This is a genomic window from Pseudomonas sp. P1_A1, from assembly GCF_056406935.1.
Map to the genome: position 1 here is coordinate 1 of NZ_JBFTZE010000027.1, position 57671 is coordinate 57671.

Annotated in this window: 51 protein-coding genes, 1 rRNA gene and 1 other RNA gene (1 of these 53 running past the window's edge); 19 read left to right on the forward strand and 34 right to left on the reverse strand. The window is 59.6% G+C overall.

All coding sequences use genetic code 11. The annotated features are described in order from the left end of the window. Positions 1 to 88: ribosomal RNA gene (locus tag AC1D2Q_RS27555) — 16S ribosomal RNA — on the reverse strand; the annotation flags it as partial. Positions 89 to 586: 498 nt separating this feature from the next. Here AC1D2Q_RS27555 and AC1D2Q_RS27560 point away from each other — a divergent pair. Both AC1D2Q_RS27560 and AC1D2Q_RS27565 read left to right on the forward strand, forming a co-directional pair. After that, entirely contained in the window at positions 587 to 2524 is a 1938-nt protein-coding gene (locus tag AC1D2Q_RS27560; RefSeq protein WP_477815278.1) for an alkaline phosphatase D family protein, read from the forward strand. Positions 2525 to 2540: 16 nt separating this feature from the next. Then, positions 2541 to 3068, forward strand: coding sequence for a P-loop NTPase family protein (locus tag AC1D2Q_RS27565; RefSeq protein ID WP_477815279.1), 528 nt, complete (start codon positions 2541 to 2543; stop codon positions 3066 to 3068). Between the two features lie 86 nt (positions 3069 to 3154). Here the strand turns inward: AC1D2Q_RS27565 and AC1D2Q_RS27570 are convergent, their stop codons facing one another. Beyond that, positions 3155 to 4330, reverse strand: coding sequence for an acetylornithine/succinylornithine family transaminase (locus AC1D2Q_RS27570; protein WP_477815280.1), 1176 nt, complete (start codon positions 4328 to 4330; stop codon positions 3155 to 3157). Positions 4331 to 4432: 102 nt separating this feature from the next. Here AC1D2Q_RS27570 and AC1D2Q_RS27575 point away from each other — a divergent pair, with 102 nt between their 5' ends. Both AC1D2Q_RS27575 and AC1D2Q_RS27580 read left to right on the forward strand, forming a co-directional pair. After that, positions 4433 to 5338, forward strand: coding sequence for a LysR family transcriptional regulator (locus AC1D2Q_RS27575; RefSeq protein ID WP_477815281.1), 906 nt, complete (start codon positions 4433 to 4435; stop codon positions 5336 to 5338). Positions 5339 to 5681: 343 nt separating this feature from the next. Next, a complete protein-coding gene (locus AC1D2Q_RS27580; protein WP_477815282.1) occupies positions 5682 to 6695 on the forward strand; it encodes a sensor domain-containing diguanylate cyclase in 1014 nt (337 codons plus the stop codon). Between the two features lie 24 nt (positions 6696 to 6719). Here the strand turns inward: AC1D2Q_RS27580 and msrA are convergent, their stop codons facing one another. Genes msrA through msrB form a run of 3 tightly spaced genes read right to left on the reverse strand, consistent with a single transcriptional unit; the run spans position 6720 to position 9808 of the window. After that, positions 6720 to 7427 carry a peptide-methionine (S)-S-oxide reductase MsrA gene (gene msrA, locus AC1D2Q_RS27585; protein WP_477815283.1) on the reverse strand — a complete coding sequence of 236 codons (708 nt, stop codon included), beginning with the start codon at positions 7425 to 7427 and terminating at the stop codon, positions 6720 to 6722. 28 nt (positions 7428 to 7455) lie between these two features. After that, positions 7456 to 9249, reverse strand: coding sequence for a cytochrome c biogenesis protein DipZ (locus tag AC1D2Q_RS27590; RefSeq protein WP_477815284.1), 1794 nt, complete (start codon positions 9247 to 9249; stop codon positions 7456 to 7458). A 43-nt stretch (positions 9250 to 9292) separates the two neighbouring features. Beyond that, the gene (msrB, locus tag AC1D2Q_RS27595; protein WP_105347822.1) at positions 9293 to 9808 is read right to left on the reverse strand and encodes a peptide-methionine (R)-S-oxide reductase MsrB; all 516 of its coding nucleotides are present in this window, start codon (positions 9806 to 9808) and stop codon (positions 9293 to 9295) included. A gap of 153 nt (positions 9809 to 9961) precedes the next feature. Between msrB and AC1D2Q_RS27600 the strand changes: the two genes are divergently transcribed. From AC1D2Q_RS27600 to AC1D2Q_RS27615, 4 genes are all read left to right on the forward strand, one after another. Next, complete coding sequence (locus AC1D2Q_RS27600) at positions 9962 to 10678, forward strand: response regulator transcription factor (RefSeq protein WP_428632537.1); 717 nt, start codon at positions 9962 to 9964, stop codon at positions 10676 to 10678. Further along, positions 10675 to 12198, forward strand: coding sequence for a sensor histidine kinase (locus AC1D2Q_RS27605; protein ID WP_477815285.1), 1524 nt, complete (start codon positions 10675 to 10677; stop codon positions 12196 to 12198). The genes AC1D2Q_RS27600 and AC1D2Q_RS27605 overlap by 4 nt, the downstream gene beginning before the upstream one ends. A gap of 66 nt (positions 12199 to 12264) precedes the next feature. Further along, positions 12265 to 12780, forward strand: a complete 516-nt coding sequence (locus AC1D2Q_RS27610; RefSeq protein WP_086946440.1) for a hypothetical protein — start codon at positions 12265 to 12267, stop codon at positions 12778 to 12780. Positions 12781 to 12916: 136 nt separating this feature from the next. Continuing rightward, positions 12917 to 13621 (forward strand): hypothetical protein, encoded by a 705-nt coding sequence (locus AC1D2Q_RS27615; RefSeq protein WP_305478983.1) that lies wholly within the window; start codon positions 12917 to 12919, stop codon positions 13619 to 13621. A 97-nt stretch (positions 13622 to 13718) separates the two neighbouring features. Here the strand turns inward: AC1D2Q_RS27615 and AC1D2Q_RS27620 are convergent, their stop codons facing one another. From AC1D2Q_RS27620 to hmpA, 9 genes are all read right to left on the reverse strand, one after another. Then, positions 13719 to 14354 (reverse strand): LysE family translocator, encoded by a 636-nt coding sequence (locus AC1D2Q_RS27620; RefSeq protein WP_477815286.1) that lies wholly within the window; start codon positions 14352 to 14354, stop codon positions 13719 to 13721. A gap of 257 nt (positions 14355 to 14611) precedes the next feature. After that, positions 14612 to 15499: a heme o synthase gene (gene cyoE, locus AC1D2Q_RS27625; protein ID WP_477815287.1), complete on the reverse strand. Its 888-nt coding sequence runs from the start codon at positions 15497 to 15499 to the stop codon at positions 14612 to 14614. 11 nt (positions 15500 to 15510) lie between these two features. After that, entirely contained in the window at positions 15511 to 15846 is a 336-nt protein-coding gene (cyoD, locus tag AC1D2Q_RS27630; protein WP_008025399.1) for a cytochrome o ubiquinol oxidase subunit IV, read from the reverse strand. Further along, positions 15847 to 16473 carry a cytochrome o ubiquinol oxidase subunit III gene (locus AC1D2Q_RS27635; RefSeq protein WP_019582330.1) on the reverse strand — a complete coding sequence of 209 codons (627 nt, stop codon included), beginning with the start codon at positions 16471 to 16473 and terminating at the stop codon, positions 15847 to 15849. Positions 16474 to 16476: 3 nt separating this feature from the next. After that, positions 16477 to 18507 carry a cytochrome o ubiquinol oxidase subunit I gene (cyoB, locus tag AC1D2Q_RS27640; protein ID WP_105347834.1) on the reverse strand — a complete coding sequence of 677 codons (2031 nt, stop codon included), beginning with the start codon at positions 18505 to 18507 and terminating at the stop codon, positions 16477 to 16479. 3 nt (positions 18508 to 18510) lie between these two features. Further along, complete coding sequence (gene cyoA / locus AC1D2Q_RS27645; RefSeq protein WP_477815288.1) at positions 18511 to 19455, reverse strand: ubiquinol oxidase subunit II; 945 nt, start codon at positions 19453 to 19455, stop codon at positions 18511 to 18513. An 827-nt stretch (positions 19456 to 20282) separates the two neighbouring features. Next, positions 20283 to 20792: a disulfide bond formation protein B gene (locus tag AC1D2Q_RS27650; RefSeq protein WP_477815289.1), complete on the reverse strand. Its 510-nt coding sequence runs from the start codon at positions 20790 to 20792 to the stop codon at positions 20283 to 20285. Between the two features lie 25 nt (positions 20793 to 20817). Further along, complete coding sequence (locus tag AC1D2Q_RS27655; protein ID WP_477815290.1) at positions 20818 to 21378, reverse strand: ester cyclase; 561 nt, start codon at positions 21376 to 21378, stop codon at positions 20818 to 20820. Positions 21379 to 21576: 198 nt separating this feature from the next. Further along, positions 21577 to 22758 (reverse strand): NO-inducible flavohemoprotein, encoded by a 1182-nt coding sequence (gene hmpA / locus AC1D2Q_RS27660; RefSeq protein WP_477815291.1) that lies wholly within the window; start codon positions 22756 to 22758, stop codon positions 21577 to 21579. A gap of 147 nt (positions 22759 to 22905) precedes the next feature. On the opposite strand from hmpA, the gene norR reads away from it, so the two are divergent. The 5 genes from norR to AC1D2Q_RS27685 all read left to right on the forward strand — a co-directional run bounded on the left by norR (position 22906) and on the right by AC1D2Q_RS27685 (position 27270). Then, positions 22906 to 24459: a nitric oxide reductase transcriptional regulator NorR gene (gene norR / locus AC1D2Q_RS27665; RefSeq protein ID WP_477815292.1), complete on the forward strand. Its 1554-nt coding sequence runs from the start codon at positions 22906 to 22908 to the stop codon at positions 24457 to 24459. Between the two features lie 192 nt (positions 24460 to 24651). Continuing rightward, positions 24652 to 25554 carry a chemotaxis protein CheV gene (locus AC1D2Q_RS27670; RefSeq protein WP_018930150.1) on the forward strand — a complete coding sequence of 301 codons (903 nt, stop codon included), beginning with the start codon at positions 24652 to 24654 and terminating at the stop codon, positions 25552 to 25554. 26 nt (positions 25555 to 25580) lie between these two features. Then, the gene (locus AC1D2Q_RS27675) at positions 25581 to 26039 is read left to right on the forward strand and encodes a GNAT family N-acetyltransferase (RefSeq protein WP_258613142.1); all 459 of its coding nucleotides are present in this window, start codon (positions 25581 to 25583) and stop codon (positions 26037 to 26039) included. 71 nt (positions 26040 to 26110) lie between these two features. Further along, the gene (locus tag AC1D2Q_RS27680; protein WP_477815293.1) at positions 26111 to 26437 is read left to right on the forward strand and encodes a hypothetical protein; all 327 of its coding nucleotides are present in this window, start codon (positions 26111 to 26113) and stop codon (positions 26435 to 26437) included. A gap of 83 nt (positions 26438 to 26520) precedes the next feature. Beyond that, positions 26521 to 27270, forward strand: a complete 750-nt coding sequence (locus AC1D2Q_RS27685) for a YkgJ family cysteine cluster protein (RefSeq protein WP_477815294.1) — start codon at positions 26521 to 26523, stop codon at positions 27268 to 27270. Positions 27271 to 27352: 82 nt separating this feature from the next. On the opposite strand, the gene AC1D2Q_RS27690 is transcribed toward AC1D2Q_RS27685, so the two are convergent. Next, entirely contained in the window at positions 27353 to 27610 is a 258-nt protein-coding gene (locus AC1D2Q_RS27690) for a hypothetical protein (RefSeq protein WP_086946444.1), read from the reverse strand. Positions 27611 to 27771: 161 nt separating this feature from the next. Then, positions 27772 to 28143, reverse strand: a complete 372-nt coding sequence (locus AC1D2Q_RS27695) for a DUF6124 family protein (RefSeq protein ID WP_477815295.1) — start codon at positions 28141 to 28143, stop codon at positions 27772 to 27774. Between the two features lie 973 nt (positions 28144 to 29116). On the opposite strand from AC1D2Q_RS27695, the gene AC1D2Q_RS27700 reads away from it, so the two are divergent. The 5 genes from AC1D2Q_RS27700 to AC1D2Q_RS27720 all read left to right on the forward strand — a co-directional run bounded on the left by AC1D2Q_RS27700 (position 29117) and on the right by AC1D2Q_RS27720 (position 37113). Further along, the gene (locus AC1D2Q_RS27700; RefSeq protein WP_477815296.1) at positions 29117 to 30277 is read left to right on the forward strand and encodes an efflux RND transporter periplasmic adaptor subunit; all 1161 of its coding nucleotides are present in this window, start codon (positions 29117 to 29119) and stop codon (positions 30275 to 30277) included. Then, positions 30274 to 33375, forward strand: coding sequence for a multidrug efflux RND transporter permease subunit (locus AC1D2Q_RS27705; RefSeq protein ID WP_477815297.1), 3102 nt, complete (start codon positions 30274 to 30276; stop codon positions 33373 to 33375). The genes AC1D2Q_RS27700 and AC1D2Q_RS27705 overlap by 4 nt, the downstream gene beginning before the upstream one ends. A 9-nt stretch (positions 33376 to 33384) precedes the next feature. Further along, positions 33385 to 34062, forward strand: coding sequence for a heavy metal response regulator transcription factor (locus tag AC1D2Q_RS27710; RefSeq protein ID WP_007943491.1), 678 nt, complete (start codon positions 33385 to 33387; stop codon positions 34060 to 34062). Beyond that, entirely contained in the window at positions 34052 to 35416 is a 1365-nt protein-coding gene (locus AC1D2Q_RS27715; protein WP_018930140.1) for a heavy metal sensor histidine kinase, read from the forward strand. Before AC1D2Q_RS27710 ends, AC1D2Q_RS27715 begins: the two co-directional genes overlap by 11 nt. 200 nt (positions 35417 to 35616) lie before the next feature. Continuing rightward, a complete protein-coding gene (locus tag AC1D2Q_RS27720) occupies positions 35617 to 37113 on the forward strand; it encodes a sensor domain-containing diguanylate cyclase (protein ID WP_477815298.1) in 1497 nt (498 codons plus the stop codon). Positions 37114 to 37180: 67 nt separating this feature from the next. Here the strand turns inward: AC1D2Q_RS27720 and lpxC are convergent, their stop codons facing one another. The 18 genes from lpxC to rsmI form a co-directional block, all read right to left on the reverse strand. Continuing rightward, complete coding sequence (gene lpxC, locus AC1D2Q_RS27725; protein WP_007939852.1) at positions 37181 to 38092, reverse strand: UDP-3-O-acyl-N-acetylglucosamine deacetylase; 912 nt, start codon at positions 38090 to 38092, stop codon at positions 37181 to 37183. 112 nt (positions 38093 to 38204) lie between these two features. Further along, positions 38205 to 39398 (reverse strand): cell division protein FtsZ, encoded by a 1194-nt coding sequence (ftsZ, locus tag AC1D2Q_RS27730; RefSeq protein WP_007939850.1) that lies wholly within the window; start codon positions 39396 to 39398, stop codon positions 38205 to 38207. 67 nt (positions 39399 to 39465) lie between these two features. Then, positions 39466 to 40725: a cell division protein FtsA gene (ftsA, locus tag AC1D2Q_RS27735; RefSeq protein ID WP_007939849.1), complete on the reverse strand. Its 1260-nt coding sequence runs from the start codon at positions 40723 to 40725 to the stop codon at positions 39466 to 39468. A 15-nt stretch (positions 40726 to 40740) separates the two neighbouring features. After that, entirely contained in the window at positions 40741 to 41610 is an 870-nt protein-coding gene (locus tag AC1D2Q_RS27740) for a cell division protein FtsQ/DivIB (protein ID WP_477815299.1), read from the reverse strand. 4 nt (positions 41611 to 41614) lie between these two features. After that, the gene (locus AC1D2Q_RS27745) at positions 41615 to 42571 is read right to left on the reverse strand and encodes a D-alanine--D-alanine ligase (protein ID WP_477815300.1); all 957 of its coding nucleotides are present in this window, start codon (positions 42569 to 42571) and stop codon (positions 41615 to 41617) included. Then, positions 42568 to 44028 (reverse strand): UDP-N-acetylmuramate--L-alanine ligase, encoded by a 1461-nt coding sequence (gene murC / locus AC1D2Q_RS27750; protein WP_477815301.1) that lies wholly within the window; start codon positions 44026 to 44028, stop codon positions 42568 to 42570. Before murC ends, AC1D2Q_RS27745 begins: the two co-directional genes overlap by 4 nt. Further along, positions 44021 to 45091, reverse strand: coding sequence for an undecaprenyldiphospho-muramoylpentapeptide beta-N-acetylglucosaminyltransferase (gene murG, locus AC1D2Q_RS27755; RefSeq protein WP_018930134.1), 1071 nt, complete (start codon positions 45089 to 45091; stop codon positions 44021 to 44023). The genes murC and murG overlap by 8 nt, the downstream gene beginning before the upstream one ends. Next, entirely contained in the window at positions 45081 to 46298 is a 1218-nt protein-coding gene (ftsW, locus tag AC1D2Q_RS27760; RefSeq protein ID WP_018930133.1) for a putative lipid II flippase FtsW, read from the reverse strand. The genes murG and ftsW overlap by 11 nt, the downstream gene beginning before the upstream one ends. Continuing rightward, positions 46295 to 47641, reverse strand: coding sequence for a UDP-N-acetylmuramoyl-L-alanine--D-glutamate ligase (murD, locus tag AC1D2Q_RS27765; protein ID WP_477815302.1), 1347 nt, complete (start codon positions 47639 to 47641; stop codon positions 46295 to 46297). The genes ftsW and murD overlap by 4 nt, the downstream gene beginning before the upstream one ends. A gap of 5 nt (positions 47642 to 47646) precedes the next feature. Next, the gene (gene mraY, locus AC1D2Q_RS27770) at positions 47647 to 48729 is read right to left on the reverse strand and encodes a phospho-N-acetylmuramoyl-pentapeptide-transferase (protein ID WP_008016698.1); all 1083 of its coding nucleotides are present in this window, start codon (positions 48727 to 48729) and stop codon (positions 47647 to 47649) included. Next, positions 48729 to 50096, reverse strand: coding sequence for a UDP-N-acetylmuramoyl-tripeptide--D-alanyl-D-alanine ligase (locus AC1D2Q_RS27775; protein WP_028939846.1), 1368 nt, complete (start codon positions 50094 to 50096; stop codon positions 48729 to 48731). The genes mraY and AC1D2Q_RS27775 overlap by 1 nt, the downstream gene beginning before the upstream one ends. Then, a complete protein-coding gene (locus tag AC1D2Q_RS27780; RefSeq protein ID WP_477815303.1) occupies positions 50089 to 51552 on the reverse strand; it encodes a UDP-N-acetylmuramoyl-L-alanyl-D-glutamate--2,6-diaminopimelate ligase in 1464 nt (487 codons plus the stop codon). Before AC1D2Q_RS27780 ends, AC1D2Q_RS27775 begins: the two co-directional genes overlap by 8 nt. Beyond that, complete coding sequence (locus AC1D2Q_RS27785; RefSeq protein WP_019651807.1) at positions 51552 to 53291, reverse strand: peptidoglycan D,D-transpeptidase FtsI family protein; 1740 nt, start codon at positions 53289 to 53291, stop codon at positions 51552 to 51554. The genes AC1D2Q_RS27780 and AC1D2Q_RS27785 overlap by 1 nt, the downstream gene beginning before the upstream one ends. Then, positions 53291 to 53584: a cell division protein FtsL gene (gene ftsL / locus AC1D2Q_RS27790; protein ID WP_003205353.1), complete on the reverse strand. Its 294-nt coding sequence runs from the start codon at positions 53582 to 53584 to the stop codon at positions 53291 to 53293. The genes AC1D2Q_RS27785 and ftsL overlap by 1 nt, the downstream gene beginning before the upstream one ends. Then, the gene (gene rsmH, locus AC1D2Q_RS27795; RefSeq protein ID WP_408981105.1) at positions 53581 to 54528 is read right to left on the reverse strand and encodes a 16S rRNA (cytosine(1402)-N(4))-methyltransferase RsmH; all 948 of its coding nucleotides are present in this window, start codon (positions 54526 to 54528) and stop codon (positions 53581 to 53583) included. The genes ftsL and rsmH overlap by 4 nt, the downstream gene beginning before the upstream one ends. Beyond that, the gene (gene mraZ / locus AC1D2Q_RS27800; protein WP_003205355.1) at positions 54525 to 54980 is read right to left on the reverse strand and encodes a division/cell wall cluster transcriptional repressor MraZ; all 456 of its coding nucleotides are present in this window, start codon (positions 54978 to 54980) and stop codon (positions 54525 to 54527) included. Before mraZ ends, rsmH begins: the two co-directional genes overlap by 4 nt. Before the next feature lie 354 nt (positions 54981 to 55334). Beyond that, an RNA gene (gene rnpB, locus AC1D2Q_RS27805) (RNase P RNA component class A) lies at positions 55335 to 55688 on the reverse strand. Between the two features lie 76 nt (positions 55689 to 55764). After that, on the reverse strand, positions 55765 to 56670 hold the full coding sequence (rsmI, locus tag AC1D2Q_RS27810) for a 16S rRNA (cytidine(1402)-2'-O)-methyltransferase (RefSeq protein ID WP_018930125.1): 906 nt from the start codon (positions 56668 to 56670) through the stop codon (positions 55765 to 55767). Between the two features lie 177 nt (positions 56671 to 56847). Between rsmI and AC1D2Q_RS27815 the strand changes: the two genes are divergently transcribed. Then, on the forward strand, positions 56848 to 57671 hold the 5' portion of the coding sequence (locus AC1D2Q_RS27815) for a penicillin-binding protein activator (RefSeq protein ID WP_477815304.1). 1009 nt of this gene lie beyond the right edge of the window; the window shows 824 of its 1833 coding nt (coding positions 1-824); it begins with the start codon at positions 56848 to 56850; the stop codon falls past the right edge of the window.

A 57671-nucleotide genomic window follows, 5' to 3' on the forward strand; every position in this document is an offset into this window, starting at 1 on the left:
GGTACAAGTACCCGTGCTGCCGCTCGACTTGCATGTGTTAGGCCTGCCGCCAGCGTTCAATCTGAGCCATGATCAAACTCTTCAGTTCAAACATCTTTGGGTTTTTAAGAAACCCTAAACTTGGCTCAGCAATCGTTGGTTACATCTTTGATTTCTCGCGGAGTAACTTGTGATGCTGATAATCTTGTTGACTACCAGTCTGACTCCACAAGCACCCACACGAATTGCTTGATTCAGTTGTTAAAGAGCGGTTGGTTAAGATCTTTCGTCTCAACCGAGGCGCGCATTCTACAGCAGCCTCTGTTGCTGTCAAGCAGTAAATTTCAAATTTTCTTCATGAAATTCAACTACTTGCCGCCAACTCAGTTTCAAACTCCTCGTTAGCGGGAGGCGAATAATACAGTGTTTTATTTGGTGGTCAACCACCTGTTGTAATTATTTTTACCTAATCCATGCGGCTTAGGCGGAGCACCGACTTCTGCCTCATGAGCAGTCCAGGCTTTGCTTGCATTACCCGTCGACAAACCCGCCCTCTTTACCAGCTGCGCTATGATCGCGCCCCTCTGCGCCAAGAGTCTTGAACGGGATGTCCATGTCTTTGCCACTAACTGACGCTCCTCAATCACTGCCACCCGTCCTCGTCGGCCCGCTATTGCGGCGCCTGGAGCCTACGCGGCTGGTACTCTGGCTGGTGGGGTCACGTACGCTGACGCTGACGCTGCGCCTGCAAGGCATCGATATCCGCCTCAATGCGGATCAATGCACGATCATACCCGTCGGCACTCATGCCTTTATCCATCTAATAGATGTACCACTGAACACCGCCCTGCCCTGCGACACGCTGATCGAGTACGACCTGCTGATCACCGAGGCGGATGGCGCTCCGTCGGGCATCGCCGAGTGGGCACCTCACCTACTATATGGCGAAGCGCGCTGCCCGAACTTTGTATTGCGCTCACAGATCGATCAGTTGCTGCATGGCTCCTGCCGTAAACCTCACCATCCGGCGGCCGATGGCTTGCTGTGTGTCGACCGGTTGCTCGCGTCAGAGCCGGACGCAAGCAAGCGTCCGGCTCTATTAATGATGAGCGGTGATCAGGTGTATGCGGATGATGTCGCGGGGCCAATGCTGCGTGCAATTCATGCCTTGATCGAACGCTTGGGGCTGTTCGATGAACACCTCGACGGCGCAGTGGTCAGCGACAGCGCCAAACTCTACGAACATCCGGCCAGTTACTACCATCGTGCGGATTTGTTACCGGCGCTTGAGAGCAACGAAACCCTGCGCGAGCGATTTTTCGGTGGCGTGCGTAAGCCGATTTTCACCAGCAGCAGCGCCGACAATCATTTGGTGACCTTCGTCGAAGTCATGGCCATGTACCTGCTGGTGTGGTCGCCAACGTCCTGGACGCTGATCGCGCCGCAACCACCGACACTGACGCCCGAACGACGCAAGCGTTATGCCCTGGAGCAGACGCGCATCGATGGGTTCAAGGCGGGGCTGGGCGGCGTCGCGCGAGCGATGGCGCATTTGCCATGCCTGATGATTTTCGATGACCACGATATTACCGATGACTGGAATCTTTCTGCGCAATGGGAGGAAACGGCCTACAACCATCCGTTCTCCAAGCGCATCATCGGCAACGCGCTGCTTGCTTATATGTTGTGTCAGGGTTGGGGCAACAACCCGGATGCGTTTGGCAGCGTACTGGAAAAAACCCGCTTATTGAGCGTCACGGGGCAAGACCATCACCTCGACAGCGAGATCCAGGACGAATTGATCGATGAACTGCTGAGTTTTCAGCAGTGGCATTACGTGCTGCCCACTCGCCCGGCGCTGGTGGTGCTCGACACCCGCACCCGGCGCTGGCGTAGCGAGATGAACCTCAAACAACCGTCGGGCCTGCTTGACTGGGAAGCGCTCAGTGAACTGCAACAGGAATTGCTCGATCACCCTTCGGCGATCATCGTTTCACCGGCGCCGATCTTCGGCGTCAAGCTGATCGAAACCGTGCAGCGGGTGTTCAGCTGGTGCGGTTATCCACTGCTGGTAGACGCCGAAAACTGGATGGCCCATCGTGGCGCGGCTCAGGTGATCCTGAACATTTTCCGACACTCCCGCACACCCGGTAACTACGTGGTGCTGTCCGGTGATGTGCATTATTCCTTCGTCTATGAAGTATTGATCCGACACCGCAAGGCCGGCCCGCGTATCTGGCAGATCACCAGCAGCGGCATCAAAAACGAATTCCCACCCGCCCTGCTCGAATGGTTCGACCGCCTCAACCGTTGGCTCTACTCGCCCCGCTCGCCCCTTAACTGGCTGACCAAACGCCGACGCATGCGCATTGTTCCGCACATCCCCGAACACGCCGAAGCAGGGGAACGGTTGTGGAACTCGGCAGGAATTGGACAAGTGTTCTTCAATGAAAAGGGCCAGCCACAGGATATTTATCAATTCAATGCGGATGGATCGCCGAAGACGCGAATGATTGCGCCAGAAATGTCCGAAACAGCCGACTGACTTTGCACGAATGACCATGAGTAATCATTACCCGGCCACCCTAAACCTCGCTAGAACCCTGATCATCGGCAATTCCGGCTCGGGCAAGAGCTGGCTGGCCAAACGACTGGCCGAGCATCTGCAAGTGCCTTGGACCGATCTCGACCTGATTCACTGGGTATCCGATGAACACAGCATCGCCCGTCCCCGCAACGAAGCACTGGGAATGGCGCGGGTGGCGGCGAGTGAAGAGCGTTGGGTTATCGAGGGTGTTTACGGCTGGATGGYCAGCGAACTTGTGGAGCAGGCCACAACGCTGATCTGGCTGTGCCTGGAGGACGAAGATTGCGTGAACAACATTCGTCAGCGAGAAGCGAGGCGGAACGAGGATGATGAGTTGCTGATGGCGTTACTGGAATGGGCCGGTAGCTACCGTACTCGCCAAGGGTCCAGTGGATTTGCCGCGCATCAGCGTTTGTTTGAAGGGTTTAGCGGTTCGAAACGTCAACTGATGAACCGGGCTGAAGTCTCGGCTTTCGTCAGTGCGGTGCGACCAACCGACTGATTGGCCTCGCCATTTTCTTTGGGGATTTACCCCACTGACAGGGGCACCGGTTCCTACAGGGGGAAGCGGTGTATACCCAGAAGGTGTCAGGCCGCTTTCACCGCCCGCCCCACCCCTCTGACAATCATTTCCACTTCCCGCTCATCGATCGTCAGCGGTGGCAGCAGGCGAATGGTCTTGCCCCGTGTCACGTTGATCAGCAAGCCGTGATCCCGCGCGGCGATCAGGGTCAGGTCGCGGATTGGTTGGGCGAGTTCGATACCGATCATCAAGCCCTGGCCACGGATCACCAGGACGTTCGGGTCGTCGGCCAGTTCGACGCGCAATCTGGCAAGCAGGCGTTCGCCCTGAAGTCTGGCGTTTTCCAGCAGGCCCTGTTCCTCGATGATCTCCAGCACGGTGCAACCCACCCGACACGCCAGAGGATTGCCGCCGAATGTACTGCCGTGGCTGCCGGGTGTGAACAAATCCGCAGCTCTGCCCCGAGCCAGGCAGGCACCGATGGGCACTCCGTTACCCAGGCCTTTGGCCAAGGTCATGACGTCCGGGATGATGCCTTCGTGCTGGAACGCAAACCACTGGCCGGTACGGCCGATGCCGGTCTGGATTTCGTCGAGCATCATTAACCAGGCGCGCCGGTCACAGAGCTCGCGCACCGCTTTGAGATAACCGGGCGGCGCCACTTGCACACCACTTTCGCCCTGAATCGGCTCCATCAGAATCGCCACAATGCGTGGGCCGTGGGCTTTCTGCGCCTTATCCAGGGCAGCGAGGTCGCCGAATGGCACTTTAATGAAGTCCCCCGGCAACTTGTTAAACCCCAGGCGCACCGCCGGGCCGTCACTGGCTGACAAGGTGCCAAGTGTACGACCGTGAAAAGCGTTTTCCATGACCACCACCAGCGGTTGCTCGATGCCTTTTTGCCAGCCGTAAAGCCTCGCGAGTTTCAGCGCGGTCTCGTTGGCTTCGGCGCCGGAGTTGTTGAAGAACGCCCGCTCCATGCTCGACAGCTGAACCAGTTTCTGCGCCAGTCGCTGCTGCCAGTCGATGCTGTACAGGTTGGATGTGTGCAACAGCAACCCGGCCTGTTCGCTGATGGCCGACACGATTCGCGGATGGGAATGGCCGACGTTGGTCACCGCCACGCCCGCCACCGCGTCCAGGTATTCACGACCGGCCTGATCCCACAGGCGCGTGCCCAGACCTTTGCTGAAACTCAGGGCCAAGGGTTGGTAAGTACTCATCAGGCAGGCGGCGGTCATGACATCAAGCTCCATCAATAGTCGGTGTTTTTGCAGTATGGTTAGCCACCTGAGCTGGATAAATACCGCAACACTTCAATCATTTTAAAGCTGGGCTTGATAATGGACTTATTCCAGGCAATGACGGTTTACGTAAGAGTGGTGGAGGCCGGCAGCATGACCGCCGCCGCTTTGCAGTGCGAAATGTCCACGACCATGGTCGGTAATCACCTGCGGGCTCTGGAGCAACGACTGGGTGTACGCCTGCTCAACCGTACGACACGGCGTCAGCGTTTGACGGAATTCGGCACGGCGTACTATCAGCGGTGTCTCGAAGTGCTGGGGCTGGTGGCTGATTCCGAACGCCTGGCCGAACAAACCCTCGACGAACCCAGCGGCACTCTGCGTATCACCGCACCGCTGACCTTCGGCACCGAACGGCTCGCGCCGGCCCTGAGCGAATTCACCCTGCGCTGCCCGCAAGTCAAACTCGACGTCGTTTTGACCAACCAGCGCCTGGACTTGCTCGACAACGGTTTCGACGTGGCGATTCGTCTGGGCACGACCGAACTGTCCAACATGATTTCTCGCCCGCTCATCGACTACACGATGACCCTGTGCGCTTCGAAGGATTATCTGGAGCGTCGAGGCACACCGGAGAAACCCGCCGACCTGCAACACCATGACTGTTTGGCCTTCGCCTACCCGGCCGGAGATGACTGGCACTCGGTAGCCAAACAATGGCGCCTGAAGGGGCCCGAAGGCGAAGTCATGGTGGAGGTCAGCGGGCCGATGTTGATCAACAGCTCGGCGGGGCTGCATCAAGCGGCGCGAACCGGCATGGGCATCGTGATGGTGCCCGATGCGCTGGTGGAGCAAGACCTTCGGGACGGAAAACTGGTGGCCTTGATGCAGGACTACCAACTGCCAAGTCGGCCGATGAACCTGGTGTACGCCCAGGACCGCTACCGTTTGCCGAAATTGCGCAGCTTCGTTGACTTTGCACTGCGGTGGTGGGGCAAGCACTAGGGGGCGTTCTCAATTAGTTTCCCCGCCGCGCCGGGTCTGCTGTTGTGCAGGGCAAGGCGCGAGAAGCGTAGTTTGGTCATTCCAAATAAGCTTCGAGCAACGCAGCCCTGCACAACAGCAGGCCCGGCCCTTCGGGTTGTGCCTTAAAGCGGGCCAGCCTGTGTTGCAGGCCTTGGAAAGGGAACAACCATTCCCAGCGGCCTGCGCCTTGCCTGGCCCGTTTTAAGGCGACAACGCGGCGGGGAAACTAATTGAGAACGCCCCCTAGCAGGGGCAATACGCCATGAACTAATCTCCTCGACTGACGAGTCACGTTGATATCAGGACGGCAGGGAGACCGATAATGGGTGAGGCATCGAAAATCGAGCCGTTGAAGTTCGATCTGTCAGATTTTAACGAAGACATGCTGCACACCATTCTGGAACTGGTCAGCGATGGTATCTGGGACTGGAACGCCAACACCGGGTTCGTCTATCGCAACCCCGGGTGGTACGAGATGCTCGGCTATACGCCTCATTCCCTGGATAACAATGTGTTGACCTGGGAAAACGTGATCCACCCCGACGATTATTCTCGGGTCATGGCGTTGTTTGATGACTACCTGGATCAGCGCGCTTCAGGTTATCAGGCCGAGTATCGCTGCCGCATGCGCGATGGCACTTACACCTGGATCGAGGATCGCGGCTACGTGCTGGCACGGAATGCCGACGGCTCGGTGGCGCGAATGATCGGCGCGCACCGCAGCATCGAAGACAAGAAACGCCTGATCGAAGAAATGGAGCGGCGTAATCAATCCCTGGAAGCCATCGTCAAAGAACGCACTCGGGAGTTGTCCCGGGTCAATCTGCAGTTACAGATTCAACTCGAAGAAAATCGAAAATTGGCAGAAACCGATGTGCTGACCGGCATCGCCAATCGTTATCGACTGGAGAAAGCCCTGCCCAAGGAATGCGACCGCGCCCAACGCTTCCGCGAACCCCTGTCGCTGATCGCCATGGACCTCGATGACTTCAAAAACATCAACGATCACTACGGTCACGCCCTGGGAGATGCAGCGTTGGTGCAAGTGATCGAGAGTGTGAAGCACTGCGTGCGCAAAGGCGATCTGTTGGCGCGCTGGGGCGGTGACGAATTCATCCTGATCCTGCCCAATACCTTGTTGGCGGACGCCAGGTCACTCGCTGAAAGAATCCGTCATGGCCTGGCAAGCCTGCTGCCGGTCGGGGACTATCAAGTGACCATGAGTTTTGGCGTGGTGCAGCGCTTTGAAGAAGAACAACAGACCGGGTTGCTGGCCAGGGCTGATCAGGCGTTGTATCGGTCGAAAATCGCGGGCAAGAACCTGATTTCGGGGTGAGGCGGCTCCGTCCTGTCAGCCGTCCTACATGCCCGCTTTCACCAATACTGGTTTTTCCTGATAGCGATCCGGATACAGTTGCTTCAACTGAGCCACTTTCGGCAGGTCATTGATCACGATGTAGGGGTACGTCGGGTGCTCGGTCAGGAAGTCCTGATGCTCCTCCTCCGCCGGGTAAAAACCGTTGTAGCTTTCCAACTTGGTGACAATCGGTTTGTTGAACGAATGGGCGGCGTCGAGCTGAGTGATGTAGGCCTGGGCGACGCGCTGCTGTTCGGTGCTTTTCGGGAATAGCGCCGACCGATACTGAGTGCCTCGGTCCGGGCCCTGGCGGTTGAGTTCGGTGGGGTTGTGGGCCACCGAAAAGTAGATCTGCAACAGTGTTCCGTAACTGACCTGGGCGGGATCGAAGGTGACTTCGACGGCTTCCGCATGACCGGTGTCACCCTCACTGACCCGCTCGTATTGAGCGGTGTTGGCTGCGCCGCCGGCGTAACCGGAGACGGCGTTCTTCACCCCTTTGACATGCTGAAATACACCTTGAACGCCCCAGAAGCAACCGCCGGCAAAAACCGCCGTTTCGCTGTGCGCCTGAGTGGTTTCGTCGAGCGTCGGCGCGGGGATGACGACCGCCTCTTCAGCGCCTGCGAAAGAAAACGCAGAGCACTGACCGATAACGCTGGCGGCGGCCAAACCCAGAAATATGCGACGCCAGTTGAATAGGGTTTTCATGGGCTGTCTCCTGAATGAATGGGGGCGATTAACCAAAGGTAAACGCATACGCCGACACACCCGGATCGAGAAACTCGATGCTGAACGTCCGGTCCTTTACGCCTGTGGTCTGGCGTACCAGTTGATACAACCGCTGCTCGGTGACGCTGCCGCTGCCATCGGGCGCGACGTCGATACCGTGGGCATCACCTGGGGGCTTGCCGTCGATCAACACTTTGAAACGCACCGGTTTTCCGTCAGCACCGGGGCCCAACACCAAGTGCAAGTCGCGAGCGTGAAAGCGATAGACGATACGACTGGCCGCAGCGTTTGAAACGGCCCGCTCCGGACCGACAGCCCATTGACCGTCCAGGCTCCAGTCATTGAGGGCCAGTTGTGACGGTGGCTTATAGGCAGTCGCCTTGTCCGGCACCAGGCTGGTTTCAGAGGCGAAATGCTCCATCCGTCGGTAGCCGACATAGGTTTCGGGCGATTGCACTTCATTCATGTCCGGGGCGAGTTGAACACCCTGGGCGTTGGCATTGATCAGCCCCTGCGCGACTTTCGCCGCTCCCGCCTCACGCAACAGTTGCTGAATCACTTGCTCGGACTCGGCGTACTTGCCTTCACCAAAATGGTGATAACGAATGCGTCCCTGAGCATCGGCAAAGTAATGGGCCGGCCAGTATTCGTTGTTGAAAGCACGCCAGATCTTGTAGTCATTATCGATGGCCACCGGGTAGGTGATGCCCAGGTCCTTCATGGCTTTGGTGACATTGCCCACATCCCGTTCGAAGGCAAACTCGGGCGCATGGACACCGATCACCACCAAACCCTGATCGCGATACTTCTCAGCCCAGGCCTTCACATACGGCAGGGTGCGCAGGCAGTTGATGCAGGAGTAAGTCCAGAAATCCACCAGCACGACCTTGCCCTTCAACGCCTGAGCGGTGAGTGGGGGCGAGTTGAGCCATTGCACGGCGCCGTCCAGGGATGGAAGGCTGCCCTCAATCGGCAGTGCGTTCGGCGCCTTCGCGGTCACTTTCATCGCATCGCCAGCGGCCATCATGCTGCCGGCGGGTTGATCGCCGGCCCGTGGAATCTGCGCCATCATTGTCCCGCTATTGGCCAATCGGTTAACCAGCACCTGCTCGATGCCGCCGGTGGACGCCGTCGAAACCCGCGCCAGAATCCCGGTGTCCAGCCCAAGGGCAATCGCCACCACACCGACCAGCATCGCAACGCCCAGGCCACGACGTAGCCACTCGCCAGCGCCTATCGAGCGCTTCATCGCGGCGAAGACTTTACCGCCCAGCAGCAGTGCCGCGGCGAGAGAAGTGGCGGCACCGGCCGCGTAAGCCAATAACAGCAGGGTGGTCGCGATACTTGCCCCTTGCAGCGCCGCGCCGGTCAGCAGCAAACCCAGAATCGGCCCGGCGCAGGGTGCCCAGAGCAGGCCCGTGGCGACGCCGATCAGGAATGAAGCGCCGGGACGCGGCCGGGAATCTACGCCAGCGGCTTCCGACAKCCGACCGCCGGCCGCCACCAATGGACGCGTCAGGCGTTCGGCCAGCCGCGGTAGCAACAGCGTCAGCCCGAACAGAGCAACGAACAGCAACGCGAGCCAGCGACCGTACTGATTGACTTGCACCACCCAACCGCCGCCCACCGCCGCCAACGAGGCGACGAGCGCGAAGGTCAGCGCCATCCCCGCCAGCAACGGCAAGCCACTTTTCATAAACGGCTGCCCGGTGCGAGCGAAGACAAAGGGCAATACCGGCAGAATGCACGGGCTGACAATCGTCAGCACACCACCGAGATAAGCGAGGACCAGAAGCCACATAACGTCGACCTGCATGAAGTGAGTGAAAGGAAGTGCCCATGGATCACGCCTGTGGCTTGAAGGTCAGCGCCAGGCCGTTCATGCAGTAGCGCAGACCGGTGGGCTTTGGCCCATCCTCGAAGACATGCCCCAGATGACCGCCACAACGACGACAGTGCACCTCTTCGCGCAATACACCGAAGGATCGGTCCTGACGGGTGGCCACCGCGTTGTCCAGGGGCGCCCAGAAACTCGGCCAGCCAGTACGACTGTCGAACTTGGTGTCGGAAGAAAACAACGGCAGATCACAACCGGCGCAGGCAAAAACGCCCTTGCGGTGCTCATTGTTCAGCGGGCTGCTGTAGGCCCGTTCGGTGCCCTCTTCGCGCAGTATTTCGTACTGCTCGGCGCTGAGCCTGGCGCGCCATTCGCTGTCGCTGTGAGTCACCTCGAAAACCTCCTGCGCGCGGGCTTCATCGACCAGCGCGACGCTTGCGGAAAATTTTGGCAATACACCGATCACCAGGGCTGCAGCCCCCAGCCCGCCGCTCGCTACAAGAAACTGTCGCCGTGAAAACATGGGCCTTCTCCAAAATTCCAGGTGCCTTGCATGGAACACAGCCTAGGCTTGAGTTGATCGCCAAATCCTCACGAGGAGTTAAATAATTCGTGATAACTCAACCTCAGGAAAACCCGCACAATGTGTTCATTGCGTCACAAAGGATCGAGCTCCATGGAACAGACCAAACGCGTCCTGGTGGTCGAGGACGACCTGCACATCGCCGACCTTATCTGCCTGCATCTTCGCGATGAGCAGTTCGAGGTGGTGCACTGCGCCGACGGCGATGAGGGCATGCGACTGCTGCAGCAAGGAAGCTGGGACGCACTGATTCTCGACCTGATGCTGCCCGGCGTCGATGGCCTGGAAATCTGCCGCCGCGCCCGGGCCATGGCCCGTTACACACCGATCATCATCACCAGTGCGCGCTCCAGCGAAGTGCATCGGATTCTGGGACTGGAGCTGGGTGCCGACGATTACCTGGCCAAACCCTTTTCCATGCTCGAGCTGGTGGCACGGGTCAAGGCACTCCTGCGACGGGTCGACGCCATGGCCCGAAATCTGAAAATGGATGCCGGCAGTCTGATCAGCGATGGCCTGTCCATCGACCCGATCACCCGTGAAGTCTCCCTCGACGGCCGGCGTCTTGACCTCACGCCACGGGAATTCGACCTGCTGTACTTCTTCGCCCGCCAACCTGGCAAAGTCTTCTCGCGCATGGACCTGCTCAACGCGGTGTGGGGCTACAGCCACGAAGGCTACGAACACACGGTCAACACCCACATCAACCGCCTGCGCGCCAAGATCGAAGCCGATCCGGCGCAGCCGGCGCGCATCCTCACGGTGTGGGGCCGTGGCTACAAATTCGCAGCAAGCGGAGAGCAGCCATGAGGCTGACCCTGACTCAACGCCTGTCCCTGGTGTTCGCCGTGTTGTTGCTGGTGTGCTGCGGTACCTCGGCATGGATGCAGGTGCGCTCCAGTCAGATGCATGAACTGGAAGTGGTGCAGGGTTTGTCGCGGGATCTGGCGCAACACATCGCCCACGACACCGTGCTGATGGACCGCAATGGCCCGATGCCCAATGCCGTGCGCGAACTGTTCAGCCAACTGATGCTGGTCAATCCCAGTGTCGAGGTCTATCTGCTGGACACAGGAGGCCGGATTGTCGGCAGCGCCGCACCCGAAGGCCGGATACATCGGGAGCAGGTCGATCTGGTGCCGATCCAGCGTTTGCTAAAAGGCGAGGCCCTGCCGATTCTGGGCGACGATCCGCGCAGCGTCGACGGTCGCAAGGTGTTCAGCGCCGCGCCTTTGCGGGTCAACGGTCAGCCGGCCGGTTATTTGTATGTGGTGTTGCTCAGCGAAGCGCACGACCGCTTCGCCGAGCGCGGAGCCACCAGCGCGGCGCTCAATACCGCGTTGTTGTCCATCGGACTGGTGGCGTTGCTGTGCCTGATTGCCGGCCTCACGGCATTTGCCCTGATCACCCGGCCATTGCGGCGCTTGACCGAAAAAGTCAGTCAGTTTGATATCAACGGCGTTCCGGCCGCTTCGCCGGATCCTGAGCCGGAGCCGATGGAAAAGGCCGCCAGCCACGATGAGATAGCCGTACTCGACGCGGCCTTTCGGCAGATGCAAGCACGCCTCGGTGAACAATGGCGCTCGCTGACCCGTCAGGATCAGGAGCGTCGCGAACTGGTGGCCAACATTTCCCACGACCTGCGCACACCGCTGGCCTCGCTGCACGGTTACCTGGAAACCCTGTCGCTCAAGGACGCCACCTTGTCCCCCGCCGACCGCCGTCGTTATCTGGGAATCGCCCTGGATCAAAGCCGCAAGGTCGGCGGCCTAGCGCAATCGTTGCTGGAACTGGTGCGGCTGGAACACGGTTTCGTGCAACCGGTGCTGGAGCGTTTCTCCCTGACTGATCTGGTACAGGACATTTTTCAGAAGTTCGAACTCAGCGCCGAAGCGCGCCAGATTGAACTCAAGGCCACCTTCGCCCCCAACGTCGCCGTGGCCTGCGCCGACCTGGGGCTGATCGAGCGGGTGCTGACCAATTTGTTCGATAACGCCCTGCGCCACACGCCCCGAGGGGGAGAAATCGAACTCAGCCTCCGCCCCCAAGGGGCTTTTATCGAAGTGACCGTCAGCGACACCGGTCCTGGCATCGCCCCCCAACTGCGTGAAGGTCTGTTCCTGCGGCCATTCAACATTGGCGGCGCACGGCGCGATGGCGGGCTGGGGCTGCGGATCGTGCACCGGATCCTGCAATTGCACGGTCGCGAGATTGAGCTGATCGAAGTGCCGGGACGCGGTGCGACTTTTCGTTTTTCCTTGCCGGCGGATGAGCAAACGGCGGAGCAATGGATGACTCGTTCGATGAATATGAATTCGACGGGGAAATAGTCGATAGCCTCGGCCATGGCAGCAGCTATTATCCGGACTCTTCATTCCCGGCACGGATGCTACGTAATGCTCAATACCCTGCAAAACACCCCGCTATGGGTTTATGCGATCTTTCTGCTGCTCTGTTACTACGGCGTCAAAGCCTTATCCCCAACCCATGAAAGCAAAACGTCGTTGCTTGTCACTCCACCGCTTTTGCTCGGCTGGTCGTTGTACTCGCTGAACCTGACGCTGAACCCTCAACTATCGATTGGCTGCTGGTTGGCCGCCGTCATTATGGGCAGCCTCACGGCACTGGTTGTATTTGCGCACAAGGGTATTGAGCTGGATGATCCGGAAACCGGGCTGATCGTGCCGGGCACGGTTAAAACACCGGTGCTCTACCTGCTGTTTTTTGCCGTGAACTATTACTTCGGCTATCAGGATGAGGTGCATCCGGAGTTCGCCGTCACTGTTGAGATGTTGCTGCTCAAGGCCACGGCGTCAGGTTTTGTCTGCGGATTGATCAGCGGGCGGGCGCTGAAACTTTATCGGGTGCTGCTGACACTCCAGGCAAAACGCCCGCAGATGTCAGTCAGCTAAAAGCGCTCTCACCAAAAATGCAGACCAGCCACCTGTTCATCCGTGACAACGCAGCGCGGGTCCAATAGATTAGGCGGCCTGAAAAGGCCCTGTGCTTTCTCGCCTCAATCCAAGTTAAAGAAGTAGTGAAATTTCAATGTCCGATTCCAATACCGCTGAATCCGTAGTCACCTTGTCGTCCAAAGCGGAATACGAAAACTCCATCAATCTTTCACAACACGTGCCTCAGGCCAAGACCATCAGCGAGATGGTTCTGGACGCTTTTCAATCCACCCGGGAAAGCGATCAGATCCGCGAACTGCGCGCCGCGATTCGCCAGGCTCACGACAGCTTCGATGACGATAAAGCCTACGAATTGATGGGCGAACTCAAGCAATTGAAAGACGCCGAAGCGGCCGACATTGCGGCCCTGGAAGACCTGAGCAGCAAATTCCCGATCAGCCGCATTCTGTCCAGCTTCAAGGACGATCCGGCGTTCCAGGAAATCGTTTATGGCCTGGCGCTGAAGGTGCTCAACCAAACTCACCAGGCCATCAGCAACCCGAGCAACGGCAAGAGTAAAGCGGCTCGCGCCAAGAAAGAAGTCGAAGTGTTCACCATCAGCAAGGACGGCATCAGCGTCACCCTGCCCCTGCGCACCCCGCGCTCGCGCCTGAACGTTGACCGTGAAGCGCTGGAATTCCTGGGCTTCACTTTCGTCGGCGAAGGTGAAGAAGCGGAGCTGGAAAGCGAGACGTTCCTGGACAATGCCGGGGCCGAACAACCGGTCAACCGAAAAAACATCATCACCGCGCTGCAGCAGCAGACCGCGTTCGACGGTTACAGCATCGCCGCGCAGTAACGCTAAACGCTGCACACAAAAATCCCCGCCATCGAGCGGGGATTTTTATTGCCTGCGCGCACGAGATTGGCACTCGGCTCAGGTGCTGCACGCCATCTCAAACCGCCCACAAAAACGGTTTAGCCCTGATGAAATCTTGTAGTTTCCATAAAGAGAAAACGATCAGACAAAGACCACTAGACCAATTCAATAGGCGAGTGCTTTTCCTTCCAGACAATGCCCTTCCAATAACATCGCCCCCCATTACGTACACCATCTGGCAGGCGAGACTGCCGACGAAAAAACCAGCGAGCGAAAGAGGCACGTTAACAGTCGCTTCGTCTGACTGATTAGCGATGACATAAGAGGTGATTGCCACAATGGTCAACGGATTGCTCAGCGTTAACGCAAACACAGAGAAAAAGCCTGATTGGCGTGTGATGCTCATTGTCGAATCAGAGGACGCAGTGATCCTTATACCCAAATAGAAGAGATAGGCTATTGAGACAACTGTCAGAAGATCCAGATAGCCCAATACAAAGGTTTTGATCAGCGCTACCCCCATCAACGCGACTGCGGCATACAGAGCATCCGCCAGGGCTGCTCCGAACGCACCTGGTACGGCGCTCAATCGTCCATGCAAGATGGACTGCCTCAATATAATCAAGGCAATCGGCCCAAAGGTGATCGACAACACGATTGAAAATAATAGAGATCGCTGAAAATCCTGCACGTCCTTGCCCTCTGATTCCATTTCCCTTCACGATACTAATCCTGACCCGAGATGGTCATTCATCCCTGCCCGGCCCAGCTGAACCGTAGCGAGCAAAGCAGGTGCTGGCATTAGGAGACTTCCTAAATGCCATACTCCGTTTTCCTAAACAATCTGATCCTTCGCACAACCAAGAGTTATGCAAAAGGGGCTCGAGTTCAGAACCACCTGAATCGCCCCCAACAAAAAGCCCCGCCATTCTCTCGAAAGGCGGGGCTTTTCTTTACAGCATCCGACGCTTAAGGCGCGTACGTCAGCAACAGCTCGCCCGGCACTTTGAAGTCCAGCGACATCATCACGCTCAACGCAGTAATGGTGAAGATCGAGAACACGAACAGCTTGCGTGCCCAGACCGTGTCATCCACTGCCTTGTAGCCCGTCCAGGCCATGTACAGCCAGTACATGCCCATGGCCGCGGCGACGGCGAGGTAGCTCATGCCGGCGTAGCCGCTGAAGGTCAGCATCAAGGTCGCCACGAGGAAGGCCAGGATGTAGAGCAGGATGTGTTTCTTGGCCACTTCAATGCCGCGCTTCACTGGCAACACCGGAATCGATGCGGCCAGGTAATCGTTGAAGCGGAAGATTGCGATGGCATAGGAATGCGGCATCTGCCACAGGCTGAACATCACCAGCAACGTCAACGCGGCCATGTCGAAGTTATTGCTGACGGCGACGTAACCGATCACCGGCGGCATCGCCCCCGACAGACTCCCCACCAGCGTGCCGTGAACCGACTTGCGCTTGAGGTACAGGCTGTAGAAGCCGACGTAGATGACAAAACCGATCACCGCGAACAACGCGGCCAACGGGTTGGCCACCTTGTACAACAGTGCAACGCCGAGAACACCAAGGACGGTCGCATAAGCCAGGGCCAGTTTCAGGGAGATCAAGCCCTGGACCAGCACCCGGTTCTTGGTGCGTTCCATCTTCAGGTCGATGTCGCGGTCGATGCAGTTGTTGAACACGCAACCGGAAGCCACCACCAGGGACGTGCCGATCATCGCGGCCAGGAAGATGGCCAGATCGACATGCCCTTTGGAGGCCAGGAAAAATCCGCCTGCCACTGAAAGCACGTTACCGAAAATGATCCCCGGTTTGGTGATTTGGATAAAGTGCTTCAAGGACATCCGGACTTACCTCAGTGCGCCATCATGTTGGTGTGGATGCTGAACATGATCCACAGCGACAGGCCTACCAACAGGACAATTACGATCGCGGCGAAAACAAACGCAATCACGTTGTTACGCTGCGCTGCCGAACGGTCCAGGTGGAGGAAGTACACCAGGTGCACCAGCACCTGGATCACTGCGAAGGCCAGTACGATCCACAGAGTCAGGGCTTTCGGCAGCGACGGGTACATCACCAGGCCGAAAGGAATGACGGTCAGGATCACCGACAGAATGAAACCGATAGCGTAGGACTTGACGCTGCCGTGGCCGGCGTCGTGGCTATCGTGGGAATGAGCGTTAGCCATTTACATAGTCCCCATCAGATAAACAACGGTGAATACGCAGATCCACACCACGTCCAGGAAGTGCCAGAACAGGCTCAGGCAGCTCAGACGGGTCTTGTTGGTCGCCGTCAGGCCGTTTTTCTGCACCTGGTACATCATGATCGCCATCCAGATCAGACCGCTGGTCACGTGCAGACCGTGGGTGCCGACCAGGGTGAAGAACCCGGACAGGAAGCCGCTGCGGCTAGGACCGAAGCCCTCGGAGATCAACATGTGGAACTCGTTGACTTCCATGCCGATGAAGCCGGCGCCGAACAGGAAGGTCAGGGCCAGCCAGCCCAGGACCTGGTTCTTCTTGCCCTTGAACAACGCCAGCATGGCGAAGCCGTAGGTGATCGAACTGAACAGCAGCAGAGCGGTTTCGCCCAGTACGTATGGCAGCTCGAAGATGTCGTGGCCCGACGGGCCACCCGCTACGTTGTTAACCAGTACCGCGTACGCCGCGAAGATCGACGCAAACAGAATGCAGTCGGTCATCAGGTAGAGCCAGAAACCGAATACGGTCATCTCGCCCGAGTCGTGGTGATGGTCATCATGCCCATGTCCATCGACATGGGTGTGTCCAGCATTGGTCACTAAGTTCGACATGGTTTAAGCCTGTTCCAACGAGGTTTCAACACGGGTGGCGGTGGCTGGAATTTTCCCGGCCGCTACCAGACGCTTGTGCTGCTCGGCTTCGATGCGCTCGATCACGTCGACCGGCACCATATAGCCTTGATCATCGCGTGCAGCGTGGATCACGAAGTAGCCCACGGTGCCAACCAGACCAACGATGGCCAACCACCAGATGTGCCAGATCATCGCGAAACCGAACACGGTCAACAGAGCACCCATGACCAGACCGGTCGCGGTGTTGTTTGGCATGTGGATCGGCTCGTACTTGGCCGGAGCCTTGTAGGCGGTGCCGTTTTCCTTGGCTTCGGTGAACGGGTCGATGCCTTCTGCTTTTGGCAGCACGGCAAAGTTGTAGAACGGTGGTGGCGAGGAGGTCGACCATTCCAGGGTGTGGGCATTCCATGGGTCGCCGTGCTCGCACATGTTCTGCGGCAGCTTGCGGTCACGGATACTCACGTACAGCTGGATCAGCTGGCAGGCGATACCTGCAGCGATCATCACCGCACCGAACATGGCCACGTACAGGTACGGTACCCACTCAGGGTTGGTGGTGGCATTCAGACGACGGGTCATGCCCATGAAGCCCAGTACATAGAGCGGCATGAACGCGACGAAGAAGCCGGAGATCCAGAACCAGAATGCTGCCTTGCCCCAGCCTTCGTGCAGCTTGAAGCCGAACGCTTTCGGGAAGTAGAAGCCGAAACCTGCGATGTAACCGAATACCGCGCCGCCGATGATCACGTTATGGAAGTGCGCGATCACGAACAGGCTGTTGTGCAGTACGAAGTCAGCACCCGGGATGGCCAGCAGTACGCCGGTCATGCCGCCGATGGCGAAGGTCACCATGAAGCCCAGGGTCCACAGAACCTGGCTGGTGAAACGCAGACGGCCTTGATAGATGGTGAACAGCCAGTTGAATAGCTTCACACCCGTCGGGATCGAAATCAGCATCGTCGCCAGACCGAAGAAGGCGTTGACGCTGGCACCCGAACCCATGGTGAAGAAGTGGTGCAGCCAAACCATGAAGCCCAGGATCGAGATCGCGCCACTGGCGTAGACCATCGAGTGGTGGCCGAACAGGCGCTTGCCGGTGAAGGTCGAGATGACTTCGGAGAAGATCCCGAACGCTGGCAGAATCAGGATGTAAACCTCGGGGTGACCCCAAGCCCAGAACAGGTTGACGTACATCATCGGATTGCCACCAAGTTCATTGGTGAAAATGTGGAAATCCATGTAACGGTCAAGCGTCAGCAAAGCCAGGGTAGCGGTCAGGATCGGGAACGAAGCCACGATCAGGACGTTGGCCCAGGTGCAGGTCCAGGTGAAGATCGGCATGTCCATCAGCTTCATGCCAGGGGTACGCATTTTCAGCACGGTGGCCAGGAAGTTGACCCCCGTCAGCGTCGTACCCAGGCCGGATAGCTGCAGCGCCCAGATGTAGTAATCCATCCCCACGCCCGGGCTGTATTGCAGGCCCGACAGCGGCGGATAGGCAACCCAACCGGTCTTGGCGAATTCGCCAACGCCCAGGGACAGGTTGATCAGCACCACGCCGGAAACCAGCAGCCAGAAGCTCAGGGAGTTCAGGAACGGGTAGGCAACGTCACGCGCGCCGATCTGCAGCGGCACTGCAAGGTTCATCAGGCCGGTGAAGAATGGCATCGCCATGAAGATGATCATGATCACACCGTGAGCGGTGAAGATCTGGTCATAGTGTTCAGGTGGCAGGTAGCCAGGCGAACCCTCGGTGGCCATGGCCAACTGGGTACGCATCATGATGGCGTCGGCAAAACCACGCAGCAGCATGACCATGGCGACGACGATGTACATCACGCCGATTTTCTTGTGGTCGACCGAGGTCAACCACTCGGTCCACAAATAGGTCCACTTCTTGAAGTAGGTGATTGCAGCGAACAGTGCCAGACCGCCGAGCGCGATCATGGCGATGGTCACCATCACGATCGGTTCGTGGAACGGGACCGCTTCCCAACTTAATTTACCAAACATCGTTTACTCCTCTGCCCCGGCAGCTGAATGCGAACTCATGTCCATCCCTTCCATGGCGGCCACTTCGTGCTCTTTCTTCTCGTGGTGCATTGGCTTGCCCGGTTTCATACCTTCGTACTTGTCGACGATGATCTGGAACAGGTTCGGCGTGACCGAGGAGTAAAGCTCGACTGGGTTGTTCTGGCTCTGCTTGGACAGGGCTGCGTATTCAGCTTGTTCAAGCTGTTTAGGTGCCTTTTTGACTTCGCTTACCCAGGCGTCGAAATCTTCCTGAGAAGTGGCGATAGCTTTGAATTTCATGCCGGTGAAACCTGCGCCGCTGTAGTTGGCGGAGATACCGTCCATTTCAGCGTTCTGGTTGGCGATCAGGTGCAGTTTGGTCTGCATGCCCGCCATCGCGTAGATCTGACCGCCCAGAGCAGGGATGAAGAACGAGTTCATCACGGCGTCGGAAGTGATCTTGAAGTTGATCGGGGTGTGCGCCGGGAACACGATCTTGTTGACCGTGGCGATGCCTTGTTCCGGGTAGATGAACAGCCACTTCCAGTCCAGCGCGACCACTTCAATGGTGACCGGCTTGACGTCGGATTCCAGCGGCTTGTAAGGGTCCAGTGCGTGGGTCGACTTGTAGGTGACGTAACCCAGGGCAATGATGATCAGTACCGGAATAGTCCACACCGCGATTTCGATCTTGGTGGAGTGGGACCATTTTGGCGTGTAGACGGCGTCCTGGTTGGAAGCGCGGTATTTCCAGGCGAACAGGAACGTCATGACGATGACCGGCACGACGACCAACAGCATCAGCAGCGTTGCGGTGATGATCAGGTTTCGCTCATCCAGGCCGACCTGGCCCTTGGGATCGAGCAAGGTCATGTTGCAGCCTCCCAGCAACAACGTGCCGAGCAGCGGCAATAAGCCTAGTAGTCTGGGGTACCTGTTTTTACTCATCTCACGACCTCTAAAGCAGCTTGCGCAATGCAGTTGGGTTTTGATCGCCAACACTTCACCCTGCCAAGGGTTGGCATTTTTCTTGGATTGAATAAGGGCCTGCCCGTCGCGCGTCAGACGCGGTTCGACAATTGCTGGGCCTGCGGTGTGTTCTTATTCGAATTCGTGGTCAAGGGCCTTGTTACAGACCAATTCCATTTGGTGCGGATCGTCGGAAGGCACCGACAATGGGGAGTCGCATGAAGCCATCAGGCTTCTCGACGCCCTGTTCTACTCATACGCCTGAGTCAGGATGAGCAGTGCCGGGAATTCAGTGCGGGCGATTGTAGATATGTAGCGATTCATAAACCATGTCTCATCCCGAAATAATTTTTATCCGTTCCAGCAACAATCATTCACGGTTTTTGCAAAAGTGGGCCATGGTATCGAAATTAATTCTCAACAAAAACACCAAAAAATGTAGGTGTACCGCGCGAAGTTCAGACAGCTTCCTGGGCTCTGCGCTCGCCTCAGACCCTGCTCTACCCCCTATGTGACAAGGGCTTTGGCAATTCGCCAGCCCCTGTTAAAACTGCCTGTTTCGGCTGATTGGCACCGAAAGCGGTAGAGGCTTGCAGAGCCTGTTTTGGCTACCTGAAGGTGTCCCGATTCCATGTCTTGAAATGACTTGCGACACTCGAGCTGTGACAACATGTCGCACACATGCCGCATCCGTAATTGTCGCGCATCAAGGTCTTTTCATTTGAACTTTGAACATGCAAAACGCCCCGGCCTCTCAACGAGGACCGGGGCGTTTTTTGTTTCCTGCAACGGTGTGGCGGACGGCCTCAGCGCAGCGCTTTGCGGTTACGCCAAGTGAGCAACGGCACCAGCACCACGACCAGCACGAACGCCGTCAGCGCCCATTGTGCCAGGGACAAACCAAGGATCGGCGGGTACGGCGTGGAGCAGAAACCGTCGACCTGGAAGCCCAGCGGGAAGATCTTCGCCAGCGGCAGGCCGTCGACGATCGGTTGCAGCACATCGATGCCGCAGCTGACTTCCGGGTACAGCTGGGTATAGACGTGATGCCCGGCCACTCCGACGCCTGCGATGGCGCTGATCACCACCAACGCCTCGAACAGCGTGAGGCTGCGGCGGGTGCGCATCGCCGCGCCGATAAACGCGAAGAGCGCGATCAGCAACAATGCGTAGCGCTGCAAGATGCACAGCGGGCACGGCGCCTCGCCCAGCACCACTTGCATGTACAGCGCGCCACCGATCAGCGCCAGGCAGATGATGCCCAGCAACACCAGATAGCGCCGTTCACGTCCCAACCGCATTGTTTCCTCGCTCATCGCGTTTCCCTTCTGTGTCCGTGGATCAGCTCGCCGGCGGCTGCGCTTGCAACTGCTGCATCAGGCTGACGTTGTCTTCGATATGCCAATTGGCCGCGATGCGACCGTTGTCGATCTGATAAATATCGGTTGCCCGGAAGTCTACACGCTGGCCCTGACCTTTGAGAGCCTTGAACGGGCCGGTGAAGTGCCCGCGAAAGTGCAAATGCACCACCACCCGATCACCGGCAATGATCATTTGTTCGATCTCGCAGCTCAGGTCCGGCACCGCCGTGCGAAAGAACTTCGACGCCAGTAACGGCCCGGTCGGCCCCTGAACCCGGCCTTCGGGCGGGGTCTTGTCGACGAACTGCTCCGACAAGGCCGCCTTGGCCAACGCCTCCTCCCCCGAATTCCAGAAGCTGCCGTAACGCCGGGCGGCCAACTCCATGGCATCGCGCTGCGCCTTGGGCAGGCTCTGATCGACGATCAAGGATTGCGGCTGGAGCAAGGCCGGCTCGGCGCAAGCAAAGGGGCTCGCCAACAGCGCAGCGGTCAGGCTGAGGCCGGCCAGAGTTGAACGGCGGGAGAAAGTGATGTGAGTCATGGGGCGATCCTGATCATGTAAACGAACGAGCGCCTATCATCAGCATCGGGGAATAAACGATAAACCGGTTAAGAACGGATTAACCTTTAAGCGTTTTTTACGAATCGAAGATCAAGAAATCGCAGCCTCCGGCAGCTCCTACGGGGTATACGCGATCCCCTGTAGGACCTGCCGAAGGCTGCGATCTTTTAAAAAACCTTACTCCAACGCCGCAGCCGGCCCAAAGAACTCGTAACGGCTTTGTTTCTCCGGCACCCCCAAGGCCTTGAGGTGACGCTTGATCGCCGCCATGAAGCCTTTAGGCCCCAGGAAGTAAGCATCCACATCGCGCTGCTGCGGCAACCACTCGCCGAGTTGCTCCTGGCTCAACAGACCAACCTTGTCTGCCGCCGGGCTGACGCCATCGTCTTCGGCGTAGCAATAGAAACGCTTGAGCTGCGGATGACGCTCGGCCAGGCCATCGATCCAGTCGCGAAAGGCATGCACGCCGCCGTTGCGCGCGCAGTGGATAAAATGCACCGGCCGCTCGGTCGCCAGCGCTGCTTCGAGCATCGCCAGTGTCGGGGTGATGCCGACGCCGCCACTGATCAGCACCAACGGTTTGTCACTGGAGGTCAGGGTGAAGTCGCCCGCTGGCGGGAACAGCATGATGCTCGCGCCGACGTGGAGTTGATCGTGCAAATGGTTGGAGGCACGACCGCCGGTTTCGCGCTTGACGCTGATGCGGTACTGGCCCTTGTTCGCCAGCGCCGACAGCGAATAGTTACGCCGGATTTCTTCGCCGTCGAGGATCAGTTTCATGCCGATGTACTGGCCGGGCTCGGCCGCGAGAATCGGCCCTTTATCCGCCGGCTCGAAGTAGAACGAAGTGATTTCCGAGCTTTCCTCGACCTTGGCCGCCACGATGAATTCCCGCGCGCCGCGCCAGCCGCCCGGTGCCTGGGCTTTCTGGTCGTAGATACTGGCTTCGGCACCGATCAGGATTTCGGCCAGTTGGTTGTAGGCCGCGCCCCAGGCGCTCATCACTTCAGGGGTGGCGATCTCTTCGCCCAACACTTCAGAGATGGCTCGCAACAGGCAGCTGCCCACGATCGGGTAATGTTCCGGGAGGATTTGCAGGGCCACGTGCTTGTTGATGATCTTGGCCACCAGGTCGCCCAACTGATCGAGCTGGTCGATATGCCGCGCATACATCAACACGCCGTTGGCCAAGGCGCGAGGCTGATCGCCGCTGGCCTGGTGGGCCTGGTTGAACAGCGGGCGGACTTCCGGGTATTCGGAGAGCATCATGCGATAGAAGTGAGTGATCAATGCCTCGCCACCGCTTTCCAGCAGCGGTACGGTGGATTTGACGATGGCACGGTCTTGAACGCTAAGCATAAGAGCAACTCCTGGGCTTTATATGAATACCCTTTGCTTATCAGTTTCCATGCCAAAAATTAAAACCTTATAAATCAGATAGTTAAAAACACAGTAGTCATATCGACACTCATCGATTTATAGTCATAGCGACTACACGGAGTCATTATGACTGCAAAATTACTGCTCACGACCTTGCTGCCCCTGGTCTCCGACCTGTCCCGCGAGCTGCCCGAAGGCGAGCGCTATCGGCGCCTGCTCGAAGCCATGCGCGCCCTGCTCCCTTGCGACGCCGCCGCCCTGCTGCGACTCGACGGCGAATGGCTGGTGCCGCTGGCCGTGGACGGGTTGAGCACCGACACTCTCGGTCGACGTTTCAAGGTCAGCGAACACCCGCGCTTCGAAGCGCTGCTCAGCAGTCCCGGCCCGACTCGCTTCGCCGCTGACAGTGACTTGCCCGATCCGTATGACGGCCTGATCGATGGTTTGCACGAGCACCTGGAAGTCCACGACTGCATGGGCTGCCCGCTGTTTATCGACGAGCGTCCGTGGGGCTTGCTGACCCTCGACGCTCTCGACCCAGAACGTTTCGAACCGATCGAACTGGACGCCCTGCAAGCCTTCGCCAGCCTCGCCGCCGCCACCGTAAACGCCGCCGAGCGCATCGAACGGCTGGCCAATCGCGCCGAAGACGAACATCAGCGCGCCGAGGTTTACCGCCAGGCCAGCGGCCAGCAGAGCCGCGAAATGATCGGCCAGAGCAAGACTTACAAGCGCCTGGTGGAAGAGATCAACCTGGTGGGCGGCAGCGACCTGACGGTGCTGATCACCGGGGAAACCGGGGTCGGCAAAGAACTGGTGGCCCAAGCCATCCACGCCGCGTCGCCCCGAGCCGACAAACCAATCATCAGCCTCAACTGCGCCGCCCTGCCGGACACCCTGGTGGAGAGCGAACTGTTCGGCCACGTGCGCGGTGCTTTCACCGGGGCGACGAACGATCGTCGCGGCAAGTTCGAACTGGCCAATGGCGGCACGTTGTTTCTCGATGAAGTGGGCGAACTGTCGCTGGCGGTGCAGGCCAAATTGCTGAGGGTACTGCAGAGCGGGCAATTGCAGCGGCTGGGGTCGGACAAGGAACATCAGGTCGACGTGCGGCTGATCGCGGCGACCAACCGCGACCTGGCCGAAGAAGTGCGCAGCGGTCGCTACCGCGCCGACTTCTATCATCGCTTGAGCGTTTACCCGTTGCTGGTGCCCGCATTGCGGGATCGCGGTCGGGATGTGCTGCTGCTCAGCGGCTACTTCCTGGAACAAAACCGCTCACGCATGGGCCTCAACAGCCTGCGCCTGACCAGCGATGCCCAAGCGGCATTGTTGGCGTATGGTTGGCCGGGGAACGTGCGGGAGCTGGAGCACTTGATTGGCCGCAGTGCGTTGAAGGCGCTGGGTAATTGCACGCAACGGCCGAAGATTCTCAGCTTGAGCGCGGCGGATCTGGATTTGCCCAATGGCGGCGTTGTACCCGCGCCAGAACCGGTGGATGCTGCGCCAGCGACTGTGTTGATTCCGGGGGATTTGCGTGAAGCCACCGAGCACTATCAACGCCAACTGATCAGCGCTTGCCTGGAACGGCACCAGCACAACTGGGCCAGCGCGGCACGGGAGCTGGGTCTGGATCGGGCGAACCTGGGGCGGATGGCCAAGCGGTTGGGTATGAAATAAGCCAAGATCGCAGCCTTCGGCAGCTCCTACATTGACCGCAATCCCTTGCAGGAGCTGCCGAAGGCTGCGATCTTTTGATCTACCCAACATTCATTGGCACTAAAGCCTGCCCCCGACAAGTCGATAACCCGGCATCGATAGCTGTTGGCGATCTTCACAATCGCCCACCACCTTTCTCCACAGAAGGTTTTTATGTCTTCCAACAAAGCCCGCGCAGATTCACTTTCGCTTCTGCTGTTTACCTTGCGCAGCGGCAAGCTGATGGCGATCAACCTGCTGAAAGTCAGCGAAATCATCCCCTGCCCGCCACTGACCAAGCTGCCGGAGTCGCATCCCCACGTCAAAGGCATCGCCACCCTGCGCGGCGCGTCGTTGTCGGTGATCGACCTGAGCCGCGCCATCGGTGAACGCCCGCTGGAAGACCCGAACGGTGGCTGCCTGATCGTCACCGACGTCAGCCGCTCCAAGCAGGGCCTGCACGTTCAGGCGGTGAGCAAGATCGTCCACTGCCTGACCACCGACATCCGTCCACCACCCTTCGGCTCTGGCGGCGTGCGCTCGTACATCACCGGCGTGACGTCGGTCGACGGTACGCTGGTGCAGGTGCTGGACATCGAAAAGGTCATCCACGGCATTGCGCCGGCGCAGATCGAAATGGCCCCGACCGAACTGAGCATGGAAGAGGCTGAAGTACTGGGCAATGCGCGAATTCTGGTGGTCGATGACAGCCAGGTCGCACTGCAACAATCGGTGCACACCCTGCGCAACCTCGGCCTGCAATGCCACACCGCCCGCAGCGCCAAGGAAGCCATCGACTGCCTGCTGGACCTGCAAGGCACCGCCCAGCAGATCAACCTGATCGTCTCGGACATCGAAATGTCGGAGATGGACGGCTATGCCTTCACCCGCACCTTGCGCGAAACCCCGGACTTCTCGCACCTCTACGTGTTGCTGCACACCTCGCTGGACAGCGCGATGAACAGCGAGAAGGCTCGACTGGCCGGGGCCAACGGGGTGCTGACCAAGTTCTCCTCGCCAGAACTGACCAAGTGCCTGATCGAGGCGGCCAGGGTCGTCGCCGAACAAGGTCACTGAGTGTGGCCGAGGACTTTTGTTTTCTGATGCGGCGCAACCTCGCCGAGGGTGTGCCGCCTTTCACTTGGCCAAACGACATTGAGTTGACCGAGTACCGTCCCGAACTCGCCGAAGCCGTTCATCACTTGATGGAACTGGGTTATCGGGAGGGCGGCGGTCGCGTGCCGGCGCTGGAAGTCTGGCAACAGCGTTTCGAAACCGATCCTGAATACGATCCTACCCTGTGCTTCATCGCTCTGGATGCCGAAGGCATCGTCGGCGTCGCCCAGTGCTGGACCAGTGCCTACATCAAGGACTTGGTGGTGCACCCGCGTGCTCGAGGCCTCGGACTTGGCCGTGCGCTGCTGCTCCATGCTTTCAAGGTGTTTGCGCAGCGCCGCGAAGGTTTTGTGGATTTGAAGGTGCGGGAAGACAACCTTCGGGCGCGGGGTTTGTATGAAAGTGCCGGGATGTATGTGGTCCGCCGGGAGCCTGTGCCTGTCTGACAGACCGCTTTCGCGAGCAAGCCATCAGGCATACTCCGACCTTGACCACTACACGCCAAGGATGCCTGATCATGAAAGCCACCACCCTGACCTTCCTCTGCCTCACCACCCTCGCCGCCCAGGCCCACGCCTCCAGCCCCGATGCCTGGGCCGCCTTCGACAGAGCCGTGCTCGCCAGTTGCACCAAGGCCAGCGGCCTGAAAAACCCCCAACCCGTCGGCAACGCCGCGCAGTTCGATGACCGGGTCRGTTATACCGCACTCCTGCTGCAAGGCCAGTACCCGCAAAAACACATGAAAGGCCAGCAAGGCACCGAGCTGTGCCTCTACAACAAGAAAAGCAAAACCGCCTACGTCACCGAATGGGACTCCATCCGTCCAACGGCAAAAGCGCAGTGACTGGCGCATAACTTGCTTTGGCACAGGCCTTTGCGGTGGCTTTCTGTCGCCGTTTCATGCCCTCACAGGTCACTGGCCGTTCAATGAATACACCGTTTTCCTGCGTAGGTTGTGGCAAATGCTGCAACGACCACCATGTTCCCCTGACACTGGCCGAAGCCCGCATGTGGGCGGCCGATGGCGGCCAGGTGATCGTGCTGGTGGAAGCCTTTCTCGCCAACGGCCTGGGCCTGCCAACACAACAACGCGAACACGCCGAGCGCCGTTCGGCGCTGGTTCGCAGCGGCACTTGCGAAGCGCACGTGGCGATCACCTTCGCCGCCTACAACGTCGGCCCCTGCCGGAATCTTGACGAAGACAACCTCTGCCGCATCTACGAACGCCGACCGCTGGTGTGCCGCATCTATCCAATGGAAATCAACCCGCACATCCCGCTCAACCCGGCGGTGAAGGATTGCCCGCCCGAGTCATGGGAAAAAGGTCCGGATCTGATTGTTGGGGGTGAACTGGTCGATCAGGAACTCGCAGGATTGATCCAGCGCTCCCGCCAGGCGGATCGCGACGAGATTCAGGCCAAGGATGCGATTTGCGCGCTATTGGGAATTCGGACGACAGCGCTAAAGGGCGATGGGTTTACCGCTTATCTGCCGGACATGACCGCGTTTGCCATGGTTATCGATCAGGTGGCACAGCCATCGTTGGCGGGGTCGGGCAGTGAATGGGTGTTTCATGTGTCTGGCGATGATGTTGCCGGGCAAGTGCGGGCGGCCGGGGCGCAGGTGGTGACTGAAGCGCCGCTGAACTATGCGTTTATTTCGTTGCGGGCGGCCTGAGCCAGAGGGTGTGTTGCATTTAATTGCCTCATCGCGAGCAAGCTCGCGATGACGGCAGATCACGCACCGCGCAGGTAAAAACTCAGCGCTTGCCCATCGAACGACGAGTGCCGGGAGGCGCTGCGCCCGGGGTCTTGGTGTGGCCGTTCTTGGCGCCATTCTTGTACCAAGGCTGGCTGGCATTCTTCGCTGCGGCCAGTTCGCCCGGCTTGAATGGAAACTTGAACGCCGGGATCGCCGCTTTGGTTTCGCTGTCGGCGCTGGAGTCGACGCTGTCGGGCAGGTCTGCCTGGTCGTCGCGCAAAGCGTCGGCAACCGGCGGTTGTGTCGGGGAAGTCATGAAAGCTCCGGGTGATGCTAAAGAGTCGGGCCCGGTAGGCGAGCCGCGAAAGGCGGCAGTATACCTGTGTCGGAGGCTGCAGGCTGCAGCTGGTCAGTCGGGTTTTGTGCCGACTGACCAACCGCCATCGCAAGCCTGCTCGCGATGAACGATAACGCGGTCTACGCCGGGTCGACGTTATCCAGCGCCCGGTTCACCGCCAGTTCCGCCAGCATGATGCTCTGTTGAATCGCCAGCGCCGTGTAGCGCTGCGGGCCGGTCAGGTCGTTGGCGAAATCGCTGGCCAGGACACTCGCCGTGGCTAACGATTCGTAGGCGTGGGCCAAGAGGCTTTCGGTATCCATATTCGGGGCGACGATGAACATGGTGCTGGGGCGGCGTTTTTTTTCGGTGTAGGGCGTTGGGGGATCGAGGTAGTAGTCGAGCGCGCGTTTTATGGCTTCGCGGTCTTTGAGTAATTCTTCGGCGCGCGAGGCTTCGGCGTTGGGAGTGGTGGTGCTGAAGGGTGGATCGGGAATTAACTTGTTGCTCATTGAAACATCCTCTAATCAATTGGAGCCATCACTCATCGTTTCTCACGCGACGGAGTGGTGGCAGCTATGTGCGGAGTGAGAAACCGGTAGAGGATCAAACCCGGCCGGACCGAAGTCCGCCCGCACACAGCCGCCATAGAGCATTGCAGGCAGCGGATAAGCTGGCGGCGATTATGGTGGTACTGGCGATGGATTAAAACCTCTTCCGGGCTCTCACACCCGATCGCTGAATTGTCAGCGACAGCCAAAGACTAGAGAGCCCGCTTCCGACGAACAACCTGAAAGATGCGTGGGAAAGGTCTGCGTTCAGGCACATCCATTAAACATTCAAAAGCGGAACGCGGAGCGTCCCTGGAGGCGTTCCCACGCAGGAGCGTGGGAACGATCATTCGGGTACAGACGAAAGAGATTGGTCGGCTGTCAGGCCGCCTTCACGAACAAGCCCCCCCCACCATTGAACGGTGCACACCCGCCCCTCACCACTCAACAGGCCGAGCGTTAGCTCGCCTGCCGCTTTTGATCTTGATTCACCCGCCCCTTCGGGAGGCTGAGTGGAGGTGTTCATCTGGGGATTGGCGCACAGCGCCGTTCGACGCAGTCGAACACATCGCATGTAGGTTGAAGCGAAGCCAACCGTAGGGCGATGCCCCCAGATGGATACCGGAGCGAAGGAACCCCGAGCCTTAGCGAGGGGCCGTACGTTCGGGGCGAGACCTTTTGGTTACTTTTGGGGCGTTTGCCAAAAGTGACCCGCTGTAAGAGCGGAACCATAAGTGGCCGTTACCGCAGAAATGGATATGTACTCAGTCAGTAAGAACCTGGTCGGCTATAAGGCCGCCAAGATCAAAACAAGATCCCGGTCCAAACTGACAGCGCCGTCAGTTACCCGTCACGCTCCTGACCGGCGAACAGGTTTATAAAGGAAGGTATAAACCTGACAAAACCAGACCACTCAGCCCGGCGCCCCACTCGCATGCGAATTCAGAAAAAAACCGCCCTGCTCGCCGCCCTTCTGATCACCCTGGCAGCGACGGGCGTTTGGTACGCCACCAAACCCGTCACCACCAAACTGGCCGCACCCACCGCCATTCCCGTGCGGGTGGTCAGCGTCGTCGAAAAAGATGTACCCCGTTACGTCAGCGGCATCGGCTCGGTGTTGTCCTTGCACAGCGTGGTCGTGCGCCCGCAAATCGACGGCATCCTCACCAAACTGCTGGTCAAGGAAGGCCAACTGGTGAACCAGGGCGACCTGCTGGCCACCCTCGATGACCGCTCGATCCGCGCCAGCCTCGACCTGGCCCGGGCGCAACTGGGCGAAAGCCAGGCGCAACTGCAAGTGGCCCAGGTCAACCTCAAGCGCTACAAACTGCTCAGTGTCGACGACGGCGTGTCCAAGCAGACCTACGACCAGCAACAAGCCCTGGTCAACCAACTCAAAGCCACCGCCCAAGGCAATCAGGCCTCGATCGACGCTGCTTTGGTGCAGCTTTCCTACACACAGATTCGCTCGCCAGTCACCGGTCGCGTTGGCATTCGCACAGTCGATGAAGGCAACTTCCTGCGCATGACCGACACTCAAGGCTTGTTCACAGTGACCCAGATCGACCCGATCGCCGTGGAATTTTCCCTGCCCCAGCAAATGCTGCCGACCCTGCAAGGCCTGATCAACGATCCACAGCACACGCCGGTCAAGGCTTACATCGGTGCCGACACTGACGGCGAAACCGGCAACCTGCTGGGCGAAGGCCACCTGACCCTGATCGACAACCAGATCAACGCCAACACCGGCACCATCCGCGCCAAGGCCGAATTCGCCAACCCCGCACAGAAGCTCTGGCCGGGCCTGCTGGTGACGGTAAAGATTCAGACTGCGCTGGATAAAAATGCATTGGTGGTGCCGCCCACGGTCGTACAACGCGGGCTCGATCAACATTTCGTGTACAGGGTCAACGGCGACAAGGTCGAAGCCGTGCAGGTGCAGATGGTCTATCAAGGCAGTGGCCAGGACATTATCAAAGGCGTTAAACCGGGCGACGCGCTGGTCAGCGACGGCCAATCGAGGCTCAAACCCGGCTCGACGGTTCAGGTACTGAGCGAGCCACCGCAAATGGTCCAGTCGGAGCCAAAACCATGAAGGGCCACGGTTCCATTTCCGCGTGGTGCATCGATCATCCGGTGGCGACGGTACTGCTGACCTTTGCCCTTATATTGCTCGGCGTCATCGCTTTCCCGCGACTGTCGATTGCGCCACTGCCGGAAGCGGAATTCCCGACCATTCAGGTGGCCGCGCAGCTGCCCGGCGCCAACCCGGAGACCATGGCCTCATCGGTGGCCACGCCGCTTGAAGTGCAATTCAGTGCCATCCCCGGCGTGACCCAGATGACCTCGAGCAGCGCCCTGGGTTCGACCATCCTGACCCTGCAATTCACCCTCGACAAAAGCATCGACACCGCCGCTCAGGAAGTCCAGGCCGCAATCAACACCGCCGCCGGCAAACTGCCCAAAGATATGCCGAACCTGCCGACGTGGAGGAAGGTCAATCCGGCCGACAGCCCGGTGCTGATTCTCAGCATCAACTCACCGCAAATGCCCGGCACCGAACTCAGTGACCTGGTAGAAACCCTGCTCGCCCGTCAGATCAGCCAGATCGACGGTGTAGGCCAAGTGAACATCACCGGTCAGCAACGTCCGGCGATTCGCGTGCAGGCCTCGGCGGACAAACTCGCCGCCATTGGCCTGACCCTGGCGGACATTCGCCTGGCGATCCAGCAAACCAGCCTCAACCAGGCCAAAGGTGCGCTGTACGGCGAGTCGAGCATTTCGACCCTGTCCACCAACGACCAGTTGTTCCACCCCGAGGATTACAGCCAACTCATCGTTTCCTACAAGAACGGTGCCCCAGTCCATCTCAAGGACGTGGCCAAAGTGGTCAACGGTTCAGAAGATGCCTACATCCAGGCCTGGGCTGACGGCCAGCCGGGGGTAAACCTGGTAATTTTCCGGCAACCGGGGGCCAACATCGTCGAGACCGTTGATCGCATTCAAGCGGCCCTGCCGACGCTGAATGCCATGTTGCCGGCCTCGGTGCAGGTCAAGGTGTTGATCGACCGTACCCAGACCATCCGCGCCTCGCTGCATGAAGTGGAAGTCACCCTGCTGATCGCGATCCTGCTGGTGGTGGCGGTGATGGCGCTGTTCCTGCGGCAGTTGTCGGCGACCCTGATCGTGACGGCGGTGCTCGGTGTGTCGTTGATCGCCAGTTTCGCCCTGATGTACATCATGGGCTTCAGCCTGAATAACCTGACGCTGGTGGCGATCGTGGTGTCCGTCGGGTTTGTGGTCGACGATGCGATTGTGGTGGTGGAGAACATTCACCGGCACCTGGAGGCCGGCGACGGCATGCGCGAGGCGGCGATCAAAGGCGCCGGCGAGATCGGTTTTACCGTGGTCTCGATCAGTTTCTCCCTGGTGGCGGCGTTCATTCCGCTGCTGTTCATGGGCGGCGTGGTCGGGCGCCTGTTCAAGGAGTTCGCCTTGACCGCGACCTCGACCATTCTGATTTCGGTGGTGGTGTCCCTGACCCTGGCACCGACGCTGGCCGCGCTGTTCATGCGCGCACCGGTGCATCATGCCCACAGCAAGCCGGGTTTCGGCGAGCGCTTGCTGGCGCTGTACGACAAAGGCCTGCGCCGCGCCCTCGCCCATCAGACATTGATGATCGGTGTGTTCGGCCTGTCGCTGGGGCTGGCCATTGCCGGTTATATCTTCATCCCCAAAGGTTTCTTCCCGGTACAGGACACCGGTTTCGTCCTCGGTACCACCGAAGCGGCGGCTGACATTTCCTACGGCGACATGGTGAAAAAACACTTGGCGATGGCCGAAATCGTCGCCGCCGACCCCGCCGTCGAGACGTTCTCGCACTCGGTTGGCGTTTCGGGCAGCAACCAGACCATCGCCAACGGCCGCTTCTGGATTTCGCTGAAAAAACGCGGCGACCGCGATGTGTCCGCCAGCCAGTTCATCGATCGGATTCGCCCGCAACTGATGAAAGTCCCGGGCATCGTGCTGTACCTGCGCGCCGGGCAAGACATCAACCTCAGCTCCGGCCCGAGCCGCGCCCAGTACCAATACGTGCTCAAGAGCAACGACGGTGCCCTCCTGAGTACCTGGACCCAGCGCCTGACGGAAAAACTGCGCAGCAACCCGGCGTTCCGTGACATTTCCAACGACTTGCAACTGGGCGGCAGCATCACCCACATCAGCATCGACCGCACCGCGGCGGCGCGTTTCGGCCTGACCGCCAGCGATGTCGACGAAGCGCTGTACGACGCCTTCGGCCAGCGGCAGATCAATGAATTCCAGACCCAGACCAACCAGTACAACGTGATTCTGGAACTGGACACCAAACAGCGCGGCAAGGCCGAAAGCCTCAACTATTTCTACCTGCGCTCGCCGCTGAGTGGGGAAATGGTGCCGCTGTCGGCCCTGGCGAAATTCGATGCGCCGACCATCGGCCCGCTGTCCATCGCTCATGACGGAATGTTCCCGGCGGCCAACCTGTCATTCAACCTGGCGCCCGGCGTGGCGTTGGGTGATGCGGTGATCATGCTCAACCAGGCCAAGGCTGACATCGGTATGCCGGCCGCCATCAGCGGTAACTTCCAGGGCGCGGCCCAGGCGTTCCAGAGTTCGTTGGCCAGCCAGCCGTGGTTGATTCTGGCGGCGCTGGTGGCGGTGTACATCATTCTCGGCGTGCTGTACGAAAGCTTTGTGCATCCGCTGACGATCATTTCGACCCTGCCTTCGGCGGGGCTCGGGGCGGTGATCATGCTGTGGATTTGCGGCCAGGACTTTTCGATCATGGCGCTGATCGGGCTGGTGCTGCTGATCGGTATCGTCAAGAAGAACGGCATTCTGATGATCGACTTCGCGCTGGACGCCCAGCGCAACCGTGGCCTACCACCGCAAGAGGCGATCCATGAGGCCTGCCTCACACGGTTCCGGCCGATCATCATGACCACGCTTGCCGCCCTGCTCGGCGCCTTGCCGTTGATGATCGGCTACGGCACCGGCGCCGAACTGCGCCAGCCATTGGGCATCGCGGTGGTCGGCGGTTTGCTGGTGAGCCAGGCGCTGACGCTGTTCACTACGCCAGTCATATACTTGTGGCTTGAGCGGATATTTCATAGACCCACACCAGCACAGCAGCCGGTGCTGGCGACCACAGACTGAGGCGGGGTCATGCGCGTTCTGATTATCGAAGACGAGGAAAAAACCGCGGATTATCTGCACCGCGGCCTGACGGAACAGGGTTACACCGTGGACGTGGCCCGCGATGGCGTCGAAGGCCTGCACCTGGCGCTGGAAAGTGACTACGCGGTGATCGTCCTCGACGTCATGCTGCCGGGCCTCGACGGTTTCGGCGTGCTGCGCGCATTGCGTGCGCGCAAGCAAACCCCGGTGATCATGCTCACCGCCCGCGAGCGGGTTGAAGACCGCATCAAAGGCCTGCGCGATGGCGCGGACGATTACCTCGGCAAACCGTTTTCCTTCCTCGAACTGGTGGCGCGCCTGCAAGCGCTGACCCGGCGCAGCGGTGGCCATGAGCCGGTGCAGGTGAGCATCGCCGACCTGTGGATAGATTTGATCAGCCGCAAAGCCACCCGCGCCGGCACCCGTCTGGACCTGACCGCCAAGGAGTTTTCGCTGTTGAGTGTGTTGGCGCGCAGACAGGGTGAAATCCTCTCGAAAACCGCCATCGCCGAGATGGTCTGGGACATCAATTTCGACAGCGACGCCAACGTGGTCGAAGTCGCGATCAAGCGCCTGCGGGCCAAGCTCGACGGGCCGTTCGACGAGAAACTGCTGCACACCATTCGTGGCATGGGTTATGTGCTGGAGAGCCGTGGTGTCCAGTAATTCCATCGCGCTGCGCCTGAGCGGGATGTTTACGCTGGTGGCGCTGCTGGTGTTTCTGTTGATCGGCGGTGCGCTGTATCAACAGGTCGACAAGGGCTTGGGCCTGCTGCCCGAAGCCGAGCTCGATGCCCGCTACAGCGTGCTCGAATCGGCGCTCAACCGTTACGGCACGCCCGAGCATTGGGTGAAGATCAACGCCAAGCTCAAGCTGCTGAGCGAAGAAGACAAGCGCATTCGCTTTTGGGTGGTCAGCGGTAATCCCGGTTATGAATACGGCCAACCCGACGCGTCGATCCGCGCGTTCGCCCAAGGCCCATTGGGCATGCGCGACATGGAATTACCCGACCATCCGTACCCGCTGAAAGTGCTGCTCACCGAGTTGCCGGCCAAGGACCAGCGCCCACCGCTGCGCTTCATGATCGGCATCGACACCGAAACCTTTTACGAGACGCAGCACCACTTGCTGATCGCCCTGATCAGCCTGGCGATCATTGGGGTATTGCTGGCCTCGCTACTCGGTTATTGGGTGGCGCGGATCGGCCTCAAGCCGCTGATCAAGTTGTCGCAGGAAGCCCAGCGCCTGGCGCCACCACGGCTGTCCGGGCGCCTGCAATTATCGCCATTGCCCCCGGAGCTCGACCAGTTCGTCAGCTCGTTCAACGCCACCCTGGAACGAGTCGAACAGGCCTACTCGCGGCTGGAATCGTTCAATGCCGACGTGGCCCATGAACTGCGCTCGCCGCTGACCAACCTGATCGGCCAGACCCAGGTTGCGCTGACACGCGGGCGTTCCGCCGAACACTATTTCGAAGTGCTGCAATCGAACCTCGAAGAGCTGGAGCGGCTGCGCTCGATCATCAATGACATGCTGTTCCTTGCCAGCGCGGATCAGGGCAGCAAAGCCACCCAACTGACGTCCACCTCGCTGGCTGATGAAGTGGCGACGACGCTGGAGTACCTGGATTTCATTCTTGAGGATGCGCAGGTTCAGGTCGAGGTCAGTGGCGATGCGCAGGTGCGCATCGAGATCGCTCATCTGCGCCGGGCGTTGATCAACTTGCTGAGCAACGCGGTGCAACACACAGCGCCAGGGCAAGTGATTCAGGTGCGGATCGAAGTCGAGGAGCATCAGGTGAGCATCGGCGTCGCCAACCCGGGGTCGCCGATTGCCAATGAGCATCTGCCGCGCCTGTTCGAACGTTTCTACCGGGTCGATGCATCACGCAGTAACAGTGGCAACAACCATGGCCTGGGGTTGGCGATCGTCAAGGCGATTGCGCTGATGCATGGCGGTGATGTGTTTGTGCGCAGTGATCATGGGATGAATACGTTCGGCATACACCTCCCGGTTTGATCGCACAGAACCCTCTCGCCACTGGGTCGACTACCCGCTGAATGTCTTCTAAGCTTTCATTAGCAAAAGGCCAGCATGTTTTGCTGGCCTTTTTTGTATCCGGGATTTATACAGACGCGCTGTACGCGACCGGTTTCTGGGACTCTGCCCGATTCTTGTAAAAGCACTTTCATAACGCCTTATTTGCAGAAGTCAGAACCATGAGTGTGAACAGTGCGAAATCCCGTGATCCGATCTTTTCGACACGCTCGGAGCGGCTTCTGGTTCTCAGTAGTGTGTTGTTGGTGATTGCAATACTGAGCATCGTCGCGTTCCTGCTGATCCGCGAACGCGCCAATGCCGAATTGTCCGCCGCTCGCGCCGCCAACAATATCGTGCAATTGATCGACGCCGACGTGCTGCGCAATGTCGAACTCTATGACGTGTCCCTGCTGGGTTTGATCGCTGCCTCCCAGCGGGAAGACCTCAAGAACGTTTCCCCAGCCATTCGCCACCTGGCCTATTTCGACCGCGCCACCGCCGCGCCGTACAAGGGCAACATTTTATTGCTCGACAACAAGGGCGACGTCATCACCGACTCGGCCTCGGTGGAGCCCAGGCAAGGCAACTATGCCGATCGCGAATACTTCCAGTCTCACGTGAACAACCCGGACCCGGGCATGTTCATCAGTCGCCCCTACAGATCCAGGTCGCCCGAACAGGATTGGCGTATCAGTTTCAGCCGACGGATGAACGGCCCCCAGGGCGAGTTCCTCGGTGTGGCCGAAGCCGCCATGCGGTTGAGTTATTTCGATCAGCTATTCAACAGTTTGAGCATCGGCCGCGACAGCACGGTCAATCTGATCAGCAAGGACGGGACTCTTCTGGCTCAGCAACCCCGTCTGGCCGAAGAACTGATCGGCAAGAACTTCGGTAATCGCCCCAATTTTCAGCGCATCGTCAAAGAAGGCAACGGCAGCTTCACCGGCATGTCCAGTCGATACAAGGACGAGCGCTTGTACACCTTCTCCAAGGTCGGGAATTTGCCGTTGATTGTCATCGTTGCGCTGTCCAGCGATGAAGTCTTTGCGGCCTGGAAGCGCACCGCGGTGGTGGTCACTTCTGCGACCATTGCCCTGTGCGCGAGCCTGCTGTGGCTGACCTGGTTGCTCTGCCGGGAGCTGCGTCGACGCCAAAGTGCCGAGCAGGAACTGGCACAACTGGCCGCCACCGACCCCTTGACCGGTCTGGCCAATCGCCGAAGCCTGGATCAGGCCCTGCACCATGAGTGGTTTCGTGCCCAGCGTTCCGGTCAGCCGTTGTCGCTGTTGATGATCGATATCGATCACTTCAAGGCGTTCAATGATCGCCATGGCCACCAGGGTGGCGACGATGCCTTGCGCTCGGTGGCCAAGGTGATCGACACCCATGTTCGACGGCCGGCGGACCTGGTCGCCCGGTATGGTGGCGAGGAGTTTTCAGTGATCCTGGCTGAAACCGACAGCGCCGGCGCACAACAGATTGCCGAAAAAATCCGTATGGCGGTGGAGCAATTGCCGTTGGTGGGGGGTGATGTGTCGCCGATTACTGTCAGTATTGGTATCAGTACCTGGACGACAGCAACCGACATCAGCCTGGAACAGTTGCTGTTTGCAGCGGACAAGGCGCTGTATCAGGCCAAGGAAAACGGGCGGAATCGGGTGGTCGCTGCGGCTTGATCGTTCCCGCAGGCATAAAAAAAGGCCACCCGAAGGTAGCCTTTAAAAAACTAGAGAGGTTTTTTGCTTACACGGCCGCAACAGGACGCATGTAAGAGATCGGTGCGGTGCTGGCGTCTTCGAACGTCACGACTTCCCAAGCATCTGTCTGCTCAATCAACTTGCGCAGCAGCTGGTTGTTCAATGCGTGTCCGGACTTGAAGCCCTTGAACTCACCAATCAGGCTATTGCCCAGCAGGTAGAGGTCACCAATCGCATCGAGGATCTTGTGCTTCACGAATTCGTCTTCATAGCGAAGGCCGTCTTCGTTCAGTACACCATCCGCGTCGACCACAATAGCGTTTTCAACGCTGCCGCCGAGTGCGAGGTTGTGCTTGCGCAGGTACTCGATATCACTCATGAAACCAAAGGTACGTGCGCGGCTGACTTCTTTTACGAACGAAGTGCTGGAAAAATCCACGCTTGCACTTTGTGTGCGGTCACGGAAAACCGGGTGATCGAAATCGATCTCGAAGCTCACTTTGAAACCTTCGAAAGGGACGAAAGTGGCGCGCTTGTCGCCGTCTTCCACTGTCACTTCCCGCAGGATCCGGATGAACTTCTTGGCAGCGTCCTGCTCTTCCAGGCCGGCCGATTGAATCAGGAATACGAAGGGTCCAGCGCTACCATCCATGATCGGGACTTCGGACGCGGAGAGCTCGACGTAGGCGTTATCGATGCCCAGGCCAGCCATGGCCGAGAGCAGGTGCTCCACCGTGTCCACTTTGACGTCACCGTTAACAAGCGTGGTCGACATAGTGGTTTCGCCAACGTTTTCCGCGCGGGCAGGAATCTGCACCACAGGGTCGAGGTCAGCACGACAAAACACAATGCCGGTGTCGACAGGCGCTGGCTTGAGGGTCAGGTAGACCTTCTCCCCGGAGTGCAGGCCGACACCTGTGGCACGGATAATATTCTTCAGGGTGCGTTGTTTAATCATGGCATGGGCCGCTTCAGCGCAAATTGCGAACTGGTATCAACAAAGGCTGGCGATGATAGCAGACCAGACCTTTGCTGAACACCAATCACCCTAATACCCCTGATACATTTCATCAATCGGCCTGACGACGCAGGAAAGCCGGGATGTCCAGGTAGTCCAGATCATCTTGCGGGTTCATCTTCGCGGCAGTCGCAGCACCGGCCTGAGCCTGGTTGCGCATGACGGTCGGACGGTCCAGGTCACGGTAGTTCACCGCAGGCTGTTCCTGACGAACAGGGGCTTGTTGTTGTGGCTGGGAAGCCATCGAGGTGTGAACGGTGTTGTCGATGACCTTCACAGGCTTCTCGATTTTAGCGCCCAGACCGGTAGCAACAACAGTCACGTGCAGCTCGTCGCGCATGTCCGGATCGATAACGGTACCGACCTTGACCATCGCGTGCTCGGAAGCAAAGGCTTCGATGATGCTACCCACGTCCGAGTACTCACCCAGAGACAGGTCAGGACCGGCGGTGATGTTCACCAGGATGCCGCGTGCACCTTGCAGGTTCACGTCTTCGAGCAGCGGGTTGCGAATGGCCGCTTCGGTAGCTTCACGTGCACGGTTCGGACCGCTGGCGCAGCCAGTGCCCATCATCGCCATGCCCATTTCGCTCATCACGGTACGCACGTCGGCGAAGTCGACGTTGATCATGCCCGGACGCTTGATGATGTCGGAGATACCGCGAACGGCACCGGCCAGTACATCGTCGGCCTTGGCGAAAGCCGACAGCAGGCTTGCGTCTTTACCGAGGATGGTCAGTAGTTTCTCGTTGGGAATGGTGATCAACGAGTCAACGCTTTCAGACAGCAGACGGATACCTTCGTCGGCGAGCTGCATGCGCTTGCGGCCTTCGAACGGGAACGGACGGGTCACTACCGCAACGGTGAGGATCCCCATTTCCTTGGCCACTTCAGCAATGATTGGCGCAGCACCGGTACCGGTACCACCGCCCATGCCGGTAGTGATGAACACCATGTTGGTGCCCTGCAGGACTTCGGCAATGCGCTCACGGTCTTCGAGAGCGGCCTGACGACCTACTTCAGGGTTGGCGCCAGCGCCCAGACCTTTGGTCACGCTGGTGCCCAGTTGCAGAATGGTGCGCGCGCTGATGCTTTTCAGCGCCTGGGCATCAGTGTTGGCGCAGATGAATTCAACGCCTTCAATGTTGCTCTTGACCATGTGATTGACAGCGTTGCCGCCGCCACCGCCAACACCGATAACTTTAATTACCGGGCTTGCGGGGATGTTGTCTACGAGTTCGAACATTTTCCCTCTCCTTACATTCTCTAGTTTTTTCGCCTACTGCTGTTTGAAGCGGTGTTGCGGTAAAGCTTTAGAAATTGCCTTGTACCCAGCTCTTGATGCGATCGAGCAGAGCGGCTTTCGGTTCGTCGTTGCTGTAGCTGTCGCGGCTGCCGATGCCCGAGAACGAAATCCCGTCGGACTGCTTCTGCAGGCCGTACATCAACAGGCCGACGCCGGTGGAATAGATCGGGTTGCGAACCACGTCGTCCAGGCCCTTGACGCCATGAGGCACGCCCAGGCGAACCGGCATGTGGAAGATCTCTTCGGCCAGCTCTACAGCGCCTTCCATCTTCGACGTACCGCCGGTCAGCACGATGCCGGCCGGGATCAGATCTTCGTAACCGCTGCGACGTAGCTCGGCCTGGATCAGGGTGAACAGCTCGTCGTAACGCGGCTCGACCACTTCGGCCAAGGCCTGGCGGGACAGTTCGCGCGGTGGACGGTCGCCGACACTCGGCACCTTGATGGTTTCGCCGGCACCGGCCAGTTTGGCCAGGGCGCAGGCATAGCGAATCTTGATTTCTTCGGCGTACTGGGTCGGGGTGCGCAACGCCATCGCGATGTCGTTGGTCACCTGGTCGCCCGCAATCGGGATCACCGCGGTGTGGCGGATCGCGCCTTCGGTGAAGATCGCGATGTCGGTGGTGCCGCCGCCGATGTCCACCAGGCACACGCCCAGTTCTTTCTCGTCGTCGGTCAGCACCGAATACGCCGAAGCCAGTTGCTCGAGAATGATGTCGTCGATTTCCAGGCCGCAGCGACGCACGCATTTTTCAATGTTCTGTGCGGCGTTGACGGCGCAGGTGACCACGTGAACCTTGGCTTCCAGACGCACGCCGGACATGCCCAGCGGCTCGCGCACGCCTTCCTGGTTATCGATCACGTAATCCTGCGGCAGGGTGTGCAGCACGCGCTGGTCAGCCGGGATTGCCACAGCCTGGGCGGCGTCGAGGACGCGTTCAAGGTCGGCGGAGCTGACTTCGCGATCACGAATCGCCACGATACCGTGGGAGTTCAGGCTGCGGATGTGATTGCCGGCCACGCCGACGAACGCCGAATGGATCCGGCAACCGGCCATCAGCTGCGCTTCTTCAATAGCACGCTGGATCGACTGGACGGTGGACTCGATGTTCACCACTACGCCTTTTTTCAGGCCGCGGGACGGGTGAGTACCGATCCCGACGATTTCGAGCGTGCCGTCGTCCGCAACCTCGCCTACCAGCGCCACCACCTTGGAGGTGCCGATATCGAGACCGACGATCATTTTGCCGCTTTGCACGTTTGCCATGGGTCCTGCCTCTTCTCAATTCTTCGCGACAGCGGGTTGGGCTGCCGTGGGCGCTACAGGTTCCCGCCAGCCAACGGCAAGGCCGTTGGCGTAGCGCAGATCGATGCGCGCAATGTTCGTAATCTGCTCTTTGAGCGTCTTGTCATAGATGGCAATGAAGCGGCGCATCTTTTCCACCAGGTTGCCGCGTCCCAGCAGCAGTTCGATTCCCGGGCCCGCGCTGCCTGCGCCGGTGGTCAGGAACCAGCTGCCTCGTTCACGCAACTCCAGGCGTGCAATCGAGAAGCCCAATGGCCTGAGCATCTGGCTCAGCACCTGGTATTGCTGCATCACTTGTTGCTGGGCCCGCTGCGGGCCGAACAGCTGTGGCAAGTGTTCGTAGTTCGCCAGCTCGCGCGGGGTGAACGCCTGCCCCTGGTTGTTCAACAGCGACTCATCGCCCCAACGGGCCACCGGCAGTTGTTCTTCCAGGCGAATCACTACCTGATCCGGCCACACCCGACGCACTTCGGCGTGGGCAATCCATGGCATCGTTTCAAGCTCGGTGCGCATGCTCTCCAGGTCGATGGTGAAGAAGCTCGACGCCACGTATGGGGCGATCCGCTGCTGCACCGCTTGCTGGCTGATGTAACTCAAGTCGCCCTGCACGGCGATTTTGGTGATCGGCCGGTCGGCGTACGGCAGCAATCGCTGTGCGCCTTCGTAAGTACCGAACCCCAACGCCACCAGCAGCACGGGCCAGAACAGGCTTTTCAGAAAACCGAAGTTGGCTTTCGGCAGGCGCACGGACATCGGCTCTTTGGCCACCATTCGGCTGGCACCCCGCGGCACCGGCTTGCGGCCGGGTGGTGCGGAGGGCTGATGTCTCAGCTGTGCGCCTTGCATGGTCTTACCCTCGTGGCTCGATGCTTGCGGCCAGAATCGCCAGAACCAGTTGCTGGAAATCCAGGCCGGCGGCACGGGCCGCCATTGGCACCAGACTGTGATCGGTCATGCCCGGTGCGGTGTTGACTTCCAGGAACCAGAACTGCCCGTCGGTGTCCTGCATCACGTCCGCCCTGCCCCAACCGGAGATACCCAGCGCCTCACAGGCTTTGGCCGTGAGGTCCATGAGTTCCTTTTCTTTGTCGCTGTCCAGGCCGCACGGAATGCGGTACTGGGTATCGTTGGCGATGTACTTGGCGTCGTAGTCGTAGAAACTGTGCGTCGTGCCCAAGGCAATCGGTGGCAACACCTGGTCACGCAGGGTGGCGATGGTGAACTCCGGACCGTGAATCCATTGCTCGACCAACACTTGCGAATCGTAGGTACTGGCCGCTTTCCACGCCTCGATCAACTCGGGCGCGGTAGTCACTTTGGCCATCCCGATACTGGAACCTTCATGGGCCGGTTTGACGATCAACGGGAAGCCCAGTTCCGTCGCCGCCGAAAGACAATCGGCCTCGGAGCGCAGTACCGCGTGGCGTGGCGTCGGAATGCCGAGGCTGTGCCAGACCTGCTTGGTGCGCAGTTTGTCCATAGCCAGGGCCGAGGCCAGAATGCCGCTGCCGGTGTACGGAATCCCTGCGCATTCGAGCAGGCCCTGCATGCTGCCGTCTTCACCGCCACGACCGTGGAGGATGATGAAGGCGCGGTCGATTTTTTCGTTCAGCAGGCGCTGCAGCAGGTCATCGCCCACATCAATACCGAACGCGTCCACACCGGCGCTTCGCAGTGCTTCGAGCACCGCGTTACCCGATTTCAGGGACACTTCACGCTCGGCACTCTTGCCGCCGAACAGCACGGCAACGCGACCGAAATCCTTCGGCGCGACAGTGGAGACGAGGTTGGCGTAAGCAGCAGTCATTTCAACTTCCCCTCTACCGGTGCGGCAACGGCCCCGGCGAACAACGGACTGTTCAACAGTTTGGGTGCGAGACCGCCGATATCACCGGCGCCCTGGCACAGCAGAATGTCGCCGGCACGCAGCAGCGGCTTGACGATCGGCGCGAGGTCGATGCCGCGATCGATGTAGATCGGGTCGAGCTGACCGCGCTGACGGATGCTGTTGCACAGCTTGCGGCTGTCGGCGCCCGGAATCGGCTCTTCGCCGGCCGGATAGACTTCCATCAGCAGCAGCACGTTGGCGTCGGCCAGCACATTGACGAAATCGTCGTACAGGTCGCGGGTGCGGCTGTAACGGTGCGGCTGGTAGACCATCACCAGACGGCGCTCCGGCCAGCCACCGCGCACGGCTTTGATCACGGCCGCGACTTCGGTCGGGTGGTGACCGTAGTCGTCCACCAGCATCACGTTGCCGCCTTCGACCGGCAGTTCGCCGTACACCTGGAAGCGACGGCCAACACCCTGGAACCCGGACAAGCCCTGGACGATGGCTTCATCGCTGACGCCTTCGTCGGTGGCGATGCAAATAGTCGCCAGCGCATTCAACACGTTGTGGTTGCCCGGCATGTTTACCGAAACATCCAGCGGCTCGCGATCAGGGCGCAGCACGGTGAAGAAAGTCTGCATGCCTTGCTGGCGTACGTTGATGGCGCGTACGTCGGCGTCATCGCCGAAACCGTAAGTGACCGTCGGACGCTTCACCAGCGGGAGGATTTCACGCACCACCGGATCGTCCAGGCACACCACCGCCAAACCGTAGAACGGCAGGTTGTGCAGGAACTCGACGAAGGTTTTCTTCAGCTTGTTGAAGTCACCGTCGTAGGTCGCCATGTGATCGGCGTCGATGTTGGTGACCACGGCCACCAGCGGTTGCAAGTGCAGGAAGCTGGCATCGCTTTCGTCGGCTTCGGCGATCAGGTAGCGGCTGGTGCCAAGCTGAGCATTGGTGCCCGCGGCATTCAGACGGCCACCGATGACGAACGTCGGGTCCAGGCCACCGGCGGCGAACACCGAAGCGATCAGGCTGGTGGTGGTGGTTTTGCCATGGGTACCGGCGACGGCGATGCCGTGGCGGTAGCGCATCAGCTCGGCGAGCATCTCGGCACGCGGCACCACCGGAATCCGGCGTTCCAGCGCGGTCGCGACTTCCGGGTTGGAAGTGTTGACGGCGCTCGACACCACCAGCACATCGGCGGCTGCGGCGTTCTCGGCACGGTGGCCGATGAAAATATGCGCACCAAAAGACTCCAGGCGCTCAGTCACCGGCGAAGCTTTCAGGTCGGAACCGGACACTTGATAGCCCAGGTTCAGCAACACTTCGGCGATGCCGCACATACCCACGCCACCGATTCCGACGAAGTGGATACGACGGATGCGGCGCATTTCCGGTTGTGGCATGGCTTTCTTGTTCTCAACCATGGGCCACCTCAAGGCAAGTATCGACCACGTTACGAGTGGCATCGGGTTTGGCCAGGCGGCGTGCCGCGCTGGCCATGTCGTTGAGTCGTTGCGGTTGCATCAAGACCTCTGTCAGGCGAGCGGCAAGGTCCGCTGCGCCAGTCGTTCTTTGCGGCATCAGGAAGGCAGCGCCTTCACGGGCCAAATAATCGGCGTTGCGGGTCTGGTGATCGTCGATCGCGTGGGGCAAAGGCACCAGCATCGAGGGCAGACCGGCGGCCGCCAGTTCACTGATGGTCAGCGCGCCTGCGCGGCACACCACCAGGTCGGCCCAGCCATAGGCTTGGGCCATGTCTTTGATGAAAGGCTGCACTTGCGCCTCGACGCCAGCCGCGCGATAGCGCTCTGCAGTCACCTCATCGTGGTTTTTGCCGGCCTGATGGAACACGTCCGGGCGCAGGTCGGGGGCGACTTGCGACAGGGCTTCAGGCAGCAACTTGTTCAACGGCTCTGCGCCCAGGCTTCCGCCCAGGATCAGCAAACGCGCCTTGCGACCGGCCAGGGCAGGTCGCGGTGTTTCGAGGAACAGCTCGGTGCGCACCGGGTTACCGGTGGTCCGACGGCTGTCCGACAGGGTAAAGGTGTCGGGGAACGCTTCACAGACTCGGGCGGCCAACGGCACCAGCAACCGATTGGCGGTACCGGCCACGGCGTTCTGCTCATGAACGATGACCGGCACGCCGGCCAGTCTGGCTGCAACGCCGCCAGGGCCAGTCACAAAACCACCAAAGCCGACCACACAGACTGGCCGCAGCTGACGAATGATCGCCCGCGCCTGCCAGATCGACTTGAGCAACATGACCGGCGCCTTGAGCAGGGACAATTTGCCCTTGCCGCGCAAACCGCTGGCGTGGATCCGATGCAATTCAATACCAGCCGCCGGCACCAGATCGTTTTCGATCCCGCGGGGCGTGCCGAGCCAATGCACGGTGTAGCCGCGGGCCTGGAACTCACGCGCACAGGAAAGTGCCGGGAACACATGGCCCCCGGTGCCGCCAGCCATGATCAGTACGTTAGCGCCCATGGTTCGGCTCCTCGGCGAAGTCGCTCTCATGGAATTCCATTTCTTCGCTGCCCAAATGGGTTCGACTCTCCCACTCGATGCGCAGCAACAAGCCAAGACAGGCACAGCAGATCACCAACGAACTGCCGCCATAACTGAGGAATGGCAGGGTCAGACCTTTGGTCGGCAGCAGGCCGACGTTCACGCCGATGTTGATCAGGAACTGGCCGATCCACAGGAACGACAAGCCGTAAGCAACGTAGGCGGCAAAAAACTGTTTGGCTTTCTCGGCCCACAGGCCAATGTACATGCCCCGAATACACACGAAGACGAACAGCGCCACCGTGCACAAGGAACCCACGGCCCCCAGCTCTTCAGCCAGCACCGAAAACACGAAGTCGGTGTGGGCTTCCGGCAGGTAGAACTGTTTCTGCACGCTGTTGCCCAGGCCGACGCCCAGCCATTCGCCGCGACCGAAAGCGATCAAGGCCTGGGAGAGCTGATAGCCGGCACCGAACTGGTCGGCCCACGGATCGGCAAAGTTGGTCAGACGCGCCATTCGATACGGCTGCATCTGAATCAACAACACCACTGCCGCGACGGCCAGGACCACCATCAGGGAAAACCGGAACAGCCCGACCCCGCCGAGGAACAGCATCGCCGCAGCTGCCCCCATCATCACGACGGTGGCACCAAAGTCCGGTTCCATCAGCAACAGACCCGCCATTGGCAACAGCACGATGAACGGCTTGAAGAAGCCCATCCAGCTTTCACGCACTTCTTTCTGGCGACGCACCAGATAACCGGCGAGGTAGATCACCACGAACACCTTGGCGATCTCGGAAGGCTGAACGTTGAAGAAACTGAAGCCGATCCAGCGCATCGAACCGTTCACTTCCCGGCCGATCCCCGGGATGATCACCATCACCAGCAAGCCGAACGCACCAATCAGCATCAGCCAGCCCAGGCGTTGCCAGGTGGCAATCGGAATCATCATGGTGACGATGCAGGCACCCAGGCCCAGCACAACGTAGATAAGGTGGCGAATCATGTAGTACAGGGCGCTGCCCGACTGCACCGCCCCCACCTCGGTCGATGCCGAGGCAATCATGATCAGCCCCAGGCCGAGCAGTGCCAGGCAACCGGCGAGCATCGGGAAATCGAGGTCGATACCGCGCCCGGTGATGAGCGGCGATGGATATGGCTTGATGATGTTTCTCAAGCTCATGCCAGATCCTCCACGGCGCGGACGAACTGGTGACCACGGTCTTCGTAGTTCTTGAACATGTCGAAACTGGCGCAGGCCGGCGACAGCAGCACCGCGTCGCCCTTTTCGGCGATGGCGCGGCATTGCTCGACCGCTTCGATCAGCGAGCCGACGCGAATCAGTGGCACGGCATCGCCGATGGCCTCACCGATCTTGTCGGAATCACGGCCCATCAAAATGACGGCGCGGCAGTTGGCCGCCACCGGATCACGCAAATCCTTGAATTCGGCGCCTTTGCCATCGCCACCGGCGATCAACACAAGCTTGCCGTCGATGTCCGCCCCCAGGCCTTCGATGGCCGCCAAGGCGGCGCCGACGTTGGTGGCTTTGGAATCGTTGTAGTAGCTCACGCCATCAAGGTCGCGGACCCACTGGCAGCGGTGCTCGAGCCCGGCGAAATTGCGCAGGGCCGAAAGCATGGCGTCGAACGGCAGGCCGACGGCATGGCCGAGCGCCAATGCCGCGAGGGCGTTGGACTGGTTATGCGCGCCACGAACTTTCAACTCGCGCACCGGCATCAGGTTCTGGAATTCGAAGGCCAGGTATTTCTCGCCGTTCTCTTCCCGAATGCCGAAGGCCTTGAAGTCGGGTTTGTTCAAACCGAAGGTCCAGCATGGCTGACCTTCACCCATCAGCGGACGGCTCAAGGCGTCGTGACGGTTGACCACAAACTGCCTGGCGCCCCGGAAGATCCGGTGCTTGGCCAAGTGATAGGCCGGCAGACCGCTGTAGCGGTCCATGTGGTCTTCACTGATGTTGAGCACGGTCGCCACTTCAGCGTTGAGCTGATCGGTGGTTTCGAGCTGGAAGCTCGACAGTTCCATCACGTACAGCTCGATGTCGTCGCTGAGCAAATCCAGCGCCGGCGTGCCGAGGTTGCCACCGACGGCAACACGCTTGCCGGCCGCAGCCGCCATCTCGCCGACCAGGGTGGTGACGGTGCTTTTGGCGTTGGAACCGGTAATGGCGACAATCGGCGCTTTCGCGTTACGCGCGAACAGCTCGATGTCGCCGGACATTTTCACGCCACGGGCGGCGGCAGCCTGCAGGGCCGGGGTCGCCAGCGCCAGGCCGGGGCTCACGTAGAGCTCGTCGGCACGGCACAGGAATTCGACGTCCAGCTCGCCACAACGCACTTCCACGTGCGGATAGTCACGCTTGAGCGTGGCCAGTTCCGGTGGATTTTCCCGCGTATCGGCGACAGCAAACGACACGCCCCGGTTCGCCAGGAAGCGAACCAGGGACATGCCGCTCTTGCCGAGGCCGACAACGATGCGGAAGTGGTCAGAAGCGATCAGAGACACTCGTTCTACCTCAGCTTCAGGGTGGCAAGGCCGATCAACACGAGAATCACGGTGATAATCCAGAAACGGACGATCACGCGCGGCTCGGGCCAGCCCTTGAGTTCAAAGTGGTGGTGAATCGGCGCCATGCGGAACACACGGCGACCGGTCAGCTTAAAGGAGGCGACCTGAATGACGACTGACAGGGTCTCCATCACGAACACACCGCCCATGATGAACAGGACGATTTCCTGACGGACGATCACTGCGATGGTGCCCAGGGCCGCACCCAGCGCCAGCGCGCCAACGTCGCCCATGAAGACTTGTGCCGGATAGGTGTTGAACCAGAGGAAGCCCAGGCCCGCACCGATCAAGGCGCCGCAGAACACAATCAGCTCACCCGCGCCCGGTACGTAAGGAATCAGCAGGTATTCGGCGAACTTCACGTTACCCGACAGGTAGCAGAAGATCCCCAGGCCACCGCCGACCATGACGGTGGGCATGATCGCCAGACCGTCGAGGCCGTCGGTCAGGTTGACCGCGTTGCTCGAGCCGACAATCACGAAATAGGTCAGGACGATGAAGCCTGCGCCCAGCGGAATGCTGTAGTCCTTGAGCATCGGCAGGATCAGGGTGGTTTCCACCGGCGTCGCGGCAGTCATATAAAGGAAGATCGCCGCGCCCAGGCCGAACACCGACTGCCAGAAATACTTCCAGCGGCTCGGAAGACCGCGGGAGTTTTTCTCGATGACTTTGCGGTAGTCGTCGACCCAGCCGATGGCGCCGAACAGCAGGGTCACCAACAACACGACCCAAACGTAACGGTTGGTCAGGTCAGCCCAAAGCAAGGTGCTGACGCCGATGGAGGAAAGAATCAGCGCGCCGCCCATGGTCGGGGTGCCCGACTTCGACAGGTGCGATTGCGGGCCGTCGTTGCGAACGGATTGACCGATCTGACGGTTCTGCAGAGTACGGATCATCCACGGGCCATAGCACAGCGACAAGACCAGCGCGGTCAGCACACCGAGAATCCCGCGCAGGGTCAGGTACTGAAAGACCGCGAAGCCTTTGTAGAACTGTTGCAGATACTCCGCTAGCAGCAGCAGCATTAATGTTTCTCCAGACTGGTCCCGCACAAAGCGGCAACGATGTTTTCCATCGCAGCGCTGCGCGAGCCCTTGATCAAAAAGGTGGTGTTTGTGTCCTGCTCGGCTTCCAGGGCCTTGATCAGTTCAGCCTGTGTGCTGAAGTGAAAGGCCTGCTCGCCGAAAGCGTTCACGGCGTGAGCCATCATTGGCCCGACGGCGTAAAGCGCGGAAACCTTGCCGCGGGCGTAATCGCCCACATCGCGGTGCCCCTGCTCTGCCCACGCGCCCAACTCGCCGATATCCCCGAGCACCAAAACGGTGCGACCGGAAAAGCCGGCGAGTATATCAACGGCGGCGCACATAGAGGTGGGGTTCGCGTTGTATGTGTCATCGATTACGCGCATGCCGTTAGGCGCCAGTTGCGCGACGGTGCGGCCCTTGACCGGTTGCACCGCGCCAAGGCCGGTGGCGATGCCGAACAGCGACACACCCAAAGCATGCGCGGCAGCGGCAGCGGCCATGGCATTGGCGACGTTGTGGGTGCCGAGCAGATTCAGCTGAACCCGCTCCACACCTTCAGGGCTGTGCAGGTTGAACGCCGGGCAACCGCGGGCATCGCGGTCCAGATCGCTGGCATGGAAATCAGCGTTGACGTTGCTCAGGGCAAAAGTCAGCACTTTTCGACCGGCGGCACGGGTCTTCCAGATGTCGAAGGCCTTGTCGTCGAGATTCAGCACGGCGATGCCATCGGCATCCAGCCCTTCGAGAATCTCGCCCTTGGCTTCGACGATTTTTTCCGGCCCGCCGAACTCACCAACGTGGGCGGTCCCGGCGTTGTTGATGATGGCCACGTGGGGCTTGGTCATGGCGACGGTGTAGGCAATCTCGCCGATTCGCGAAGCGCCGAGTTCGATCACGGCGGCGGTGTGTTCCGGTGCCAGTTCGAGCAGGGTCAGCGGAGCACCGAGGTCATTGTTCAGGTTGCCACGGGTCGCCAGCACCGGACCGCGTGTGCGCAGGATGCTCGCCAGCATTTCCTTGACCGTGGTCTTGCCGCTGGAGCCGGTAACGGCCGCGACCGGCTGAGTGAACGCGGCACGGTTGATCGCACCCAACTGGCCGAGGGCCTGGCGGGTGTCCTTGACCAGCAGTTGCGGCAGCGAGCTGTCGGCAACTTCGCGCTCGACCAGTGCACCCACGGCGCCTTTGGCGGCGACGTCATTCAGGTAGTCATGGCCATCGAAACGCGGACCGGCCAGAGCAATAAACAGCTGGCCGGGCTTGATCGCGCGGCTGTCGATGCTGACACCATCGAAGCTGGCATCGACGGAGATCAGACGGGCATTCAGTGCGCCGGTCAGCTCGCTCAGTTTCAAGGCTTTAAGCATGGGCCACCTCCCACGCGGTCAGGGCATGATCGGCCTCGACCAGATCGGAGAAAGCGAGACGCTCACCGTTGATTTCCTGATAGTCCTCATGACCTTTACCGGCCAGGACAATCACGTCATCCGCCGAAGCGCTGGCGATCAACTGGGCAATCGCCCGGCCACGGCCGGCGACAAAGGTGACTTTATCCACAGCGGTGAAACCGGCGCGGATGTCGTCGAAAATCGCGGCAGGGTCTTCGGTGCGCGGGTTGTCGTCGGTGACCAGCACACCATCGGCCAGGCGCTCGACCACTTCAGCCATCAGCGGACGCTTGCCGCGATCGCGATCACCGCCGCAACCGAACAGGCACAGCAACCGGCCTTTGGCGTGAGGACGCAGGGCCATCAAGACTTTTTCCAGCGCATCCGGCGTGTGGGCGTAATCGACCACCACCAACGGCTGAGTGCCGCCGCCCAGACGCTGCATGCGACCGGCCGGGCCTTCGAGTTTCGGCAACACGTTGAGGATTTCGTCCAGCGCATAGTCCAGACCAAGCAAGGCACCGACCGCGGCCAACACGTTGCTCAGGTTGAAACGGCCGAGCAAGGTGCTGCGCAAATGGTGTTCGCCCTGCGGCGTAACCAGCGTGGCGCGCACACCTTCGTCACTGAACTGCGCTTCGCGGCAATACAGGTAAGCGCGGGAGTCTTCCAGGCTGTAAGTGATCAGCCGCGACTCACCCTCATCAGCCGCCAGTTGCCGGCCAAAATCGTCGTCGAGGTTGACCACCCGGCACTTCAGATCATTCCAGGCAAACAACTTGGCCTTGGTTTCGCCATAGGCCTGCATGGTGCCGTGGTAATCCAGATGATCACGCGACAGGTTGGTCATCACCGCCACATCGAAGGCCAGCGCGGTTACGCGGCCCTGATCCAGCCCATGGGAAGAGACTTCCATGGCCACGGCTTTGGCACCGGCCTTTTTCAGGTCGGCGAGGGTCGCTTGCATTGCAATCGGATTCGGCGTGGTGTGCAGGCCGCTCTCCAGCGCGCCATGGAAACCGGAGCCCAGGGTGCCGACGATACCGCAGTGTTGACCGAGCAAATCGAGGGCCTGCGCGACCAATTGGGTCACGCTGGTTTTACCGTTGGTGCCGGTCACGCCGATCAGGTTCAAGTGACGGCTCGGGTCGCCGTAAAAGCGCCCGGCGATGTCCGACAGCTGCGCCGCCAGGCCTTTGACCGGAATCAGCGGCACGTCGGTAATCGGCAGCACGGTCGCGCCTTCGACTTCATAAGCCACAGCGGCAGCACCGCGCTGCAAGGCGTCGGCGATGTGCGCACGACCGTCGAACTTGCCACCAGGGACCGCAAGGAACAAATCACCTGCCCGTACATTACGGCTGTCCAGCGCCAATTCGCGGATCAACAGATCATGACCGGCGTGGGCGAAAATCTTGTTCAGGCTCAGCGACATCAGCCGCGCCCTCCATTAGCTTTCAGCGGAACGACCGGTGCGGCGTTCGCTTGTTGAGTGGCTGGCAGGTTGTCCGGGGTGATGTTCATCAGGCGCAGAGTCCCGGACATCACTTTGCTGAACACCGGCGCCGATACCAGACCACCGAAGTAACCGGCCTTGGTCGGTTCGTCGATCACCACCACGATCGCGTAACGCGGGTCGCTCATCGGGCCGAAACCGGCGAACAGCGAGCGGTAGGAGTTCTCGGCGTAGCCTTTGGTTCCGACCGACGTCTTACGCGCAGTACCCGACTTGCCGCCCACGTGATACGCCGGCACCTGCGCACGGAATACGCCGCGCGGGGCTTCGATCACTTGTTGCAGCATGCCTTGCATGGTTTTCGCGACGGCTTCCGGCAGCACCTGAGTGGTTTGCGGCGCCTTGTCGGTTTTGATCAGGGTCAACGGCGCGAGGCGACCATTGTTGGCCAGGGCCGAGAAGGCGTGGACCAACTGGATCGCGGTCACGGAAATACCGTAGCCGTAGGACAGCGTGGCGGTTTCAGCCTTGCGCCATTCACGGTAGTTCGGCAGGTTGCCGACGCGCTCACCCGGGAAACCCAAGCCGGTGTCCTGGCCGAGGCCAACTTTCTGTGCCAGACGGAAAATCGTTTCGCCACCGATATCGAACGCGACCTTACTCATGCCGACGTTACTGGAATTGATCAGGATACCGGTCAGGTCGAGCACCGGACCTTCGGTCTTGGATACGTCCTTGATGGTGTATTTACCAATCTGCAAGCTGCCCGGGTACACCTCGACGGTGTCGCTCGGTTTCCAGCGCCCGGTTTCGATCGCGGCGCTCATGGAGATCGCTTTCATGGTCGAACCCGGCTCGAACACGTCGATCATCGCGCGGTTGCGCATCATCGCCGGTTGCAGGTTGCGACGGTTATTCGGGTTGTAGGTCGGCTGGTTGACCATGGCGAGAATCTCGCCGGTCTTCACGTCCATGATCACCAGACTACCGGCCTTGGCGCCGTTCTCGATGATCGCGTTGCGCAGCTCGCGGTTGGCCAGGTATTGCAGACGCAGGTCAATGGACAACGCCAAGGGCTTGCCGGCCTTGGCGTTTTTGGTGACCTGGACATCTTTGATCAGCCGGCCGCGCCGGTCCTTGATGACCTGTCGCTTGCCGGGCACCCCGGCCAGCCATTCGTCGTAGGCCAGCTCGACGCCTTCGCGTCCGTGATCGTCGATGTCGGTAAAGCCGACCATGTGGGCAGTGACTTCACCGGCCGGGTAGAAACGCCGGAATTCTTCGATGCCATAAACGCCCGGCACTTTCAGATCGAGCACAGCCTGGCCCTGCTCAGGGGTCAGCCCGCGCACCAGGTAGATGAATTCTTTGTTGGCCTGGGCTTCGAGACGTTCAGCCAGGGCTTTGGGATCCTGCCCCAGGGCAGCCGCCAGTGCCGGCCATTTCTCTTTGGCCAGTTGCATTTCCTTGGCGTTGGCCCACAGCGTGGTGACCGGAGTACTCACGGCCAACGGCTCGCCGTTACGGTCGGTGATCAGACCACGGTGAGCCGGAATTGGAATATGACGAACACTGCGCGCGTCACCCTGACCTTTAAGGAAGTCACGGTCGACCACTTGCAGATCAATGATGCGCCAGGAAATCGCCGCCACCATGATGCCGAGCAAGCCCAGTACCAGACGGAACCGCCAAGGGAAGAGTGCGCCTTCGAGTTTCATCATGGCGCCACCATCTGCACTTCAGCAGCGCCAGGAATGCGCATCTTCAGTTGCTCGGTCGCCAACACTTCGATACGGCTGTGGGCGGTCCAGGTGCTTTGTTCGAGAATCAACCGGCCCCACTCCGCCTGCGCCTTGTCGCGCACGCTCAATTCGTTGTACAGCGAATTCAACAGCTGACGGTTCCAGTGGGCGCTGTAGGACACGCCGATGGCCGACACGAGCACACCGATAAACAGCAGCAGCATGAAAAAGCTTCCGCCGGGAAGTGGTTTGGCGAAAAGCTTGCTCACCGCAGTTTCTCCGCGACACGCATGATGGCGCTACGGGAACGTGGGTTGGCTTTGAGTTCGGCCTCGGAGGCGGACTGCGCTTTGCCATGGACTTTGATTTTCGGTTCGAAAGCGACGTGACGGACCGGCAAGTTGCGTGGCAGGTTGTCGGCTTCGCCTTTCACCAGTTTGCGCATGAACAGTTTGACGATGCGGTCTTCCAGCGAGTGGAAGCTGATCACCACCAGACGACCGCCGACTTCCAGGCACTCCAGCGCGGCTTCGAGACCGGTTTCCAGATCGCCCAGTTCGTTGTTGACGTGAATACGCAGCCCCTGGAATGCACGGGTGGCCGGGTTCTTGCCCTTTTCCCATGCAGGGTTGGCGACTTTCAGCACTTCTGCCAGATCGCCAGTGCGCTCGAACGGCTTGATGTCGCGACGTTCGGCCACGGCACGCGCCATGCGGCCGGAGAAACGTTCTTCGCCGTATTCCTTGAACACCCGGGCAATTTCTTCCACCGGCGCGGTATTGACGAACTCGGCGGCGCTGATCCCGCGGGACGGATCCATGCGCATGTCCAACGGGCCGTCGTTGAGAAAACTGAAGCCGCGCTCAGGGTCGTCGAGCTGAGGCGAAGACACACCCAGGTCAAGCAGAACACCGCTGACCTTGCCGGCCAGACCGCGTTCGGCGACTTCCGAACCGAGCTCGGCAAAGCTGCGCTGTACAACGACAAAGCGGCCGTCTTCGGCCGCTAGCGTTTGCCCGGTGGCAATCGCTTGAGGATCTTTGTCGAACCCGAGCAACCGACCATCGGGCCCGAGCTTGCTGAGGATCAACCGGCTATGTCCGCCGCGCCCGAACGTGCCGTCCAGATAGCAGCCATCAGGACGTACGGCGAGAGCCTCGACGGCTTCGTCAAGCAGTACGGTGATGTGGTTAAAGCCGCTATCAATAGTCACAGGATCAAATCACGCAGTTCATCAGGCATGGCGCCCGGTTGTTGAATAGCAGCCAGGTCAGCGGCAGAAACCGCATTCCAGGCATCCTCGTCCCACAATTGGAACTTGTTCAGTTGGCCTACCAACATTGCGCGCTTATCCAACTTGGCATATTCGCGAAGACGCGGCGGAACCAGAAAACGACCACTGCCATCGAGCTCGAGGTCGACGGCATTACCAATCAGCAAACGTTGCAGGCGGCGGTTTTCTTCGCGAAGCGAAGGCAGTGCGCGCAGTTTGGTTTCGATAATTTCCCACTCATCGAGGGGATAAACACACAAACACGGATCAACGGCATCGATGGTGACGATTAATTGACCGGAACTACGCGAAACGAGCTCGTCACGGTACCGGCTCGGCATGGCGAGACGGCCCTTTGCATCGAGACTGATAGCGTTAGCTCCGCGAAACACGTCAGCGTTTCTCCAAATATTAGCGTTTTGCGCTCAAAAAACCCACTTCATGCCACTTTCCGCCACTTGCGCACACTATAGGAATGCGCCCACCACACCGTCAAGGCGCGGATAGAAGGAAAAGCCTTACAGAACGGAGATTTAGGAGCGTAAAAGGAGGGGAAACGAGAATCTGGCGGGTGAATTTGTTCAATAACTTGAATCAGCACAGAAGGCTGCGTTCAGAAGTTAAAGTAATTTGTTAAGAGTAAGATTTTTTCGGTATTACAAAAGCGCTTCTGCTATTGATTCAGCAGGGAGGGAAATTGCCATTACGCATATCGCTGCCAATGATTGAAGCAGAGAGAGAAAAAGGTGGAGAGTCGATCTGTAAGCCGGGTTCTGTCTTGAACAGTCATTCGTCTACGATGGCCATCACTGGACATCTTTAGCAACCTACCCGGTCCCAGCGCGGGCCACGCCTTGGGACCCTATTTGGTCTTGCTCCAAGTGGGGTTTACCTAGCCACGAACTGTTGCCAGACGTGCGGTGCGCTCTTACCGCACCTTTTCACCCTTACCGGCGCCGAAGCGCTTAGGCGGTTATTTTCTGTGGCACTTTCCGTAGGCTCACGCCTCCCAGGCATTACCTGGCACTTCGCCCTATGGAGCCCGGACTTTCCTCCCCCCCCTAATTTTCATAGAGGGCAGCGACTGTCCGATCGACTCTCCGCCGCGAAGGTTAACGGCAGAGCGGCCGAAGAACAAGCGCTAAAAGCCTCTGCCCGGCGTTGCGCGTCGCTTTTTTACTCGCCCTTCTGCTTATCCAGCGCCACCTGATAGAGCACATTCTTGCGCTCGCCGGTAATTTGCGCCGCCAATGCCGCCGCACGCTTGAGTGGCATTTCTTCAAGCAGCAGATTGAGAATACGCATGGCTTCACTGCTGACAGCGTCCTCAGTCTCGGGAGCAGACCAGCCAGCGACCAGCACTACGCACTCGCCGCGCTGCTGGTTGCTGTCCGATTCAACGAACTCGCGCAACTCGGCCAGCGGCAAGCCTTTGAGGGTTTCGAAGGTTTTAGTCAGTTCGCGCGCCAGCAATGCTGGACGATCGGCGCCGAATACCAGCTCCATGTCTTGCAGGCATTCAAGGATGCGGTGTGGAGCTTCATAAAAAATCAGCGTGCGCGGCTCTTCCTTTATCAGTTCCAGGCGAGCGCGTCGGCCGACAGCCTTGGCCGGTAGAAACCCTTCGAAGATGAAACGGTCCGATGGCAACCCCGCCGCCGAAAGTGCCGCAATCAACGCACAGGCACCCGGAACCGGCACCACATTGATCCCGGCGGCACGGGCCTGACGCACCAGGTGATAACCCGGATCGGAAATCAGCGGCGTCCCGGCATCGGAGATCAATGCCACATCGTCGCCAGCGAGCAAGCGAGTGATAAAGCGGCTGCCTTCATCCCGCTCGTTGTGTTCATGGCAGGCCGCCAGCGGCGTGGGGATGCCGAAATGCTGCATCAATCGCTGGGAATGGCGAGTGTCTTCGGCAGCAATCAACGAAACCTCGCGCAGGATCTTCAGCGCACGCGCACTGATGTCGTCCAGGTTGCCGATGGGCGTCGCCACCACATAAAGCGAGCCAGCAGCGGAATTCAAAGCACCTGGAGCAGTCAAAGCGCACACCTCATGATCGGTAAAAGCCGCCATTGTAGCGCGTAGCGACATTCGCGATACCTGCAAGCAACCCTCGGTTTTCCAGCCTTTTGTGCAGTGTCGCAACATTTGCATGAGCTAAATTGATCGATTCACGCCAGTAACATCGCGCCCCGGCCAGCGCTTGGGTACAATTCCACGCTTATTTGATCGAGTATCAGGAACACTTACATGATCGCTTGCCTGCGGCTGTTCTCTGCCCTCTGCCTCGCTGCCTTGCTGGCGGCTTGCGCCAGCTCGCCCTCCTCCAGCCTTGGCGAACTTCCACGGACCCCGGATGCCAGTGTCGAGCAACTGCTCGAACAGGCCACTCAAAGTAAAGCGCCGGACAAGGCAGCCTTGCTGCGCTTGAGCGCGGCAGACCTGGCTTATCGTCAGGGCAATGCCGGCCAGTCCGCGCAAATCCTGCAACAAGTACCGATGGAACAACTCAAGCCTGGCCAACAGGTCTTCGCCAGCACCCTGGCGGCTGAATTGGCCATGGTGCGCAATCAGCCCAAAGCGGCGCTGACGGCCCTGAGCCATCCGAGCCTGCAACGCCTGAGCGAACTGCCAGCCGAACAACAGGTTCGCACCGGCACCGTCCATGCCCGCGCCCTTGAGGCCGACGGCCAGACCCTGGCCGCCGCACGGGAGCGCATTTTCATCGCCCCCCTGCTGAGCGATCAAGCTGCGAGCAAAAACCACGAAGCGATCTGGACCCTGATCGCTTCACTGCCGACCGATCAATTGCAGCCGACCACCGACGACGACCTCGGCGGCTGGTTGAGCCTGGCCCGGGCGGTGAAAACAGCCGGCACCCTGGAACAGCAGCAAGCCGCGATCGACAACTGGCGCGCGAACAATCCAAAGCACCCGGCCGCCATCCAGCTGCCGCTGCCATTGACCAAACTCAAGGATCTGGCCAGCCAGCCCCTGAGCAAAATCGCCGTGCTGCTGCCTCAAGCAGATGGCCCGCTGGCGGCTGCCAGCAAGGCACTGCGTGAAGGTATCGT

What these genes read in the sequence shown, in the direction of transcription:
- AC1D2Q_RS27560 (WP_477815278.1), top strand. Translation starts at nt 587, where the DNA reads ATGTCCATGTCTTTGCCACTAACTGACGCTCCTCAATCACTGCCACCC.
- AC1D2Q_RS27570 (WP_477815280.1), bottom strand. Translation starts at nt 4,330, where the DNA reads ATGACCGCCGCCTGCCTGATGAGTACTTACCAACCCTTGGCCCTGAGT.
- AC1D2Q_RS27575 (WP_477815281.1), top strand. Translation starts at nt 4,433, where the DNA reads ATGGACTTATTCCAGGCAATGACGGTTTACGTAAGAGTGGTGGAGGCC.
- AC1D2Q_RS27580 (WP_477815282.1), top strand. Translation starts at nt 5,682, where the DNA reads ATGGGTGAGGCATCGAAAATCGAGCCGTTGAAGTTCGATCTGTCAGAT.
- msrA (WP_477815283.1), bottom strand. Translation starts at nt 7,427, where the DNA reads ATGAAAACCCTATTCAACTGGCGTCGCATATTTCTGGGTTTGGCCGCC.
- msrB (WP_105347822.1), bottom strand. Translation starts at nt 9,808, where the DNA reads ATGTTTTCACGGCGACAGTTTCTTGTAGCGAGCGGCGGGCTGGGGGCT.
- AC1D2Q_RS27600 (WP_428632537.1), top strand. Translation starts at nt 9,962, where the DNA reads ATGGAACAGACCAAACGCGTCCTGGTGGTCGAGGACGACCTGCACATC.
- AC1D2Q_RS27605 (WP_477815285.1), top strand. Translation starts at nt 10,675, where the DNA reads ATGAGGCTGACCCTGACTCAACGCCTGTCCCTGGTGTTCGCCGTGTTG.
- AC1D2Q_RS27610 (WP_086946440.1), top strand. Translation starts at nt 12,265, where the DNA reads ATGCTCAATACCCTGCAAAACACCCCGCTATGGGTTTATGCGATCTTT.
- AC1D2Q_RS27615 (WP_305478983.1), top strand. Translation starts at nt 12,917, where the DNA reads ATGTCCGATTCCAATACCGCTGAATCCGTAGTCACCTTGTCGTCCAAA.
- AC1D2Q_RS27620 (WP_477815286.1), bottom strand. Translation starts at nt 14,354, where the DNA reads ATGGAATCAGAGGGCAAGGACGTGCAGGATTTTCAGCGATCTCTATTA.
- cyoE (WP_477815287.1), bottom strand. Translation starts at nt 15,499, where the DNA reads ATGTCCTTGAAGCACTTTATCCAAATCACCAAACCGGGGATCATTTTC.
- cyoD (WP_008025399.1), bottom strand. Translation starts at nt 15,846, where the DNA reads ATGGCTAACGCTCATTCCCACGATAGCCACGACGCCGGCCACGGCAGC.
- AC1D2Q_RS27635 (WP_019582330.1), bottom strand. Translation starts at nt 16,473, where the DNA reads ATGTCGAACTTAGTGACCAATGCTGGACACACCCATGTCGATGGACAT.
- cyoB (WP_105347834.1), bottom strand. Translation starts at nt 18,507, where the DNA reads ATGTTTGGTAAATTAAGTTGGGAAGCGGTCCCGTTCCACGAACCGATC.
- cyoA (WP_477815288.1), bottom strand. Translation starts at nt 19,455, where the DNA reads ATGAGTAAAAACAGGTACCCCAGACTACTAGGCTTATTGCCGCTGCTC.
- AC1D2Q_RS27650 (WP_477815289.1), bottom strand. Translation starts at nt 20,792, where the DNA reads ATGAGCGAGGAAACAATGCGGTTGGGACGTGAACGGCGCTATCTGGTG.
- AC1D2Q_RS27655 (WP_477815290.1), bottom strand. Translation starts at nt 21,378, where the DNA reads ATGACTCACATCACTTTCTCCCGCCGTTCAACTCTGGCCGGCCTCAGC.
- hmpA (WP_477815291.1), bottom strand. Translation starts at nt 22,758, where the DNA reads ATGCTTAGCGTTCAAGACCGTGCCATCGTCAAATCCACCGTACCGCTG.
- norR (WP_477815292.1), top strand. Translation starts at nt 22,906, where the DNA reads ATGACTGCAAAATTACTGCTCACGACCTTGCTGCCCCTGGTCTCCGAC.
- AC1D2Q_RS27670 (WP_018930150.1), top strand. Translation starts at nt 24,652, where the DNA reads ATGTCTTCCAACAAAGCCCGCGCAGATTCACTTTCGCTTCTGCTGTTT.
- AC1D2Q_RS27675 (WP_258613142.1), top strand. Translation starts at nt 25,581, where the DNA reads ATGCGGCGCAACCTCGCCGAGGGTGTGCCGCCTTTCACTTGGCCAAAC.
- AC1D2Q_RS27685 (WP_477815294.1), top strand. Translation starts at nt 26,521, where the DNA reads ATGAATACACCGTTTTCCTGCGTAGGTTGTGGCAAATGCTGCAACGAC.
- AC1D2Q_RS27690 (WP_086946444.1), bottom strand. Translation starts at nt 27,610, where the DNA reads ATGACTTCCCCGACACAACCGCCGGTTGCCGACGCTTTGCGCGACGAC.
- AC1D2Q_RS27695 (WP_477815295.1), bottom strand. Translation starts at nt 28,143, where the DNA reads ATGAGCAACAAGTTAATTCCCGATCCACCCTTCAGCACCACCACTCCC.
- AC1D2Q_RS27700 (WP_477815296.1), top strand. Translation starts at nt 29,117, where the DNA reads ATGCGAATTCAGAAAAAAACCGCCCTGCTCGCCGCCCTTCTGATCACC.
- AC1D2Q_RS27705 (WP_477815297.1), top strand. Translation starts at nt 30,274, where the DNA reads ATGAAGGGCCACGGTTCCATTTCCGCGTGGTGCATCGATCATCCGGTG.
- AC1D2Q_RS27710 (WP_007943491.1), top strand. Translation starts at nt 33,385, where the DNA reads ATGCGCGTTCTGATTATCGAAGACGAGGAAAAAACCGCGGATTATCTG.
- AC1D2Q_RS27720 (WP_477815298.1), top strand. Translation starts at nt 35,617, where the DNA reads ATGAGTGTGAACAGTGCGAAATCCCGTGATCCGATCTTTTCGACACGC.
- lpxC (WP_007939852.1), bottom strand. Translation starts at nt 38,092, where the DNA reads ATGATTAAACAACGCACCCTGAAGAATATTATCCGTGCCACAGGTGTC.
- ftsZ (WP_007939850.1), bottom strand. Translation starts at nt 39,398, where the DNA reads ATGTTCGAACTCGTAGACAACATCCCCGCAAGCCCGGTAATTAAAGTT.
- ftsA (WP_007939849.1), bottom strand. Translation starts at nt 40,725, where the DNA reads ATGGCAAACGTGCAAAGCGGCAAAATGATCGTCGGTCTCGATATCGGC.
- AC1D2Q_RS27740 (WP_477815299.1), bottom strand. Translation starts at nt 41,610, where the DNA reads ATGCAAGGCGCACAGCTGAGACATCAGCCCTCCGCACCACCCGGCCGC.
- AC1D2Q_RS27745 (WP_477815300.1), bottom strand. Translation starts at nt 42,571, where the DNA reads ATGACTGCTGCTTACGCCAACCTCGTCTCCACTGTCGCGCCGAAGGAT.
- murC (WP_477815301.1), bottom strand. Translation starts at nt 44,028, where the DNA reads ATGGTTGAGAACAAGAAAGCCATGCCACAACCGGAAATGCGCCGCATC.
- murG (WP_018930134.1), bottom strand. Translation starts at nt 45,091, where the DNA reads ATGGGCGCTAACGTACTGATCATGGCTGGCGGCACCGGGGGCCATGTG.
- ftsW (WP_018930133.1), bottom strand. Translation starts at nt 46,298, where the DNA reads ATGAGCTTGAGAAACATCATCAAGCCATATCCATCGCCGCTCATCACC.
- mraY (WP_008016698.1), bottom strand. Translation starts at nt 48,729, where the DNA reads ATGCTGCTGCTGCTAGCGGAGTATCTGCAACAGTTCTACAAAGGCTTC.
- AC1D2Q_RS27775 (WP_028939846.1), bottom strand. Translation starts at nt 50,096, where the DNA reads ATGCTTAAAGCCTTGAAACTGAGCGAGCTGACCGGCGCACTGAATGCC.
- AC1D2Q_RS27780 (WP_477815303.1), bottom strand. Translation starts at nt 51,552, where the DNA reads ATGTCGCTGAGCCTGAACAAGATTTTCGCCCACGCCGGTCATGATCTG.
- AC1D2Q_RS27785 (WP_019651807.1), bottom strand. Translation starts at nt 53,291, where the DNA reads ATGAAACTCGAAGGCGCACTCTTCCCTTGGCGGTTCCGTCTGGTACTG.
- rsmI (WP_018930125.1), bottom strand. Translation starts at nt 56,670, where the DNA reads ATGGCGGCTTTTACCGATCATGAGGTGTGCGCTTTGACTGCTCCAGGT.